Genomic DNA, 57,671 nt, shown 5'->3' on the forward strand with positions numbered 1-57,671 from the left:
TGGTAAAGAGGGTCTGCACCATACAGCCCGGTGAATGCTTCTAGATCAACCTCGCCCGAGCCTCCCATCTTCGGGAGGTAGTCAGCCGCCTTCCGCAACGGAGCGAGGATGATCTCAACGTACTGATCATCACGACAAGATCAAGCTCACAGCGGGTTTGTAGGTGTATCCAAAACAACGCATCATGGTAATAACGCTAGACGTTAAATTTGAACTCCACTACGTCACCGTCTTGCATCACGTAGTCTTTACCTTCTTGGCGCAGCTTTCCGGCCTCGCGGGCAGCGTGAATCGAACCTAATTCCACTAACTCGTCAAACCCAATAATTTCGGCTTTGATGAATCCGCGTTCGAAATCGCTGTGTATTACCCCGGCCGCCTGGGGTGCGGTCCAGCCTTTATGAATCGTCCAGGCGCGCGCTTCTTTTTCCCCAGCAGTCAGGTAAGTTTGCAGCCCTAAAGTATCAAAACCTACCCGCGCCAACTGGTCGAGGCCGGACTCTTTCTGCCCGGATTCTTCCAGCATTTCCCGGGAATCCTCTTCATCTAGTTCCACTAGATCTGCTTCGAACTGGGCATCTAAGAAAATCGCTTTTGCGGGCGCCACTAGCTCCTCTAGTTCGCGTTGGCGCTCTTTATCCAAAACTTGCTCGGCATCCAGATTGAACACATATATAAACGGCTTCGCGGTCATCAACTGGAACTCTTTAAGCAGCTGTTTGTCTAGCTCTCCGTGCGCAGATAAAAGCTCTTCGTCCTCTAAAACCGCCTGGGCTTTCTTGACCTCCGCCAGCACTTCTGGCGGAGTTTTGCGCCCACGAACTTCCTTTTCTAGGCGCGGGACGGCTTTTTCTAAAGTCTGCAGGTCAGCCAGAATCAGCTCGGTAGAAATGGTTTCAATATCGGAGGCGGGATCGATCTTGCCATCCACATGCACCACATCCGGATCACTAAACACTCGGGTGACTTGGCAGATGGCATCGGCTTCCCGAATATTGGCCAGGAACTGGTTGCCAAGCCCTTCCCCCTGGGAGGCGCCTTTCACGATTCCCGCAATGTCCACGAAAGAAACCGTGGCGGGCAAGATTTTCGCCGAGTTAAATATCTCCGCCAGTTTCTTCAGGCGCGGATCCGGTAGCGGTACCACTCCCACGTTGGGGTCGATAGTCGCGAACGGATAATTCGCTGCTAGCACGGTTGCGCGGGTGAGCGCATTGAACAAAGTTGATTTACCGACATTAGGTAATCCTGCAATCCCAATTGTTAAAGCCACGTCTCTACCCTATCGAAGGGCGAAAGCGGCGGGAAATCTAGCAGGAAACGCTAACCGCCCCCGGTAATGGTGTGCACAATCTCCGTAAGCGAGGTATAGAACTCCCCGAAGCGGTTAGCAGGAAGCATCACCGCCACGATCACTAACAGCATAGCTGCTATCGATCCAGCTAGGGCGCGAAAATAGGCCGCGCGACTAGCCACTTTCATCACTTTCGGTACTCGGCGAATCAGCGCCATCAAAGCCAAGATGGCCACCAATCCCGCAAGCGTAATCGTTCCCCACCCCATCAGGGAAAACAACGCGGGTTTCCCTTCGGTTAAGACAGAATCGGCGCCCTTAACTTGGGCAGCTTTAGGCGCATCGCTACTTCGTACCTGCTCCCACCAACGGTAAAGCTCCGGCATTTGCTGTCGCCAGGTAGCCCAGTTGTGTCCGCCCTCCGCCGCGATATGTAGCTGCACTCGGTCGCCCGGCTTAAACGCCGCCTGCGATAAAGTCTTCGCTAAACCCCGGGAATCTTTATCTAGCCTCGCCCCAGAAACATACATATTTACTGGCCAGGGGCGCTTCTTCTCCGCTAAAACCGAAAGGGTGTTGTCGTGAAAACCGGCGCTACCGCTTCCTCCCCAAGACCCCACAATCGGTTGGTCGTAACCGGAGAGTACCGCGCTAGTTCCAAAAACATCACCATAAAGAATCCCCAGACGTCCCGCACAATAGGCACCGGAAGAGTTTCCGGCGATCATCCAGTCTTTTCGTTTATCGGATACGTTCGGGAAACTGGAGCGCACCATTTTAGGAATATCAAAACTGAGCCAAGTGGCAGTTTGCGCCCCATTCTTCACATCTGCACAGGTTGGGGGTTTAAGGTCAACGTTTCCTTCTGGAATAACTACGATAGTGGGGGCAATTTCGCCACTATCAATCGCCTTTTGCAGGTTGTGAGAAAAATCGAGGGCGAGGGCGACCGATACCGGAGAGCCGGGATAGCCGTGGATAAACTCTAAAACGTTATAGGTGGTGGTTTTATCGCCCGGATCATATCCCTGCGGGGTCCACACAATCACCTGTTCTTTTACCCCAGATTTCGGCCCGGAAAACACCGTTAGCTGCCGGCCTTTCGACAAGGGTTTAAAACTTGGGGACCATTCCTCTTGCCCCGGCAGGGCTGGTGCGGTTAAGGGATTCATTTTTTCCAAGGCAGAGGGTACGCGCTTGGCTAGCAGCCTTCCCCGCTGGGTATCACTGATTTTCACTTCAGTGTCTTGCTGACTGCTGACCATCTGCCATAGCTGACTGGGAGTAGACACGTATTGCATCGGCAAGTTAACCAGCAACCCGACTGCCACTACCTGAATGATGGCTACTAATAAAACAATCAAAACCGAACGCAGGTAGCGCCCGGGTTTGCGAATCATCTGTGGCAACGCTAGCAGCAAACCTATAGCTGCCAGGCAAAAGATAGTAACGAAGGGTATAGAGGTCAGCATAGTTACCGCTAACAGGTATGCCCCGGGTCATTGGTGCGTCGCCGATTATCGGTGGTGATCATCCCGGCTTCTTTAAGTTCTTTACGTAGCGGCAAGGGCAGCGCAAAAGTTACGGTTTCCTGGGCGGTTTCCACTTCTTCTACTTCAGCAAAACCCCATTGTGCCAGCTGCGCTAAAACCTCTTTTACCAGCACTTCTGGCACGGAGGCTCCGGAGGTTAGCCCCACGGTTTGAACGCCGTCAAACCAGTCAGCTTCCATCTCTAAGGCTTGATCGATGCGATAGGCGCGCTCGGCTCCACCTACTTCTGCCACTTCTTTCAGGCGCACCGAGTTAGAGGAATTTGCAGACCCCACTACCACTACTACTTCGGCCTGTTCCGCAATCTTTTTTACTGCCCCCTGCCGGTTCTGGGTAGCAAAGCAAATATCTTCGCTGGGGGGATCACTCAATTCGGGGAATCGTTCCCGCAGTTTCTCTACGGTTTCCCTGGTTTCATCCAGGCTCAAAGTAGTTTGCGATAGCCACACCACTTTTTCCCGGTCGCGCACCTGCACTTGGTTAACGCTTTCGGGGTCCCCCACTACCTGAATATGGTCGGGAGCTTCCCCTTGAGTGCCTTCTACCTCCTCGTGTCCTTCGTGCCCTACCAGCACAATGTCATAGTCGGCTTTGGCGAAACGTAGGGCTTCGCGGTGAACTTTAGTCACCAAGGGGCAGGTGGCATCCACGGTTTTTAATCCCCTCCGTTTAGCCTCCTCCCGCACCGCCGGGGATACTCCGTGGGCGGAAAACACTACCCGTGCCCCGGTGGGGACTTCATCGAGTTCGGTTACAAAGCGCGCGCCCTTAGCGCTTAACTGTTCGACTACAAACTTGTTATGCACAATCTCTTTACGCACGTAAACCGGGGCTCCATAGAGCGCTAAGGCTTTTTCGACTACGTCCACCGCACGATCTACTCCCGCACAATATCCGCGCGGGGATGCCAAGAGTACCTTCTTTGTTGCCACGCCCCTATCCTACTCAGGTATTTTTCTTCCCGCCGAATGGGTGACTACTTATAAGTACCTGTGGGTACAATGAAGCGGTGCGCACAAATCCGGATTTTCCCAAGCAACAGCTGGCTCCCACGGCCGCCCAAACCACTCGGGAGAACCCGTGGCCACTGTCTTTGCTGACCGCTAATATCAAGAAATACGTTAACCGGATGTCGCCACTGTGGGTGAGCGGGCAAGTCGTGGAATATAAGCAGCGTCCGGGTGCGCGCATGGCTTTCTTCGTGTTGCGGGATGCTAACCAAAGCACTTCGATGACGGTGAAGTGTTGGCCTACAGTCCTCGACTCGGTGGGAGCTAACTTTTCCGAGGGCGCGCAAGTAGTTGTCTACGCGAAACCGGATTTTTATGAGGGTTCGGGTTCTCTTTCCCTTATGGCGAAAGAAGTTCACGCGGTCGGGGTGGGTAACCTGCTTGCCCAGATTGAGGCACTCCGCAAGAAACTAGCTGCCGAGGGCTTATTTGCGCAGGAAAACAAGCAGCCGCTACCGGTGATTCCCCGCAAAATCGGGTTGATTGTAGGGCGCAACGCGAAAGCCAAACAGGACGTGATGGTGAATGCCTTGGCGCGCTGGCCGCTAGCCGAGTTTGAGGTGCGGGAAGTGGCGGTACAAGGCCCCACTTGCGCTGCGGAAGTAACCCGGGCACTGGCCGAACTGGACAGAATCCCCCAAGTAGAGGTGATTGTAATTTCCCGTGGCGGCGGCGCGGTCGAGGATCTGCTGCCATTTTCTGAAGAATCCTTAGTGCGGGCGGCGGCTCAGGCACGTACCCCTCTAGTTTCCGCTATTGGTCATGAGGAGGACGCGCCGCTACTGGATTTCGTGGCTGACTATCGGGCATCTACCCCCACAGATGCGGCGCGAAAGATTGTTCCTGATTTACAGGAGGAATCCCTGGGGGTTGAGGGAGCCCGCTCCCGTTTGCGCACCCAGATACTCGCCCTCTTAGATCAACACTTAGGGCAGTTAGCCCAGTTGCGCGCGCGCCCAGTTATGGCGGATCCTTCCGCAGTTATTGCTGCTCAGGAACATTCTTTGGCAATAGACAGTCAACGGCTGCGTTTTCGTTTTGAAACTCAGTTAGAAAATCAGGTAACTTCCCTGCGCGGATGGCGAGATGCTTTGAAAGCCTATTCTCCCCAAGGGATTTTGGAGCGCGGCTACAGTATTTTGCGCTCGCCTGCTGGCGGGGTCATCAAATCGGTATCGCAGGTAAATAAAGGCGATCTACTAGAGGCGATTTTCGCTGATGGAACGGCAGTAACCAAGGTTTTTGGTACGAATCAGAAAAATAGTTCAGGAGACAGTGATGAGTGAAGAAAAAACTGAAGTTCCCGTAGGGGAACTTTCCTATGAGCAGGCGCGCGAACAGTTGGTGGCCGCGATCGCTCAGCTGGAGTCCGGCAAGCTAGGCCTGGAGGAATCTTTAAAGGTGTGGGAGCGCGGGGAACAGCTCGCCAACCATTGCCAATCCTTCTTAGATGAGGCCAAGCAGCGTTTGGAACAGGTCAAGAAATCGGAATAGGTCATGGCAACCAGCGAAGATAAGCCGGCTCAAAAAACCGAGGGCAAGAAACAGGGGCCAGCAAGCGCGAGTGAGGGCGCCCTAGTGGCTACTAAAGACCAAGAGGCTAGCGCGGGGGCAGGATCGGAAAATGACGAAAGCCTGCCTTTTGAGTTAGGGCAAAAGCTGGGCTATCACAAATCTGCTCCCCTCACCCTTTACCAGATTATCGACTACGTTTTTGTGGTGATAGCGGCGGTTTTAACCGTGCGTCTGGCTTGGATCCTCCTCAAACATGGTTTCCAGCTTTCCCTGGTTATCCTGGTCTATTTAACTTTTTTCTGGGTGCTTTTGGCTTATCTGGCGCTGCCACGTCTACATCAAATAATGTCTTCGCTCTACGTTCCGGACTATTACATTGGGCGTTCTAAAACCGGGGATGGGATTCTGGGGGATCCTATTAACCTAGCTTGGCTGGGAGAAGAGGAGGATATTCACCTGGCGATGCAGGCAGCGGGCTGGACGATGGCCGACGAGATTACGCTTTCTTCTTCTTGGAAGATTATTTTCGCCAGTGTTTTTAAGCGTTCCTACCCGGCGGCTCCAGTTTCCCCGCTCTATCTTTTCGGGAAGAAACAAGATTTTGCCTATCAACAAGAGGTAGACGGCAATCCCAGTCAGCGACATCATGTGCGTTTTTGGAGGGTTCCGGAAGGTTGGAAACTGCCGGGGGGATTCCAAGCGGATTGGCTGGCAGCGGCAACTTTCGACAAGGCGGTCGGTCTGTCGTTGTTCACTTTGCAAATCACCCACAAGATTGACGAGAACATCGATATTGAACGTGACCATGTAGTAGATACCGTCCGGGCGGCCTGTACCAGCGTAGAAGTAGACGTGATTCCCGATGCTACCAGCGCGTATCACTCGCGCAACGGCGGAGGTGACCGGGTACAAACCGATGGAAGCCTGCCGGTGATTGAAGCCAATCTGGTAAGTGAAGAACATCTGAATCGGCGCGAAAACTTGGCTTTGCAACATAAGGGTTATCTGCGTTCTTCCCGCGAACAGGCAGAGAAGAAAAATAAGCGCCGGCTGCTGCGAGATCGCGAAGTACCAGCCACTTCTTTGGCCTGTGGGATTACTTTGACGGTTCTGCACGCCTTGGAACTGGCGGCGATTGGCTATATCCTCGCTACCAACCCAAAATATGCAGATGAATTGGGGTTTTCTTTTTACCAGACTAACCTGGCAGGCTGGGGTTTTATGGCGTTAGCGGTCTTACTTACCGTCTTAATCGTGGGAACTTTATGTCACCAAAGATGGATGCGTCTGGGACTGCTCTTGGTGCTTACCGTAACGGTGATCGTGCGGATGATGGAGTCCTTGGGAATCGAAGGCGCCTCCGGAACTCCCCTATGGATCACTTCCACTACCTTGTCGGTGCTGGCAATCTTAGCGATTACTTCTCCGGGCGCTCGGCGTTGGGTGAAGGAGGAGTAGCTTTAACCCGCCCTTCACTTCCGAAAGTTTCAGTTTCTCCGGATTGCCTCTGGCTACTATCACCTCTGGTTACTCAAAAGGGGTAACTTCCAGCAGCTTTACCTTTATGTTTTTGCCGTTGGGAGCCTGGTAATCAACAGTATCCCCCACTTTATGTCCCATAATTGCTTGCCCCAGTGGAGCATCCGGGGAATAAACATCGATATCCACATCGGGGCTGGCTTCCCGGGACCCCATCAGGAATTTAACTTCCCGCCGGCCTAAGGTTGCTTTTACTACCATCCCCGGTTCTACAATCCCGTCATCGGCGGGAGGCTCGCCAACCTCGGCGTTCTCTATAATTTCTTTTAGCTGCAGAATCCGAGTTTCATTCCAGGACTGTTGTTCGCGCGCCGCATGGTAACCGCCGTTTTCCTTCAAGTCGCCCTCTTGCCGGGCCTCATCGATTCGACGGGCAATCGCCGGACGCTCTACTTCTTGGAGATGGCGTAGCTCTTCTTTTAGACGGTCATATGATTCCTGGGTCATCCAGGTCTTCTCTGCCATCGTGTTCTCCTCAGCTAATAAATAAAAGACTGACCACGCCGGGCGCGGTCAGTAAACAGCAGGTATCAGTGTAACAAATTGCTGCTGAAGTTGCTATTACAAAAAGCTAATAACTTATTTCCAATATAAGTGCCGGTCAGGATAGCACAGCGAAATAGGCGGCGATGCAGATACAGGTCCAGCCCGCCACCGTGCCGGCATGGAAAATCTCGTGATACCCAAAGTAGCGGGCGCGTCTACCTGGCCAGCGGATCCCGTAAAACACGGCGCCTAGCGAGTAGCTGAGTCCCCCCGCCACTAGCAGCCAAATAAGCACTAATCCCCCGGCTTGGCGTAGCGGCTCCATATATGCCAGTGCCACCCAGCCCAGCAAAATATAGATGGGCACATACAACCAGCGGGGAGCCCCCGGCCAAAATATAGAAAGCAAGATGCCCGCCAAGGCTCCCAGCCATACCAGCAGCAAAAGATTTCTGACCTGCGGATAAGGTAGCAACGAAACCGCTATGGGAGTATAAGATCCCGCAATTAAAAGGAAGATATTGCAGTGATCAAGACGGCGCATTACGCTGTGCGCCCGTTTGCCCCAGTCGATGCGATGGTAGAGCGCCGAAACTCCGAAAAGTAGCAGCGAACAAACCAGGTAAACGGCACACGCCCAGCGTTTCGCGGTGGTGTCTGCTAGACAAATCAACACAATCGAGGCAGCTAAGGACAGCGGGGTGGTTATGGTATGAATCCAGCCCCGCAACTTGGGTTTCGGCAAGGTATTGAAAGAATCTTTTATCCGCGTTCTCACCTGCACGTATCGTCCGTCATCAGGTGTCATCCGTGCTCCTCAGTTCGAATAGAAACCTGCCCTAGTCCAAAAGCCAAGGTAGGATAGCTTGTTCGCGACCAACGCTAATGCACCCTATAAATGCTGTCAACTGCTCGCCGGAGGGGGTAAAATCCAACTATTACCCCTAAAGGAGCAAGATTGACCCACCTTACTGACCTGGTATATCGCCTCTATGCCCGCAACCTAGAAAAGGCACTACCCACCGAATCTTTGCCGCGCCACGTGGGAGTAATTTTAGATGGAAACCGGCGCTGGGCTCATCAAGTGGGTGCGGAGTCGGAAACGGGCCATAAGGTAGGTGCCGATAAGGCACTGGAATTTTTGGGTTGGAGCGAAGAGGTCGGAATTCCAGTAGTGACTCTCTGGATGCTGTCTACCGACAATCTGCGCCGCTCCGGTGAGGAACTCACGAAACTTTTTGACATTATTTGCGGAGTAGTAGAGCAAATAGCTTCTTTAGGGCGCTGGCACCTCCGTTTACTCGGTAACCTTTCCCTGCTGCCGGCCCCGGTACAAGATCGCCTGCGGGAGGCAGTGGCACATTCTTGTCAGGACTCTCCCCTAACCGTAAATATCGCTGTCGGCTATGGCGGGCGCGAAGAAATTACCGAGGCCGTGCGGGAGTTGCTCCTGGAAAAGGCCAACGAGGGAGCGGATTTAAGTGCCGTGGCCAAAGAACTTTCCGTGGACGAAATAACTTCCCACGTCTATACTGCGGGCCAACCCGACCCGGATCTAGTTATCCGTACCTCGGGTGAACAGCGCCTATCGGGATTCCTAATGTGGCAATCTACCCATTCGGAATACTACTTTTGTGAAGCCTTTTGGCCGGACTTCCGTAAGATTGATTTCTACCGCGCCCTGCGCGACTTTGCTCTCCGTGAGCGTCGCATGGGCAAGTAAAAACTATTCCTCTTCGTCCTCAGAATTGTCTGCTTTTGAGGGCAGATCCTGGTCTTCTTGCCGGGCGGCGTGTTCAGCCTCCACAACTTTCTGAATCTTGGTCGTTGCCCCTACCTCGAAATCGGTTTTGGCATCCGCTGGCACAATCTGATTCGGATCTGCGGCCGCAAACTCGGAAAGAGTATCTTGAATCTCCAGCTGCACTTTCTCTGCCTGTTCCGCATGTTCACGAGGGGTACGCCGCTCCCCGTCTTCTTCAGCGGCGGCTTTGGCTTCCCGCGCCTCTGACAGGTTCTGTTCGCTGGGGCGAGCTGCCTCCGCGAGTTCCTTATCGAGGGATCCAGGAGGACCGCCGGGGCGATCTTTTTGGTAACAAAGACGAATAAAGCTGTCATAACCCCGCAGGTAGAGCACTGTGGTGTTTACGAAAGCCAAAATCGGAACCGCGAAAATCGCGCCTACGATTCCCATCGAGGCACCGCCACCGGCTACTGCCAGCAATACTGCCACCGGATGCAAGCTAACCGCATTAGACATTAATGCTGGCTGCAGCAAGTTGGATTCCAGCTGCTGAACCACCAAAATAATAATTAGCATCACGATCGCCGTGGTGAATCCCTTATCTACCAAGGCGATAGCTACTGCCATCATCCCCGAAAGAATCGCACCCAGAATCGGCACGAAGGCCGCCAGGAACACCAGGATTGCCAGCGGGATCGCTAAGGGAACCCCAATCAGGTAGGCACCTCCACCAATACCCACCGCGTCAATCGCCGCGACTAGGCATTGGGTGCGGGTATAGGCGCCGAGAGTAACCCAGCCGCGAATAACCGCCTCGTTTAGCGGGTGGCGCGCCGAACGCGGAGTCAACCGCAAGAACCACTGCCACAGCTTACGCCCATCTTTTAAGAAGAAGAACAAACAGAACAAGGCAGTCAGCGCCCCGGTGAAAGCCGAGGTCACCGCCGACATGGTTCCCAGGGCATTCGATGCTAGCCAAGACGCATTCTGGCGTGCATAATTTTGGATTTGGTCTTGGGCTTGCGCCCACAGCTTGGAGGCGGTCTCGGTGTCCATCTCCAACGGCCCGGTGGCCAACCAGTGAATTCCCTCGTCTACGCCAGCTTTAGTGCGCCCAATCAAATTGGGAAGTTCGGTAGCCAACTGGGTGGTAGCCACCGAGATCATGGCTACCACTATCCCCACCCCGATAATCAAAGTGACGGCGGCGGCCAGTGTCCGAGGCAAATGCAGTTTCACGTATAAAAGTCGCAGTGCGGGTTCTAAAAGCACCGATAATAACAGTGCCACCGCTACCGGAATCACGATTACCTGGAATTTACTGGCGACATAAAGGAAGCCGGCAAAAGCCACTGCCACCACCAGTAGCCGCCACGACCAATCAGCCGCTACCCGCAAGGTCAGCGGCACCGTGTCTTTTTGCGAGGCATCTTCCCTATTTGGCTTTATATCCGGGAGGTCTTGAGTATACGAGCCTGCGTCCCGAACTGCCGGAACAGGTGTTTTTCTCTGCCTATGCAGTGCGTCAAGTAGACGCCGAAATGCTTGCGCGAGCCAGTCAAGACGAGAATTCATAGCTTAACCCTAGCAGCGCCCCGCAACTCTCTTGCAAACCACTCGCTAAGACAGTGACGCTTTTTACTTTCACTAATGCGGATAGTCTCAAAACCCCACCGGTTAGCGAGTCATCCGGGAAATTGTCTCCCCCGATTCCTCCTCGATCAGGCTCAGTCCGTCTAAGGTAAAACCATTGACCCGCAAAAAACGGCGTTTTACTTGGTCGGAGCGAAGCACCCAGGCTTGGGCGGGGGTGTCGGGATCTAGAACATAGTCCAGGAGGCGTTGGGCGAGTTCCTGGGTATAGAACTGGCGGATAATCCCAAAGAACGCAATGTCGAGGGCGCGAGGAGCCGGCCCTAGTTGGTGGTCATTGTCAGGAGACGCGGTTACGTAGGCCATCCCCACTACCTGCCTTCCCCGGGAAGCAAAGGCGATTTTCCTGCCCTTCGTCTGCAGGATTTGCTGGTGCCAATACTCAAGGAGGGCTTCTTCGGAGTGCTTTTCCCAATAGCTTTGAGGCACCTGGCTAGGAATAGTTTCAGTTAATATCCGGCGGTGCGCCATGGCTGCGCCGGCAGCATCAACCAAGGTCGGGGTTCTTACAATCACCGGCACAGCTAGGTTCCTTCCTAAAAAATACTTCCCTAAAAACACTTCGGGGCGACTACAGCTTATAGTAGTCGCCCCGAAGCAAAGTTTGCTATTTAGTTATCTGCTTAGTTATCTCGAAGAATCGCGATGATTCGCAGAATCTCGATGTAGAGCCAAACCACAGTCACCATGATTCCCAGGGCGCAGCTCCAGGCCATATCTTTGTCAGCCCCCAGGCGCACTCCCTCACGAACCATATCGAAATCAGAGATTAGTGACATTGCCCCGAAGATTACCGCAAATAAGCCTACTAGTAGTCCCAAGGGCAAACCGAAGAGGGTTATTTGATCCATATTGCCGACAGCGCTGGAGGGAGTAACCATCGCCAGAACCATCGCCAAAAGGCGGTAAACAACAATCGATACTATGCCCAGCAACATGATCTTCATGAACTTGGAGTTCACCCGCACCAGCCCGGATTTGAACAGCACTAGGCAGGTAACGAATACCGCTGCTGTTCCAATCAGCGCCTGGATTACAATCCCGGGGTAAGTGTATTCAAAGAATGCCGAAATACCGCCGATAAACAGCCCCTCGAAGAAGGAATAACCCAAGGTAATCACCGCTGAGGGCTTTCTGCGGAAGGAATGCACCAGTACCAGAGCAAAAGCTATTAGAGCGGAAACCGAGGAAATGGTGAGCATAGTTCCCACGTTCGCCGCTAGGTCGCTTACTCCCCAAAACCATAGTGCGGCTGCCGCCAGGATCATTACCCCGAAGCTCAAACCGGTACGTACCAGCACATCATCTAAGGTCATCGGACGGGAGGTGCTTTGGGGCACCCCCAGTTGCTGACCTTGATCGAAGGTGGTTTGTCCAGGATTATAGGTGCTTTGTCCGGGAACGCCAGGGGTAGCTGACTGCGGGTAAACCGGATTAGCCGCCCGGGGATCATTCCCTACCTGATAACCAGGCATTTCTGGATACCCAGCCGGGGTGCGACGCATCTGCTCGCCTACTTGATTCATAACCGGATTTGCCATCTGGATCTCTCTTTCTTTAGTTACCAGCCACTTCCGTTTTGCAACTTTACTTGTCGCCCTCCGACAATCGCCAGAGCTAAAAGCAGCGCTTCTAATCAAATTAATAGCTAAAGTTTCTTAAAGGTTTCTGAGTGTGTTCCGGAAAAATAATGGATGGTACCCCCGGTCGGACTCGAACCGACACTGGACTGATTTTAAGTCAGCTGCCTCTACCGATTGGGCTACGGGGGCTTACCGGGGCTTTTAAGTGCCCTTCGGGTGCTTTAACGCACCAACCAAGTTTTGTTTTATCAAAAGCAGGTGTCCTTTGTAAAACGCCACTTCATATTAAACCTTAGCGTTTCGCGAAAGTCGAAACAAAGAAGGGTTAGCATAGGGGCATGCAGGACAAACATGATGCCGAGAACAATCATTCTCCAAAGCAAGATAATAAAGACGCTGTCCACTACTTCCCCCTAGAAAAAGAGGTCGAAGAACTGGTAACTCCCCCGGATTACCAGGATTTGGCGATTCCTTCTCCGAAGGATTACGACGAGGAATCCCCTCACGGGGTCTTTACCTCCATAAAACGAATTTTAGCCAACGACATTGTGGCGGGCATGATTTTGGTCTCGGCCGCCATTTTGGCGCTAATTTTAGCGAATGCGCCCTCCCCGGTGCGCGAAGGCTATATGGCGCTGTCTAACTTCGAGTTCGGCCCGCATTCCCTAGGGCTACATTTAGCGGTACACGAGTGGGCGCAAGACGGAATCCTGACTCTGTTCTTCTTTGCCGTAGGTCTGGAATTAAAACAAGAGTTCGCGATAGGTTCGCTGCACAATATCAAAGTGGCGGCGATGCCGATTATTGCCGCCGTTTTCGGGATGGCCGGCCCGGCCTGTGTCTATCTAGTAGGCACCGCAATTTCAGGTGATAATGCCTGGCACGGCTGGGCGATCCCCACCGCTACCGATATTGCCTTTGCGGTTGCTATTTTACAGATCTTTGGACGCGGACTGCCCTTAGCTGCCCGGACTTTCCTGCTGACCCTGGCGGTCGCCGATGACTTGGGCGGGATTTTAGTGATCGCCATCTTCTACGCCACGGGAATGAAGATTGTTTCCCTACTGCTGGCATTCGTCTGCGCCGCAGTTTTCGGTTTCTTAGCCCAAAAACGGTGGGGCCGCTGGTGGATTCTAGTTCCCTTAGGGATTCTAACCTGGTATTTCATGCACGACTCGGGAGTCCACGCTACTATCTCTGGAGTGCTGCTGGGGATGACGGTTCCCGCCAAACAGATCGCTGGCGAAACCGAACCCGAAACCGAACGTCTTACTGAAGCAGTCAACCCCTTTAGTGCCGGGTTGGCAGTGCCTATCTTCGCTTTCTTCGCTGCCGGGGTAAACGTGGTGGATGTAGCGGGCGGGCCGCTCCACGTAATCACTCACCCAATTGCGCTTTCAGTAATGGTGGCAATGCCAATCGGCAAGGTCATCGGAATCTTCGGTTCTGTAGCCATCTTTACTAAGCTGACCCCTCTCACCTTAGGCAAAGGCGTGGGGCTGCGGGATGTACTTCCAGTTTCGCTAACCGCCGGTATCGGCTTCACCGTGGCATTGCTAATTTCCCACTTGGCCTTTAGAGGGGACGCAGATCTGACCCATGCCGGCTCTCTAGGGGTGCTGATGGGAACCTTCGCTTCGGTAATCCTGGCAGCTATTGCTCTACAAATCCGGGTGCGGCATCTAAAGGCCGAGGGCAAACTCCACGACTAAAACCACAGCACTCCCTAGCTATCTTCCCTCAGCAGGTGGTTAGGGAGGTTATCGGGGTGGTTTCGCCCCCCCTCGGCTCTAGTTTTCGAGGACGCGCGCTTGCTCCAGCAGAGCCTCAAAGTCCGGATCGGTCTGCTCGGCAGCCTCTAGGTAGCGGCTGGGCAGAAGCACCCGGTTGTATCCCAAGGATGCTGCCTGTTCGAAGAACCCTGCCGACATTTTGCGCGGGGCTTTCAGCAAACCGGCGTTACTGGCGCCTGCCTCCAGGAGCCCTTCCCGCAGATGCAAAGCTGCTAGAGCTTCATGTGGCTTTTGATAGGCCAGCGCCACTTTTAGCTGCTGTCCCACCTCAGGAAGAGACACCAAATCGACGATCCGTTCAAACCCGAAACTGAATCCGACTGCGGGAACATCGCGCCCTAGCCAGCGCCCTACTACCCCGTCATAGCGTCCGCCCCCACAAATCGAGGAGCCGGAGGCCGTGTGGGAAACTTCGAAAATCGGTCCGGTGTAATACCCCATGCCCCGCACCAAAGTGGGAGTGAAAGAGATCTTGATATCCGGAGCAATCTCCCGCACCTGGGAGGCAATGGCTCCCAGGTCAAAGAGGGGCAGCTCGGTGTTAAGGGAAGGCACCTGCACAGTTTCAACTGCGCTGTCCAGTTCCAGCGCGGCGATACTGCCTACTGCCTCTACTAGGGCTTTCGCTTGGGAGTCAGCGGCTATTTCCTGCCCGACTAGCTCTTTGATAACTCCCTCTTCCCCAATTTTTTCCAGCTTATCGAGGGTAATGAAGGCGCTATCGTGTTTTTCTTCTGCGACCCCGGCTGCTTTCATGAGCTCTCGCAGGAAACGACGATCATTAAGCAGGATCGTGGAATCTTTATCTAGCCCCAGTTTGCCGATCGCGTTCCACATGGTCACGATAATTTCGACTTCTGCGCTGAAGGAGGCTTCCCCCAATATATCGATATCTACCTGGTTAAATTGGCGGAAACGCCCCTTTTGGGGCCGCTCAGCACGCCACACTGGCCCGGTCTGGAAGGCGCGAAACACGTTCGGCAGCTCCGCTTGGTGGCTGGCGAAGTAGCGGGTCAAGGGAAGGGTCAAGTCATAGCGTAGCCCTAGGTCTACAGCCTCCGCAGGCAGGATGCCTGTTTGCGGATCTAGTCCGCGCCGCATCACCTGGAAAATCATTTTCTCGTTTTCGCCACCTTGCCCAGATTGCAGCCGCGCGATCGGCTCCAGGGCTGGGGTTTCTATCTCCATAAACCCCAGGGAAGTGTAGGTTTCGCGCAGGACGCTAAGGACGCGTTCACGCCAAGTTTTTTCGGTGGGTAAAAAGTCTCGCATTCCGCGAGTAGCAACAATTTTTCCAGACATGGCTATCACTTTAGCATTGGCGAAAGTTTCGACTTTGGGACTAAATAAAAACCCAGATCCGAGAAATATAGCAGAAAAATAGGATTCAAAAGAAAAGTACCAGTGGTACCCCCAACGGGATTCGAACCCGTGTCTACGCCGTGAGAGGGCGGTGTCCTAGGCCTCTAGACTATGGGGGCCTGAAACAAGAACCAGCAGGTTCCCATTTTCGCTGGGGTACCAGGACTTGAACCTAGAATGGCTGAACCAGAATCAGCTGTGTTACCGATTACACCATACCCCAAGGGCTGCTAACCTCAGCTTGCGCTGGGCTGCAGTCATCTACTCTAACGCAGGCGGTTAGGGTGCTTCAAATAAATTCCTTGTGTGACTAATCACCTGAGATTATGCCTGTTCCAGGTGGTTTTGTAGCTTACGCAGGCGGTTGATGCTGGCCTCTTTACCTAAAATCCCGATGGAGTCAAACACCGGGATCGATACGTTAGATCCAGTGATCGCCATGAATAGCGGCTGGAAAGCCACTCGGGGTTTGAGCCCCATTTCTTCCACCATTACCTTGCTCATAGCGGCTTTTACTGCCTCCGGATCACCAATGGTGCCGGTCTCCCCTACTTCCCCTTCTGGCAGACCGTCTACCACTTTAGCCGCGGCCTCCAGCACCTGAGGAGCATTATCTTTGAGTTTGCGCAGCGGTTTTTCTTGATATTCCACCTGGTCATCAGCAATAAATAGGAATCCCAGCAGGCTCTTAGCTTGAGAAAGTACCTGCATCCGGCTCTGGGCAAGCGGAGCGGCCGCCTCCAAAAGCTGTTTTTCTTTATCGGTTAAATCCGATAGCTTCTCGGCACTCACGAATCCGCCCGCGTGCAGGTAAGGAACAATCCGCTCAGTGAAATCGCCAGTTTCCAACATCCGAATATGGTCAGCGTTAATCGCCAAGGCCTTCTTAGAGTCAAAACGCGCCGGATTAGGATTCACATCCTCAATATCGAAAGCCGCAATCATTTCTTCTTTGCTAAACACATCCCTATCGGCAGATAAAGCCCAACCTAGCAGGGCTAAATAGTTCACTAGCCCTTCGGGAATCATCCCGTTTTCCCGGTGCAAAAGCAGATTTGATTCCGGGTCACGCTTGGAAAGCTTCTTATTGCCCTCCCCCATTACATAGGGCAGATGCGCGAACTCGGGTACCCGATCCGCAATCCCCAACTCGATGAGGGCGCGGTAAAGCACAATTTGGCGGGGGGTGGATGAAAGTAGGTCTTCCCCGCGCAGCACGTGCGTGATATGCATCAGCGCGTCATCTACCGGGTTTACCAAGGTATAGAGAGGATCGCCGCCGCCGCGCACAATCACATAGTCAGGAACTGAACCGGCCTGGAAAGTGATGTCTCCGCGCACCAAGTCATGGAAAGTAATATCTTCATCAGGCATCCGCATCCGCAGCACTGGCTGGCGGCCTTCAGCGCGGAAAGCAGCGATCTGTTCTTCCGTCAAGTTGCGGTCATATCCGTCATATCCCAGATGCGGATTGCGACCGGCAGCTTTATGGCGGGCAGCGATTTCTTCGGGGGTGGAATAGGATTCGTAGGCGAATCCCCCGGCGAGCAGCTTATCTGCCACCTCTTTATAAATATCCATACGTTCGCTTTGGCGATAGGGACCGTAGGGGCCGCCCTTATCGACGCCCTCGTCCCAATCTAGTCCCAGCCAGCGTAGAGACTCTAGGATTTGCTCAAAGGATTCTTCCGAGTCGCGTTTGGCATCGGTGTCCTCGATCCGGAAAACAAAAGTTCCCCCAGTATGGCGCGCATATGCCCAGTTAAACAGGCAGGTACGCACCATTCCCACATGCGGGGTGCCGGTGGGTGAAGGGCAAAACCGCACCCGAATCGGGGAAGTAGCATCCGGATTCATACCTAAAATCTCCTTGCGTAAAATCATCAGTTCCCCTTGATTCTACTTCGCTCCCCGCCTGATTCTCGAACCTGGGGATTGTCACGGCTAACCTGGCGCCCCGCCTATACTTTTCCCGCAGTCTCTTTAGACCTCATTTACCCGCGCCTTGACTGGTCTGGGGGCGTAGGGTGGAGGCATGCAAGATTTTGATCGTTTATCCCTGCAAGAACTACGACGACGAGGTTCTTTAAAATGGACAGGGAAGACGTTCGAGGGTGAGCCTTTATGGGGAGCCTGGGTTGCAGAAATGGATTTTGGAACCGCGCCCGCGGTTGCACGCTGTCTGCACCGCGCTATCGATGATGGTTTCTTTGGTTATATGCCGCCTGACCTGGTCAAAGACCTCCAGCAAGAGACACGAAGGTTTCTAGCTGATTCCTATGGCTGGCAGGTGAGCGCCGAAGATGTTTTTATCTCCTCCGATGTGCTTTCGATTCTGCGCGCTCAAATCCAACTGACCACTAAAGCCGGACAGGCGGTGGTGGTACCCACTCCGGCATATATGCCGTTTTTAACTATCCCCGCGCAGCAGAGACGAGATTTAATCGAGGTTAAAAGTCGCTATCAGCAGGGCCGCTGGGAGCTAGATTTTGAGGCACTCGAAAGCGCCCTCAGTCAAGAAAAAGCTAAGCTGCTGATACTTTGCAACCCTTGGAACCCGACCGGGCGCGTCCTGAGCGAAGCAGAGCTGAGAAAAGTGGGCGAACTGGCACTGGCCCATCAAGTAACAGTATTTGCCGATGAAATCCATGCACCCCTGGTGCTGAAAGATAAAGCTCACCATATTCCTTTTGCCAGCCTAGATCCTGCTTTCACCCAGATTACGGTTACAGCTCATGCGGCCTCTAAGGGCTGGAACCTGGCGGGACTTCATTGCGCGCAAATGATTTTGCCGCCCTCACCGCTACGTGATCTTTTTGAACAGTCAGGGGTGACTACCCAACTAGCGATGGGCGCGACTCCGCTGGGAGCTTTGGCCGCTCGCGCCGCCTACCAAGAGGGAGGCGCTTGGCTGCAAGAAATCAAAGGCTATATTCGCGAAAATCTAGCTCGCTCCCGGGATTTGGCGCTACAGATTGCCCCCCGGCTGGAAATCCCGGAAGTGGAGGGAACCTACCTATCACTATGGGACGCGCGTAGCTATTGCGAAAATCCGGTCAAGATCGCGGAGGAGAGAGCCCGCGTGGGGGTAAATGGGGGCGAGATTCTGGGTACCGGCTACCCCGGTCTGTTGCGACTTAACGCTGCTACTCCTCGCTACCTGTTCCTGGAGATGACCCGGCGGCTAGCTAGTGCGCTACGCGAAACAGAAAACGATTAGTCGCGCTGCTTGCCGGAGGCGTTAACGGTCTAGCGGTTCGCGCTGACCACCATATTTTCCATCTGCCCCACCCCGGTGATGGCGCTTTCTAGGCGCGCACCGGGGCTTAGAGGTTGCGGCAGCTCGATTCCTCCTACGATCACCACGTCCCCGGGCAGCAAAGTCATCATGGAACTGACCTTCGCGAAAGCTTCGGCGGCTGTTAGCGGCAAGTCAGCACTGTTAGCGGAGGCAACCTCTTGCCCGGAAACGCTGGCGCTAATGGTGAGGCTATCTGGATCAAAATCGGGGTCAACCACAATCCAGGGCCCCACTACTGCGGAAGTATCCCAAGCCTTTGCCTGAGCGAAACTGATTTCTTCGCTGCCGCTCGCGCAATCTACCCCAATAGTCCACCCGGCGATTACCTTCCCCACCTGCTCCGGAGTCAAGTTTTTACAAATAGTTTTAGCGACCGCCGCTAGTCCTACGAATACGCGCGCCTCCTCGCCGCCCCAAGTAGGAATCGCTATGGGATCATCCGGGCCAATCACCGCGGTATTGGGTTTGATCGCTACCTGCGGCCACTGCTCGGAACCCGCCGTCTTACCCGCGAGATTCGCGCAGCAGCTAACTGCTTTCGAGCGAGGAATAACCGGAGACAGCAGCCGCGCCTCCTCTAAGTTATAGAGCTGTCCGGAGGGTTCCGCCTTTTGGAATAGGGGGTCACCTTTGAGGGCTACTATCCGTTCACTTCCGTCCTCTAAAGCTCCGTAAATAGGGTGGTCATCAATCCGAAATCGCACAATCTTCATAGAGCCCAGTCTAGCGTCCTTGCTAGAGTAGGAAGGATGAGCAAAGGAGGAACGCGTGAGTAGCAATGCCCCGGAACCGGCGTGGCGACGCCTGATTTCCGCAATGTTCACTTCCCCGCATCCCGAAATTACTCCTGGCGCTGACCTGGGAATTTGCATTGAATTAGATGGTAGTTTCCATCCCCTGCGCCGGGAAGTTTCTGGCACTTGGACCCGTAATCGTGCCAGTTGGCGTGACCTTTGCCAAACTAAATGGGAGTCGGTTTCTGCCGGTTTAGATAGGGCGCAGCTGAGCCATTTACGGCAGGTGGCTGGGCTATTAGAAAAAGCTCCCCAGCGGCTATCTTCCGAGGAGGCCGCGCAGGTATCCCCTACTATTCGCAGCCTGGCGCGAGCCGGATTTTCTTTTGCCCTAGGTACCGAGCCCCTCACTCCTTTGCGTTTTTCTCCGATTCTGGCGCGTCCTTTCCTGGATATTTGCGCCCCGGGTGACGTGGCGCTGCGCTTCGGGATTGATTTTTCTGCCGGTAAAGACCCTGCCCAGCGCACAGTCGCCGCTACCTGCGTGGCAGCCGGTCTAGAACTGGTGGCCAGCGAACAGCTGGGGTGTTTTGCTCTCTGGGATGATCGCTTCGGGGCGCTTAACCGAGTGTTGGGGGCGAAACCGGTGCGGGTGCCGCAAGCAGATTTACCGGATTTTTTGTTACAAGATTTTCCGCGCCTCGCCGAAAGTTTCCCGGTCTATTCTTTGGATGACAGTTTTGAGTTCCCAAAATATCGCTACCTGCTAGAAGTTGGAACTTCCCGAGCAGAGGATCTTTACCGGATTCACCTGCGCGCCATGCGCGAACTTGGGGGTGAAAAGATTGAAACCAGCGCCCTGCCAGTTCAGATTGCGGAGCTGAAAACCCAGGTGACGAAGTGGTTGCGCTGTCAAGAAGGGGTTTTCACTTTCGATAGTTTTCTTTCTTGCCCCGCTCACCGCATTAACCAGTTACTCGATGAGCTGGAAACCGTTTTTGAGGCTCAAGATTTAGAGGTTAATCGCCATGGGATTCCCCGTTCATTTTCGCAAAGGGGCGGGGAGATCATCGTAGATTTAGCTCCCAACACTTACGGCTGGTTCACCCCCAAGGTGCGGTTACATTTAGATGATCGTGACTTTGGGGCCTTAGAGATTGCGAAGATTCGCGAGCGCGGTGGGCTAATCGATGCCGATACTTACCTAAGCGAAGCAGATCTGGATCGGCTGACGCTGCTAATTGAGCGCGCTGGCCTTAATCGGCGCGGTATTCACCCGGCGATTATTGACCTTTCCCAGATTTTGGAGGGCACGCAGGCGCAGGTTCGCGGCCTGGAAGCATGGAAGTCACGCCAGCTAAAGTTGCCGCCGATAGCCCCGCCCCACACCGCTAAGCTGCGCGAATATCAACGCACGGGGGTGTCCTGGTTGCTGGCGCAACTAGCGATTGGTCCCGGAGCAGTGCTTGCCGATGAAATGGGGCTGGGGAAAACCCTGCAGATTTTAGCGGCGATTAAGTCCTTGCCCACCTCGAGTCCGGTGCTGGTAGTGGCACCAACTTCGGTGATTAACGTTTGGGAGTCGCAAGCACAGCGCTTTTATCCCGAGATGGAGGTGCGGGCGCTGCGTAGCGGCAGCGATATCGAGGACGGTTTTAGCGGGGCAGATTTAGTGGTTACCTCCTATGGGTTGCTGCGCCGCCACTCCGAGACTTTCTTACAGCCCCAATGGCAGGGGGTGATTTGTGACGAAGCGCAGCTAGTGAAGAATCCGCGTACTCAAGCCTGGCGCGTCCTCAATGATTTGGATCGAAAGTGGACGATTTGTGCGACTGGCACTCCCCTAGAGAATTCTTTAGCGGATTTGCATGCGATTTTATCTTTGGCGCAACCGGGAACTTTGCTTTCGCGGGAGCAGTTTTCTGCCTTGCAGCTGCGCGGGCTCACCCAGGTGCGTTCTCTGGTGGCTCCCTATATGTTGCGGCGCACTAAAGCGGAGGTGGCACCGGATTTGCCTCCGAAGATTGAACAGGTGTTGCGGGTTGATTTAGAGCCGGGGCATATTGCCACTTATCGGGAACTAGAGGCTCAGGCGCGCCACCAGGTTAGTGGGTTACTGCGCTCCGGTGACCGCATGTCGATTTTGGCGGCGCTGACGGCGCTGCGGCGAGCCAGCCTGGACCTGCGTCTGGTAGGAGGACGCGCGGGAATAACCAGCGCGAAAACTAACGCTCTGGTGGAACAGCTACAGGCAATACCTGGCCATAAAGCCTTAGTGTTTTCCCAGTTCACCTCTTATTTAAAGTTAATTAAAGAGGCTTTGGAGGGGGCGGGAATAATAACTGCTTATCTCGATGGTTCTACCCGGCAGCGCGACCAGGTGGTTAAGGAGTTTTCGGAGGGAGACGCACAAGCTTTCTTGATTTCCCTGCGGGCAGGCGGGACCGGACTTACTTTGACTGCCGCCGACTATGTGTTTGTGATGGATCCGTGGTGGAACCCCGCGGTGGAAGAACAGGCAATCGACCGCGCTCACCGCATTGGGCAAGACCGCCCGGTTAATGTCTACCGCCTGGTGGCGAAGGGAACCATCGAAGAAAAAGTCTCCCAGCTGCAACAACGTAAACGCGACCTCTTTACTTCGATAGTTAAATCTTCCGGCTCTATGGCAGAGCTAGCCAGTTCCCTGTTAATGGAAAATAACGATACGAACTAGACGTCATAATGCGGATAGGTTTTATGCGCCATAAGCTGAATTTCTGCGTCGCCTCTAGCGACTTGGTGTTTTCTCCTAGAAGATTAAGGCGAAGCAGAGGAAAGGAATAGCTATGAAGACCTTGGAACTATTGCAGGATCGCCGTTCGCGATACCAGCTGGAGCGGAAGATCCCCTTAAGCCACCAGGAACTGCTGGATTTGATTGACGAGGTAACCGCGCAGGTACCAGATGCTTTCAACATGCAATCACAGCGCCTACTGGTAGTTACCGGCGAGAATCAAGACGCCCTCTGGAATCGGGTCTTCGAGGTTTTTGAAGGTAAAGTTCCGCGGGAAAAGATCGATTCTTTCCGTGCCGGTTACGGCACTATTCTCTACTTCTATGACCAGGAAGTCACCGAAGAGATGGCGGGTAAGTTCACCACCTATGCTGACAAGTTCCCGCACTGGGCAGCGCAATCCCTGGCCATGCTGCAGTTTTCGCTGTGGGTAGCGCTCCGCGAGGCGGGCATTGGCGCTTCCCTACAGCACTACAATCCGGTGATTGACCACGCGGTGAAACAGCTGTTTGACCTGCCCGAAACCTGGGTGCTAGATGCGCAAATGCCGTTTGGGGTTGCCAGCGATGAGCCGCATCCTAAGCAGCTACAAGACATTCGCCAGCGGGTAATTCAGCGCTAGCCGGGTAACCACTCCCGGAATGACCTTAAGTAAAGAAGATTAAAATAACCCATTTATTATTTACTTAAAATTTACGGAATCGTCCAGTTTTATTTAACCGTCGTCCTATAGCTTGATAACTGCAATAGCTGCAGGAGACGCCCATGAATAAAATTTTTTCGATTACCGCTTCCCTTATAACCGTAGTCGCTTTGACCTTTAGTCTTAGCGGCTGCGGTTCTAAGACTCCCCCCTCCAATTCTTCTTCAAAGCCGGCCTCTACCAGAACCGCGGATCAAGCGCCAGCGTCCGTGGACATTAAAGGTAAATACAATAATGGTTCCATGTGGGCAAAAGTAGGTCCCATATATCGACAAGAGGACGGAACCTCAGTTCTAGCGCTAGCGGCAGGATATTCAAAAGAAGTGACCGGGTGGCCTGCTAACACAAATGTGGGGCAGGCGATTACTAGCGTCAATAACACTGAGCAAATCGCTTATTCGGGGATTTTCCTGCTCAACGATTCGGAAGTGTTCGAGCCGCTCAGAATGAAAGATAACCAGGTTGCTTGGGTGCCGCAGGACGCAAAACTAAAAAAAGAACAGATGCATTCTTTTAAAGAACAGCAAAAAGGCGAATTAAAAGAATCTGTACTAGTGCCTTTCGGCGACATCGGTAAAGACACTAAAGCCGCCGGGGTTTCAGTGGGGCTAATCGGGTTTGCGGCGAACGTGCCAGTTCTTGACAGTGCGCAGGCTCCCCAGAAGGTGCAAAAAGCACTGGGGAAGATACCGCAGGACGCAGAGGTAAATATCCACGCCCCCTACACCCAATACACTATGACCCCGGGGATGGGGATTTCCTCCGGTAAGGAGAACCTGAATGTAACTTTGGCGGCAGACGTATTCTTTGACTCGGGGAAATGGGATATTAAACCGGACTCCAAATCTGTCCTCGATCAGGCAGCCGCCGCCCTAGCTACTCACGAGCCGGGCGAAGTCACCATTGTTGGGCACACCGATGATGTACCCGATAAGAACGTGGGGAACCAAGTCTTGAGTGAAAACCGCGCCAATGCGGTAAAAGCGGTTTTGGCTGGAAAATCTGAGCTGGCCGGTTTTAGTTTTAAGGCCTCTGGTAAAGCCGCTACCCAACCGGCGGTACCAGGAACTACCCCGGAGGCGCGGGCGAAGAACCGGCGGGTCGAAGTCAGCATAAAAACTCCGGTTAAGAAAGAGGTTGCCGAACTGCAGGCGGCGAGTGCCAAGATGCCTGCTGCAGACGCTAGCGAGTCTACTTGGCCGGCCGCGGTGGCATACGATGCCGATACTACCGGCGCTAAACCCACCACTATGGAAATCATTGCCTCGAAAGCGGTAGCGTACCCGCACTATACTTTGGTGACCTTTACGGTTACCGCCAAAGACGTGAGTATGTGGTTTACAAGTCTGCAGTTCGAGGCGAACTATCATGGCACGCCCAATGGTAACAACAAGTTTTACGGTGCCGATATTTTGCGGGGCCAGGTTCGTACCGCCCCACTAGAGTATGCGCGCCCCCTACAAGGTGGCACCGAGCAGGCGGTAGTTGCCGGAGGGGGCGTTCACGGGGCTGGCACCAGCATAAAGTCGGGTTACAAACTGACTATCCCGGTCCTGTATCCGCCTACCAAAGACCAGACCATCACCATAGACGCCACCTACCATAACCCCCAGGTCAATAAGAAAGACTTAGGTTGGCGCATCAAAGATATTCCCGTAAAACCGGCGACCGAGGGCGGTAAATAAGCACCGAACAAGCGTGAGATAACTAAGAGATAGTTGTCTATCATGCGTGTAGCACTAGAAACATCATTAGTGCGGCTACCCTAGATACTTACGACCAGCTTTACTGGGATATCTTTCTGGGATTCGCTCAGCTTTCCCTAGGTGGCGGGCAAAGAATGTTATATAAGGACGCCCTGCTCGCCGCTCTTATTTTTCGTTTCTCCCGGTGTTAGAGAAAGGGGCGCTACTACCTCCATAGTGTCTTCTAGCGGAATTTCGCCTAATGCTGCCAGCACACACCTGCCTACGTGGTAACCCAAGTTCACTGGCACGGCGTTCCCGATCTGCTTATATTGCGCGGCCATGGATCCGCAAAACTCCCAATCATCGGGAAAAGTTTGGATGCGCGCATACTCGCGCACAGTAAAGGGTCGCGTTTCGTTGGGGTGACAACGCTCGGTCTGTTTTTGCGCCGGATTACAGGTTAAAGTAAGTGCCGGCTGATTCCATGCCATACGACGCGCCATTCCAGTTTTACCTCCCCCTAAAAAGTAGGAGGCACCCATATATTCTCGCTGTATCTCATCAGGTAGGTCTCGCCAGTTTCCGCCCTCGGGAATCATTTCCATAACCTTGGCTTTACGCTCGGTGTAGCGCTGCCCAGGGGACTGCGGAACATTTTGCAGCGCCTCTTTCAGAGTTACTACATAGTCATTTTCTTTAGGGAAAATGATTGGCAAATCCAGGTCTTTGCGAGTGGCAAACAAGATAAGTCGTTCGCGCTTTTGCGGCACATCTAGGTATTGAGCCCGCAAGACTTGGTAGTTTACTCGGTACCCTAGTTCATCAAAGGTATTGAGCATGGTGGTAAGAGTATTGCCGTGATCGTGTTTGACCAGTCCGCGCACATTCTCGCCGATTGCAATCGCGGGACGGATTGCTCTGATAGCCCGAGCAAACTCGAAGAATAGGGTGCCGCGCGTATCCTCGAAGCCTCGGCTTTTCCCTGCATAGGAAAACGCTTGGCATGGGAAACCGGCTTGGATAACTTGCGCGTCCAGCTTTGAAAAATCTACCTCATGCACGTCATCGGGGCAGATGTTCCAGTCAAAGCCGTGAGCCTGACTATTTTGCCGCAAAGTAGCTACCGCGTCCCGGTCAAACTCATTGAGAAACACATGTGGCAATCCAGCATTATGGAAACCAAGAGCGGTACCGCCACCTCCTGCGAACAAATCTATGCAGGTAGCCCGGGGATAGGTTTTATCCGAACGCAAAACAGTAAATGGTTTTTCCTCGCCATTACCCGAAAGTTTCCGCTGCAATCTTTCGATTTCAGCCACATTAAATAGACGGTTTCCTCGTCCATCCCTACTAGATTTAATCAGCCCCTGTTTAGCCCAACGACGAATAGTATCAACCGATACTTTTAACTCCCCAGCGGCTATACCAATTTGAACCAGCTTGTTGCCCATCAACACCCCTTGACCTAGTACCCTTGCCTAGGTAAAGGTTACTATAAATTATTTCCTGTCCGCTAGGCTGGCAAGCTAGTTGTGAATAACTTTTCCATTTCTGCTTCATCGAGCTTTACGCCCTCACCAGTAAAATCTGCAAAAATCCGCGGTAATGCCATATAGAGCTCGTGTAAAGCAGTGGGGCGTTCGAACACTAAGGCATAAGCAGTTACCCCGTCACATACCCTAACGATTGGTTTTTCAGAGCGTCCCGATACTTTCCAGGGGTGATCGTATTGCTCTGGAGTTTTTGGCACTATCTGGAACAGATAAGCGATGGCATCATTGGCGCGCGCAAGAGAATCTAGGCGATCCCAGGTAAATTTTTCATCGGATGCTTTGATGGTGTTGAACCGATTCTTCACCTCCGCAAACAGCGGTTTTCCATGTAGAGGATGCAAAAATCCCGGTATTGTTCTCAAATCTATGGATCCACCCGAGGCGCCAGTTTCAGTCCAATTCTTTGCCAGTCCCAGCACCCGTTGATGCCAGTAACCCACATTTCCTGACAGGGTCTTATTGAAGGATCGCTGTTCTTCAAAAATCTGCGCCTGCGCTAATCCTTCACCTCCAAGCACAGCATGAGCTACTAAAGTGAAGGGATCTGGAGGAAGGGTCTTGCCGCGTTTTGCAGACTCTATCTTCTTAAATGCTTTCTCAAAAGATAGCCTTGTAACCTCATACAAAGCATCTTCATCGATCCAATCAAGACCGTAGGAATGATTTTCGCCCATACTAAACCTCATATACCTGGCACTGTGACATTCCAAGAGTAAAACCTAGGAATACCTGTATGTTACCAATTTGTATCTCCTTAAATCCCTAGCAGAGTTCTAAAAACTTATCCATAGTCGCGTCCTCGCCCTGAGATCGCTAATCCTGAGCATTATTTTTAGGCGGTGTCCTCACTAGATTTCAATATAGTCTCGCGTTTTTGAACTCGCGCTCCCCTAGTTACCAGCGGGTATTTCAAAAGTAGAACCTTTAAGTCTGAGCCGCGTGCTTCGTTGATAGGGTGGCAAAGATGAAGAAAACGAACGCGCGCGGGCTGGAAATCCTGTTAGCTCTGGTGATGATGGCTCGTGGGACTTCGTTTATTTTCAGCAAATTGCTGCTAGAAACCATGAGCACCTTCAACGTATTGGCGCTAAGATTTGGGATCGCTTTCCTGGTACTGGCAGCGCTGTTTGCTCGCCGCCTCTACCGCGCCAGCCGGAAAGTATGGGTAGCGGGATTCCTGATTGGATTCCTATATTTCCTGGTGATGTCACTGGAACTGACCGCCTTGACTATGGCAGATACTGGGCCAGTAGCGCTCACCGAACACACCAGCATCGTGATGGTGCCACTCGCCACTGCTGCTTTGGCGAGGATGCACCCTAATCCCATAATGCTGGTATCGGCTTTTCTGGCGGTTACCGGGGTGGGGATGCTGACCCTGCCTGGCGGGAACCTTTCTACCGGGCTCTTAATCGCCCTACTGGGAGCCGTCTGTTACGCAGTAACCATCATCGTTACCGATCGAGTAACCCATAGCCCCGAGGAAGGGTTCACTGTCGGAATTATTCAGCTTGGTACGCTCGCACTCTTAGCTGGGAGCGCCAGTTTTTTCGTGGAATCCCCGCATTTGCCCTCCTCTCCGGCGCAATGGGGAATGTTGGCAGTGCTAGTAGTGGTGTGTACGGTTTTCGGTTTTACTTTCCAGCCGGTTGCTCAGGCGCGGGTATCGGCAGAAATGACCGGACTACTATCAGCATTAAACCCGGCGGTAGCAGCGATAATCGGAGCATTCGTGTTACATGAACAGTTTGGCTGGATGGGTGCACTCGCGGTTGCGTTGATCCTAGTCGCTATTACCCTCCCCAGCTGGCTGCGCCTCCTCACCCCTAGTGCCGGAAACGATTTACCGTAGTTACGGCTATGCAAAGCTATCAGCTATAAAGCGCTAGGGTAATTAGTGCAGGAGCAGCATTCCGCCGGCGAAGCAGATAATTACTACGAAAAGTAGCAGACCAAGCGACCAGCGAATAACTTCGCGTAACAGTTCGATTTCCTTTTCTGGCGCACCCATAGAGGCGGCCGCAATCGCCAGGGATTGCGGGGCGATCAGTTTCCCGATTACTCCCCCGGCGGTATTGACTGCGACTGCAAAGGCACCGGGCAGACCAATCTGCAAGGCGGTGGTTTCTTGTAGGGAGGCAAAGAGGGCGTTAGCGGAGGTACTTGACCCCGAAATCGCGGTGCCCAGGTATCCAATCAGCGGAGACAGTACCAGGAAGAAAGTTCCGGTGCTTGCCAGTAAGGTTCCGATGGTCAAGACCATGCCGGAGATATTCATCAGGTAGGCCAGCGCCATCACTTCTAAAATGGTGGCCGCCGAAAAGCGCATAGAATGGATGGCAGCCCCCAGTTCTTTTAGCACCCGCTTAGCCCCCAAGGGATAGGTTCCCTTTTCGTGCAGCAGGGAAAAAGCTATGCCGGTGATGATCGCGGAGAATGCGATCAGGATCCCCGGTTGGGAAAGGATGGGGATTATCACGGTGCCGATATGGGAGGCCACCTGGGGGTTATCGGCGCTCGCTACCTTCCCAGCCAGTGCCGGCCAGCTAACCTGCAGGTCAGTGGCGCTTAGAGTGTTCGCAAACAGAGACACCATCCGTCCCAAAGACAAAACCGCAATCACCAAAGAATAAGGCAGCACCGCCATCACCACCCGCCCTATGCGCAGATCAGTGGGCTTTTCAGTTACAAACTCTTTCGGAATCGGAGGACGATAGATTAGCACCATCAACCACACCACCAGGAAAGTCACTATCGGAGGGAGCACCCCACCCAACTCGAAAGAGATAAAACGCAAAGTCAAGAACTGGCCGATGCCTTCTACCAGCCCCATTACCAGCGCTAGGGGAAATAGTTGTCGAAAATTCTTCCTATCTATTAGCAAGATAAGGACGAAAGGAATCGCCAACGCCACCGCTGGTTCCGTCAAAGACACGTATTTTGCTATATCAGCGGCATTTTCATTGATGTGATGTCCACTCATGAGTGCGGCGGCAGTGGTAATCGGCACCCCGAAAGCTGCATAGGCCACGGGAGAAGTGTTCGCCACCAGGGCGATGACTGCAGCTTTTAGCGGTTTGAACCCCAGTCCCATCAGTAAAGCAGTCACAATCGCTACCGGCACCCCAAAACCTGATAGCCCCTCGAGCAGACCCCCGAAACAGAGGGCAATCAGCATGGTTTGAATCCGCAAATCCCCGTTTCCTACTGCGGAGAAAACCTTCCGTAAATCAGTTTCGCGTCCGGTTGCTTGCATTAGGCGGTGCAGCCACACCGCCGCAATCACAATCACAATGATCGGGATTAGCCCTTTTAAAGCTCCCAGCAGGCTGGCGGATATAGCCATGGTGATGGGCATTTTGAACCCGACGATGGCGACGATTAAACCCGTAGCTAAGGCGATTAAACCTGACAGATGCGAGCGCATCCTAAATGCCCCGACGAGAACGAAAAATACCACTATCGGTAGCGCTGCTACCAGGGCAGATACCCAAAGGCGATCCCCCACAGCAGTAACATCAGGTACAAACATTTTATTGCTCCTTTTGGTGCTACTTTGTGATTTTAGCGACCGGAAACAGGAGTGGAAAATAGCGGAGCCATTAATGGCAGAAAAATAATGCCCGGAGGATTATTTTTGCACTGGTCCCCAGTCACGTGACCGCGCGTCCTCATGCCCTTTAGTGACCTTTAACTGCAGGAATAAGAATCTAGGTTGGTTAAAAGCCGGCAGGGATCCCCCATTTTTCTTTCCCTGCCTCCTGCTCACATGCTGGACAGTTGCGGGGAGCATGTCCGCCCCCACTTGCTGCTGGGCAAGGTCGGCGATTTTGTTTAACAAATAATGCTTGCACCCGCGAGGGTAGCTGCGTAATATGCACTTCGTGGCTAGAACACAACGCCATTATTTTAACTATGCGGCGGTTATTTTATCGGGGTTCCTCATCGCCCTGCTGATAGGAACCTGCCTGTTGATGCTACCGGTATCAACTGTGCATGTCGGGGGGCTGCCCCTGCTGCCGGCACTATTTACCGCCACTTCCGCCCTATGCGTTACCGGGCTAACCATTGTTGATACCGCCACCTATTGGACAGATTTTGGCAAAGTCGTAATCTTGCTGCTGATCCAGGTAGGTGGCTTCGGGGTAATGAGCTTTGCGGCGGTGCTCGCCCAAGCAGTTATCCGCCGAGAAAACCACAGCACTAATCTGGTCTCCGCTGCTGAACGCCGCAGCGGCAGCGGCAGGATCCGTACCCTGCTGCGGCGGGTTCTGGCCACTTCCCTCTTGATTGAGCTATTCACTGCCATTCCCCTGACGATTCGTTTCCTGTCCTTAGGGTATTCGCTGCCCCGCGCCCTCTGGCATGGGGTATTCCACGCAGTTTCGGCTTTTAATAACGCCGGCTTCTCCCTCTATTCCGATAGTCTGTCCTCCTTTGTGGGAGATTGGGGAATATGTTTACCCCTAATAGTGGCAATCATTATTGGGGGTTTGGGCTTCCCCGTCCTCTTTCAGCTTCGCACCAGCTTGCTTAAACCTTATAGCTGGTCACTACACACCCGGATGGTGCTAGCTGGCACCGCCGGGCTGCTAGTATTCTCTTCCCTGATTGTTACCGCTTTTGAGTGGCATAACCCGAAAACCTTAGGAAAGCTTCCTACCCTAGATGCGATTCTGGCTGGAATATTTCAAGCGGTGCAAACCCGTACCACCGGTTTTAACTCGATTGATATTGGGCAAATGCATGAGTCCACCCTGTTCGCGATGGATACTTTTATGTTCATTGGCGCGGGACCTGCAGGTACTGCCGGCGGTATCAAGATCACCACTATGTTTGCCCTGCTAGCTATCGTGGCTGCGGTTATTCGCGGGCGCAACCAAGCAGTGGTCTTTGGTAAAAGCATCTCAGCTGACGTGGTGCACCAAGCGGTAGCGGTAGTGGTATTGGCCTTTATCCTGGTAGCTACCGACACCATCGCTATCCTGTATTTAACCCACTTCACCTTGTCCCAAACCCTATTTGAAGTGCTTTCGGCATTTGGGACTGTGGGGCTGTCTACGGGGATAACCCCGCAACTTAACAACCCTTCGCAACTAATCCTGATAACTTTGATGATTATTGGACGACTAGGTCCGATTACGGTTGCAACCGCACTCGCCTTCGCACCTAGCGCCTCCAAGATTTCCTTCCCCACAGAAAGGCCGATCATTGGTTAACTTCTCAAAACCTACTTACGCGGTTCTCGGTTTAGGACGCTTTGGCAGCGCCGTAGCCCGCGAACTGATGTCCGACTATGCCGTGGTTATCGGTATCGATTTAAACGAAACGGTAGTGAACCGCAATAACGGCATCTTGAGCCAGGTGGCGCAAACCGATGCCACCGATATTTCCTCGATAACCGAGCTGGGGGTAGCCGATTGTGATGGCGTAGTAGTCGGTATCGGCGGCCCCCACGTGGAAGCGTCTATCCTCGCCTGTTCTCTGCTTACTGATATGGGGGTCAAAAACCTGTGGGCAAAGTCCTCCGGGACTGCTCACGGCCGTATCTTGGAACAAATCGGGGTGCCTCATATTGTGCATCCCGAGGTAGCTATGGGCAGGAGGATAGCTCACCTGGTACGGGGGGTAAACCTGGACTACGTGGAGCTGTCTGCTGGTACCGCAATCGTTAGAACCATTCTTCCCCCGTCCGCTGCCGGGCCTCTAGATGAGGTCGATCTTTGGAACCGATATGGGGTAAAGATCGTAGCGGTGCTGCGAGAAAACCAATGGCAACCGGTACTGCAAGACATCGAACTTACCGAGGGCGACCAAGTACAAATTTACGGTAGCGCGAAACAGGTAGAAAAGTTCGCCCGCCTCGCTCCCCGCCCGTAGGTATTTTCTGGAGAACTATTAATTATCTCTGGTCGCATTTTCGTAGGCGGCGAGCAAATCATTGATTTTCTCAGTCGCATATGAATAGTAGATATAGAGCCATTCGCCGATAGTATCCCCTTCGGATTCTTTAACAAGCGACCAGAGATACCAACACCAGCCGGCGAACACTACATACGACCAAAAGTGGCGATGCTCAGCTGGAGTCGGGGTGCGGTCAAAGTAATATTCAAGCGCTTGGTCTGCGAGTTCATTGTTCAGATCAGTGGTAGCGACCACCATCGAGCCAAAATCTGCGGCAACATCTGACATTCCGGCATATTCCCAATCGATAAGATCTAAATCGCCCTCGGGAGACACCAAGAAATTCAAGCTAGAAAAATCGTTATGACTGGGAACAATCGGGAAATTATCGGCATCTGTGTAGCGTTTTAAACGCAATATTTTTTCACGCAGTGCTTCATAGCCGGGAACGTCAATAGGACTATGATGTTTAAGAATTTCTTCATAGCGCAAACCTTCAGCCACAAAGTCAAAGTTACGCGTAAGCTTTTTGCCACTTTCATGAAGCCGCCTGGACATCCTCATCGCCCTACGCAATTCGTCCGGATTACTCACGTCGAGGTTGCGACAGTCGGGAATAAACCGAGAAATCTTCCATCCTTCAATCGGATCAGACGCTAGAAAAGTTGAGTCAAGCCCCTGTTCTCTCGCCAAGTTCAAGGCTTCGCTTTCTGCTTGACGATCCATTATTTTATCTGTTCCTACCCCTGGGTGGCGATAGACGTATTCGCGGCCATTAACGGAAAAATGACAGGAAAGATTGGTAATCCCCTGCTTCAACGGATAGACATCTTGAATATCGTTGACATCGCACCCAAGGGTTTTCTTAATATTTTCAAAAATTTCTGAATCCACATTTTCCATAAATAATGGATCAAATGAGCGGAGCTCATCAACAGAATCAAATTCGTTAATCACCCCTTCTGGATACTTGCGGATACCCATAGCAAAGGCGTTTAGGTGATCGACATAGATTTGTTCCCACAGTTTAGGAGCCGTTTCCGGGAGGGTGTAGACATTCTCGAGTATCCCCACAAACGTCCGCGAGAATTCACGATCAAAATATACATGCCCGAGCATTATCCATGCGTCCCTGCCGCCGACAGTAACTCCGGTTATCAACCCATCGCTATCTGTTTTTAGGCACCACTCGCCAGTTTCACCTTTAACATACTGAGCTGAATAGTAAGCACGATAAACGTGCGATTCGAAGGGATTTTCAGTGAAGTAGTTATCGGAGGAACACACATAGGTATTGGCTAGTTTGTCCCGCACCAGCCATAACGAACCATTATTGTTGCGGGTTGCATATTCGGAGTTGACTACAATGTTCACCCCGTATTTTTCTGCGAGATAGAAAAAGTATTCCTTCCGGTACCCGACAACCACAGTAATGTCCGTGATTCCCGCTTCGTGGAGCTGCTCAATTTGGCGCTCAATTAGTACTTCACCACGTACCCGAAGCGTACCTTTTGGACGCTCATAGGAAATTGGCGCAAAACGCGAGGAAAGTCCAGCAGCCATAATTACCGCATTATCAACCGCGTAGGGGGCTAGCGCTTTCTCTCCAGCCGCTGTTATCTGTTGCTGCGCTAGATAGCCAAATGCCTCAAGCTCTTTAACTGTTGCATTCACCGCTGCTAGGGGCATGCCAGTCAATGATTGAATTTCGCTGTGCTTTAGTGCTTCCGAAGAGCGAAAAAAGGCATAGAGAACATCAAATTGCGCTTTAGTTAGGCTTGAGAGCATAATCCATCCGTTCAAAATCCGCTTGTTTAGATTCCTATCTAAACTCGTAGTGTGTAAAACATATTATGAACAGTTCGCGTCTTGGTGTCACATTGTCGCTGATTTTATAGATCTTTAGCTTTCACGACCGACATACCAGGATTGATTAGCAATTGTGCGCAGTACGTTGGTTGCCATCTGATTCATATCTCTGTTCTTTAACCTGCAACGATGGGCAACGATTCTTTCGTATATGCCCGCAATAAAATCATCATCGGTTATTCGTAAGCGGCCCCTTTTTGCCCTCGTCTGTCGACCCCTACTAGGGAAAATGGAATTTTCCGAGGGCTACCGAATACAGATGTACTGCAGCGCGAAACAGCTAGAAAAGTTTAACCGCCTCGCTCCCCGCCTGTAGCTGCCCTAACCCGCTGCGGCCTCTAGCAAAAACCGGGCTAGCGGCCTCCGCAAACCTTATTGTAGTGGCGATAACCCAAGTAGCGGCACGGTCTACGATTCGCGGGGACTGTTGGTGGTGTAAGATTTTGAGTAAAACAAGCTGCCGATCTTGTTAGCTGTTACTGCTAGCAGTGAATAGGCGACCCCGTAAATCAGCGCGGATTCGTTGTAAAAGATGAGCATGGGCGCGATGAAAAATAGAAGCGGCAGGAACGTCCACAAAACGGTGAACCCTTCCCAGATTCCGTCCCAGGCGGCTAGCGCGACGGTGATTAGCGGAAACGCTATGAAAAGCAGCAGGATAAACGCCATCATTCCTAAATCGGAGGGATTGACTAATCCGATGGCGGTTGTAGCGAAAGCCGGCAGTAAAAGATAGCAGGCGAAAAGCGCGCCAAGTCGCGCCCACGTGCCGCGTCTTTTCCACCTTTGCATGCACTCATTTTTTCATGAGCAGAAGGGAAAAATCATGGGTCTTAGAAACTGGCTACGCCCCAAACCGCGCGACGTTAAAAACCACCAGATGAACTCGTCCTATCCGTTTATATTTGAGCCGACGTCTTCTGGGCTTCCGGTTACCGAACGTAGCGCGATGCAGAAAACGCTCATCTATCGCGTAATCCTGCAGGGGATTTAGGGATCTCAAATCTACTACGAGTGCTGCGTTAAAGTAGAAGGTGCAGAAGGTGGGAACAAGGTCTCCCATCATGTCTTAGAGGGTGTCTAGCGGACGCAAGCGCTGCTAGGCTCTCTTCTTATTTCATTTCCGGCCTACGGGCTATTACCGCGCTAACCTGGGAGATACCCGTCACGCAATCTGCCAACACTAGGTTGATAGAAGCAACAAGATCGGGGTTAATACCCAAAGTGGCGGGTTAATCCCAACAGGAGCCATAGCTACCCGCTGGAATTAACCCGCCTAGAGAAAATCCACCCGTCGCTAGTGCAAAACCAGGAGGCCAATTAAGCGTTAAACGCCTGCTCTATGCGCTCGTGCGCGGCCCAGATCTGCTCAGGTAGATTCTTGAACTGTGCAAGGTGTTCGCGGCGGTAGCCCATCTCCTTCTTCCACAGATCGGTGTCGATGGAAAGAAGCTTATCCAGATCGGCGTCGTCACCTTCGAAACCATCCAGATTCAACTCTTCCTTCTTCGGCAAAATACCTACCGGTGTTAGCACGCCCTCAGCGCGCCCTTCCTTAACATCTAGCAGCCAAAGCAGTGCCCGCAGGTTGTCACGGTAGCCAGGCCAGAGGAAGTGGCCGTCTTCCGGATCGCGCTGGAACCAGTTCACGTGCGCAAAAATGGGCTGTTCCTTCGCGGAGCCAATTATTTTCAACCAGTGGGCCGCGTAGTCCCCTTCGGGGTAGGACATGAAGGGGCGCATCGACATCGGATCGTAACGCAGCACACCCTCCTTGCCTTCAGCCGCGAAAGTGGCTTGGGCGCCCAGGGTCAAACCGTCGTAAACGCCCTCGGTTAGGTCGGTGATTGCCCGGATAAGCGGCTCCCGGTCCTTTACTCGCCCGCCAAAGATGATGGCGTCAATTGGCACCCCTTGCGGTTCTTCGTAATCGGGAGCCACGTTGGGCACGTTAGCCAAAGACGTGGTGAAGCGGGAATTGGGATGTGCCCACTCGTCACCCTTGGCCTCGCAGCGCTGTCGATCGGCCGGGCGGTCGGAAATCTTTTCGCCCTTCCAATCCCGCCAGCCAGTAACATCTTCGGGGTAATCCGGGGTCTTACCTTCCCACCACAGCTCTTGGGTTTCGGGGTTGTAGGCGACGTTGGTGAAGAGCGTCTTAGAACCTTCTTTGATGGCGTCCATGGCGGTGGGATTAGACTGCCAGTTGGTGTCCTTTGCCACGCCGAACGCGCCGTATTCGGGATTCATGCCGTAAATCTTGCCGTCTTCGCCAACGTGCAGCCACACGATGTCATCGCCGTAGAAGTAAACTTCGTAGCGGTCACCCAAGGCGTCCGGGGCTAGCATCATAGCGAGGTTGGTTTTACCGGAAGCTGAGGGGAAGCCGCCGCACACGTAGTAGGTGTGATCCTTGAGCTTATCCTTAATCCCGATCAGCATGAACTGTTCGGAAAGGAATTCCCCGGAGACCCAGCCGTCGTAAGAAGCTTGGCGCAGACCGTGGGCGATCTTGCCGAGCAGCGCGTTGCCACCGTAGGAGGAACCGAAGTGCAAAATTGTGCGTTCGTCGGCCACCGTGGCAAACAGGCGCTTATCCTTATCGGTACCCTGCCCCAAGTTCTTCAGGTCGCCGGTCACGTGCACTGCGCGCACGAATTGTCCCGGATTTTCCAAATTGTTCAGGTGTTCTACGCCAACCCGGGCCATGCGGATCATGTGAAGAACCACGGTGAGGTTGTCGGTAAGTTCCACCCCGCGAGCCCACTTTTCTAGCGGCGATTTCGGCGGTGCCATCAGGTAGGGCACCACGTACATTGTTTTACTCCGGGAGGCGCCCTTCATGCTTTCCAACTGCCGGGCAGTTACTTCCGTGGCGTCGTGCCAGTTGTTATAAATTCCGGCTTCTTGCGGATTGTGGGTGGCGACGACGGTGCGCTCCTCGCTGCGCGCCGTGTCCTTGTAGTAGGAGCGGGAGTAGTAGAGTCCATCACCCGCAGGTGCGATTTCACCGGTGGCTAGGCCTTCGGCGATGAGTCGGTCGTCATCCTTTGCGGAAATGACTTCGATGGCAGCGGGTTCGGTAATTCCGGCCCAGTGCGCTACATACTCAGCTACTGCGGGATTTTCCAGCCCGGCATCGTTGAGGATCTTGGCAATGTTATCCATATTTATTACTCCTAAAATTTCGTGTAGTAGAACATTAAATTTAGGATACCCGAAACTTTTGAAGCAAACCTGGATTTAAGTCCTGCCTGGAATAAATAGGAACAAAACCTGGGACGCTGCAGTATGGGCTAGTAAATCCGCTAATAGGCGAGCCCTCTGTGGGCTAGCTAGTTTCTTAGCTCTCCCTTTTCTCCCGCCTATGTGTCGGCTAGATTACCCCGACATTACTTGACCAAATAGGAGGCACTCACGCTAGTCTTTTGTTAGGCAAGGCTTACCTAATTAAATATTAGAAGGGATATATCGCATGAAAACTCGCGACTTCATCAACATTGGCGTATTCACCGCAATTTATTTTGTGCTAGTTTTCGGCACCACAATGCTAGGCATTATTAATCCAGCAATGATGTTCGTGGGCTATGCCTTAGGACTTATCGCTAACGGCGCCGTAGTCATGCTATTTAAATCCCGGGTACCAAAGATCGGCGCCCTGGCATTAATGGGCTTATTAGTGGGGATTTTAATGGTAATTAATGGGCACCCCTGGATTGTTGCCCTACTTGCACCTTTACTGGGACTAGCCGCAGACTTCCTCTTCGCTAAAAACTCCGCGGTTTTTCGAGTGCTTGGATACGCCGTCATGTCCATTTGGTACGTGGTGCCCTGGTTCCCCGTATTCATTGATGCTCAGGGCTACTACAAAAATATTGCCGACTCTATGGGAACCGCCTACGCCGATTCATTACGCTGGTTCTTGTCACCATGGATGATTGTGGCCTGGGGCGTGGGAGTTTTCATTCTCGGGCTTATCGGCGGAGTCTTCGGAAATTCTCTAATGGCTCGGCACTTCCGTAAAGCTGGCATCGCAAAGTAATGAGCCTTCAATGCCAAACTAGCGCCCCCGGATCAGCAGCAAGCTATCACCAGGATCAGGTCACCAGCGCTGAAATCTTAGCAGCCAACCAACGCCACTCCCGGCCAGATCCGCGCACCGTAATACTGGTTATATTCGTATTAAATGCCCTGGTAATGTCGCGACTACCCATAGCGATCACTTTCCTGGTAGCCGGTATTGCGCTCTTGGCTTTACTATTGTCACGCTGCTATTCATGGGCGCTAGGTTTCCTCGCCGTGGAAGGAACCTGGGTCGCTTGCATCTATCTTTTCCCCAGAATCTGGCCAAGCGCCCTCACCGCGTTCCTAATGGTTTTAGGCTACTGGATGATAAGGATTTGCACTGTTGGCGGTCTGGCAGGTTACGCGATTAAAACTATCGTCCCCGGAGAACTCGTAGCCGGTCTTCGCAGTTTACGCATACCGATAGCTATAACCGTTCCCCTGGTAGTGCTATTACGATTCATACCGACAGTATTTCGGGAATACCGCGCAGTAAGAGAAGCAATGTCCCTGCGGGGATTACAAATGGGATGGCGCGCCCTCTTACATCCCCTCCATTTTCTAGAAATGGTTTTAGTTCCCTTACTGGCATCCTGCGCCCGAACCGCTGATGAAATGACCGCCGCCGGCATGGTGCGCGGTTTAGGATCCACTATTTGCCCAAGCACTTTGAAACAGCTTCGATTCAACCGACTGGACGCCCTCTGGATACTGACGCTAATCGCCCTGATAGCTCTCATCCCCTACTCAGACCATCTAGCTATACTCTCGGGCGGATTCAAATGAGAACCTTAATCGACCATGTCTCCTTCGATTACCAGTTCAACCCGGATGAAGAAACCTCATCAGCTCACGTTAGCGCAGTAAGCGATATCAACCTCGATTTCCCTACAGGATCCTGTACCTTAATCACCGGTCCTTCCGGAGCAGGCAAGTCAACCCTATTAAAACTTCTGAACGGTTTAATACCCGAACTTTATAAAGGTAATCTCAGCGGACGCACCCTCCTTGCCGGTCTCGATACCGCGCAAACAGATATCCAACAATTAGGGCGTACCGCCGGGACAGTTTTCCAAAATCCCCGTTCCCAATTTTTTACAGCAAATGTACTAGAAGAGTTAGCATTCGCGAGCGAAAATGCCGGAGATACCCCCCAAACAACCGCTAACCGGATCGCGGAAGCTGTAAACACCTGGGGCATTCAGCGACTGCTAGGCAAAGAGTTACGTAAGCTCTCCGGAGGTGAATTACAGCTAGTTGCTTGCGCAGCAGCAGTAGCCGGACCGCAGCAAATCCTGCTTTTAGACGAGCCCACCTCTAACCTTTCCCCCGAAGCAATCTCCGCATTCAGCAAAGTCTTACAAAGATTAAAAAGCGCCGGCTGGACCCTAGTAGTAGCAGAGCACCGCGTTTACCCCCTAAAAGGTCTCGCAGATCAAGTCGCAATCATGGCTGCAGGACGAATCCAGCATATGTTTACTGCGGACGAGTTTTTTAGTTTGTCTTCTAAACAGCGTAAAGAGTTGGGGTTGCGCACCCTGGAAAAACCAAAAATTTGCGTTAGAGCCACTCCCGATCAGCAAGCAGACGGTATCAGCGTAAAAAATTTAAGGTTCAGTTACGGCAAACACCGCGTCCTCAATATTCCTTCCCTATGTTTACCGAAGGGAAAGGTAGTTGCGCTAGTCGGCCCAAACGGAGCAGGCAAAACTACTCTCGCGCGCACCCTCATCGGGTTAGCTCACCCGGAGGGAGGCAGCGATATTAGTTTTAGCGGCAAATCCTGCCGGGCGGCAGACAGACAAAGACGCAGCGTGCTAGTAATGCAAGATGTGAACCGGCAGCTATTTGCCGAAACAGTAGCGGCAGAGGTCGTACTAGGAAATGACAATCTCAGCGAAGAGCAGGTGCAGGCGCTTCTAGGCGATCTGGGGTTGCAAGGATTATCTGAACGCCACCCGCTGACTCTTTCCGGGGGACAAAAACAACGTCTCGTGATTGCCAACGCCCTGGCGAGCCAGGCAGAGCTTTACGTATTCGATGAACCCACCTCGGGGGTTGACTACCGGCACCTACTGTCGATTAGTTCCCAGATTCGCTCACTAGCCGCTAAGAACAAAGCCATCCTGATCATTAGTCACGACTTGGAGTTCATCAATGAAGTGGCCGATTACCAGTTATTGCTCCGGCCTCTCGATAACGAAATAAACGTGCAACTTACCGCGCCTGACCAAGAGAAACATGGAAAGAGGAAGCCAAGTGACAGATCACCAAGTTAGCGAACCGGCAAAAGATGCAGCGGCAAATATCAAGCTGACCAGCAAACAAGGTAAAGCCGCATTACGAGAACTTTTAGCGCCCGTACAATTGGCGCTGCGAGTTGGGCAAGTAATGGCGGTTATATCCGCTATTTTGCGAGTGTTTCCTTTCGTTGCTCTAGTGGGGATCGGCAACGAACTCCTAACCTCATTAGGCAATGGCGTATCCCCCAACCAAAGCGTCATCATATTTTGGGTACAGGTGTTAATCGGAACATTTTGTGGAGGGCTGCTCGCCTATTTTGTGGGCTTGTTAGTTACCCATATTGCAGATAATCGTCTATCTGCAAGTATTCAGCAAAAGATTATTCGTTTTCTGGGGCAAGCTCCTTTAACTTGGTTTAGCGATAACACTTCTGGGCATGTGCGTAAAGTGCTGCAAGACGATGTAAAGAATCTACATGTGCTAGTAGCACACCGCCCCGTAGATTCACTGATCGCTACCCTAGTGCCCATATTTTGCGCGGGTTATACCTTCACTATTGATTTAAGACTCGGACTTTTAGTAATTGTTACGGTGCCGATTTACATCATTGCCTACGCGGTGATGATGCGGGGAATGAGCGATAAATCCTTAGAACTTGATGCAAAACTTGATCAGGTTTCCTCCGCAATGGTGGAGTTCGTGAAAGGCATCCAGGTGGTTAAGACTTTTGGGATCACCGGAAAAGCACACCGCAAATATGCCCACAGCGCTAATGAAGCCTGTGACTATATGGAGGAATGGAATCGTCCAATGGTGCATGCGGCTTCCCTGACCGCCGCCCTCACCTCTACCCCATTGATAGTTCTCTTATTTGGTATTGTCGGCCCCTGGTTCGTCTCCAAGCATTGGGTTAGTCCGGTAGAAGTAGTTGCCGGTTGTTTAATTGCCATCGCATTGCCCTCATCAATTAACCTGGTAACCCAGCTTGCTTGGAATTACCAGTTAGCGGGTGCCGCGGCCAAAAGGATTCTTGATCTTCTTAGGGTAAAGCCCCTCGCCTGCCCTGATCAGTCACTGCATTTACCCCAAGACGCAAGCATCGAATTTGAAAATGTATCGCTCAGCTATGACCATACCCTAGCTTTGGATAATATCTCTTTACGTTGTGCGCCCGGTACAGTAACCGCACTCATGGGACCATCAGGGGCCGGAAAAACCACCCTGGCCAAATTGGCCGCCCGCTTCCTGGATCCCGATACAGGCACAGTACTAATCGGTGGAGTCAACCTTAAAGACCTGAGTAGAACCGATCTCTACCGTCACCTGGGGTTCGTCCTGCAAGATGCGCAACTCTTGCGGGCTTCCATCCGCGACAATATTTCTATCGGGCGACACGATGCAGATGAAGCCGAGATTATTAACGCTGCTCGCCAGGCACAGATTCATGACGAAATCATGGCACTACCTAAAGGATATGACACCGTTGTCGGGGAAGATCTGAAGCTATCGGGAGGGCAAGCTCAGCGGATTGCCATCGCCAGAACCCTACTATTGGATGCGCCGATACTCATATTGGATGAGGCAGCAGCCATGGTAGATCCGGAATGTGAAGCACAAATCCAAAAAGCTATTAACCATCTAATGGCCGGACGTACTGTTCTGGTCATTGATCACCGTCCCGATTCAGTCAAAAACGTCGATCAAATCGTCCTACTTGATAAAGGGCAGCTGGTGGCCTGCGGTGATCACCAGAAGCTACAAAATATAGAACTCTACCGCCGCCTGTGGTCGGCATCCAATGTTGAGCTCACCGAAGGAGAACGAAACTAAAATGGATAAGTCAATGGGAGCTATCGACATAATTCGAACAAATTTTCGACTCAGCGCCAACTCTCAAAATCACAGCAGAAGTATCAGCTGGACAGCTCGGATCATCAGCGGCATTGCGCAGGGGGTAGGCTTACTTGCACTGATTCAGCTCGCAAACACCTGGGCTAGCAGGCAAGAAGAAACTGCTAATAACGCTAACACCTGGATTGTAACCCTGCTGGTAACGGCGATTATCGGGGCAATCAGTATCTACATACGAGATAGGTTCTCCTACGAAGGTGCTTTTTCGGTGATGCGCTCTGTCCATCGCCGCGTTGGGGATCAGTTGGCAAAACTGCCCTTGGGATGGTTCTCCACCGATACTACCGGGCGTTTGTCTCGCCTCGGGGCCGCTACTGTCAATGAGCTCGGAAACCTGAGTGCCCATTTGCTCACGGAAATGTCCGCCGCAACCGTCACTTTGTTGACGTTGCTTGCTGGTCTGCTCTGGTGGTATCCCGCCCTGGGCTCAATTTTTGCGTTATGCCTAATCTGTTACCTGATACTGATGTGGGCATTAACTTATCTTGATAGTGCTGCCAGCGCTTACGCGGCACCGGCGGCTACTGAACTAGCTGATCGGATCGTAGAATTTTCTACCTGTCAAGCCATGCTCCGCGCATGTGACCAGACGACTTACCCCCAAATGGCCACGGCTTTAGCAGAAAATCGCCGCCGATCCGCTCGCCGACTATGGGTAGAATGTATCGGAAATTTTCTCGGCGGCATTGCCGCGCAAACAATTTGCGTTGTAATGATTATTTCCAGTGTTCATCTTGCTTTTACTGGAAGTCTTGCTCCCTTGGCAGTGGTGGCGGTTATTGGGATAAGCCTGGAAATCACTCATTACCTTTCTACGATTTCTGATTGTCGAACCGGGCTACTGTCGGTTGGCCCGACAATGGCGACTATTAACGAAGTGCTAGATGCGCACCCTCTGCCCGAGCCGGAGACCTCGCTACCCCAATCCCTACCCCATCAAGTTGAGCTTCGAGAGGTTGATTTTGCTTATGGGAGAGATAAACAGGTGCTCAACAAGGTCAGCTTCACCGTTGCGCCCCACACTATGACCGCACTCGTTGGCCCTTCGGGGGCAGGTAAAACCACTATTGCCCGCTTAATTTGTCGATTTTGGGACGTAAACTCGGGTGGAGTACTCGTTGGAGGTCGAGATGTCAGAGAACTAACGACTGAAGATTTAATGAGCCAAATTTCAATGGTTTTCCAAGATGTCTATCTTTTCGATGACACTTTGGAAGCAAATGTCCGCATTGGTAACTCCAAGGCCACCGAAGAGGCTCTCCTACATGCGGCAGAGTTAGCTGGGGTCAACGATATTGTCAGGCGACTTCCCGATGGTTGGGATACGCATGTTGGTGAAGGTGGCTGCGCATTATCGGGAGGTGAACGTCAACGGGTTTCGATTGCTCGCGCGATCTTAAAAAATGCTCCGATTGTGCTCTTCGATGAAGCTACCAGCGCTCTTGATGCCGAAAATGAAGCAAATCTGCTGCGCTCCTTTGAAGTATTACGTCGCCAATCCACCATGTTGGTGATCGCGCATAAACTCAACACGATTACTCGAGCTGACCAGATTGTGGTTCTAGATAATCAGGGGCAAGTGGCTCAGATTGGCACCCACAATGAACTTGTAAATTGCGAGGGGATTTACCGAGATTTTTGGGATGAGCGTCAAGCGGCCTCTGGATGGAAAATATCCGCACAATAGTTCGGAATAGGTAGGTAGCATACACGGAATTATTTGCAAGTATTTTCGGGTTAGAGGTCGTTGAAATGGCGATTACTTCAATATTTAAGGAAAAAGTCTAGAGATTAATGCCAATTGTTTTTATAGTGATTTGGCATTGATGAATTCACTGAAGGTTTTTGGGAGAAATCATGAGGCATACATCAAATTATAGGGAAACTACTACTTCTCGTCACCTGTTTATTGCAGGCACCATTTTTGCTGCCGCCAGCCTATTCTTAACTTCTTTAGGAGTTGCAGTAGCCCATGCAGCAGATACCGAAACGACCAGTGTAGGAGATAACCTCACTGCCTCCTGGGATCCGACAGCCAAAATCCTGACCGTCAGTGGCCATGGTCAGCTAGATCGAGCCAAATGGATGTCTAAAACTCCGGCTACCCACAATGAGCCCAATAGTAGATTCTGCGGAACTGTTAAAGATGCAAATGGCAACGCCAAGCCAGCCGAACCGCAGCCGGTGGAAATAAAATTTATTCCTAATCCGGGCACCACCATAGATTTCCCACAAGATTCCAGCTTCCTATTTTCCCACTGTGACAAGGCCAGCATCGACTTTCCGGATACTGGTATTAATACCGGCAAAGTCACCACGATGAGCTATATGTTCTATAAGGCGACGCTGGCGAACCCGAATACCTCTAACTGGGATACCAGCAAGGTGACCAGTATGAGCGGCATGTTCGGCGCCACCAAAGCAGCTAATCCCGATACTTCAAAGTGGAATACCAGCATGGTCACCACTACGAACGGAATGTTCCATACGGCTGCGGTCGCCAACCCGAATACTTCCAACTGGAACACCGAAAACGTCACCGACATGAGCGCCATGTTCTATAAAGCGCCAGCCGCAAACCCCGATACTGCAAAGTGGAATACCAGCAAGGTCACCAATATGAGTGTAATGTTCAGCGCGACGGAAGCAGCTAATCCCAAAACTTCAAACTGGAATACCAGCAAAGTCACCAGAATGAATGGAATGTTCCAGGGTGCGAAAGTAGCTAATCCGGATGTATCAAACTGGGATACCAGTCAAGTCACTGATATGCATGGCATGTTTAACGGAGCAATTGCCGCGAGTCCGAACACCTCTAACTGGAACACCGAAAATGTAACCAATCTGAGTGGCATGTTCCAGAACGCGAAAGCAGCTAATCCGGATGTATCAGCCTGGAAAACCAACCAGGTAACTGACCTGAGCGACATGTTCAACGGAGCTACTGCTGCCACCCCAGATGTCGCCAAATGGGATAGCAGCCAAGTCACCAACATGGAAGGTGTCTTTACTGCAGCAACTGCCGCGAAACCAGATGTGTCAAAGTGGAAGACCAACAAAGTTACCAATATGCACAACATGTTTGCCGGAGCCAGCAGCATAGAAAATTTGGACGTATCTGGCTGGGATATTAGCCAGGTTGAGGTAGAGACCGTCGCAGACGTTTTCGCTACTGAGGGGCGCACAAGTGTACGAATCAAAGGCGCTGCTTTAAAGCGTAATATTTCTAGCTGGTTTAAGTTTATAGCCGGCCCTTACCATATTCGCAATGTTGACGATGGCACGGTGTTGAACGCTACCCCGGGTGACGGACAAACAGTTTCTGCCATGTTGGATTCAGTTAAAGATAAAATCGTAGATGATGCCACCTACCTAATTCGTCCTAATGAAAAAGTAAAAGTAACGGCAACTCCGGCACAGATATGGCAAGGCGAACCACTGCCAGTCTTGGATTACCAGGTGGATGCGGCTCATAGCAAAGATTTACTCACCGGTGCTCTCAGAGCTGACTACGGGGCAGAGACCCCGGCGGGAAAGGTTGCGATTAAGCAAGGAACTTTAAAACTTAAAGACGCAGTAGCCGGAGCATATTCACTAGAATTTACCGCAGGAATTCTTAATGTTAATGCTCGCCCAGAGCAACCGGAAGCTAAAGTTGATACTTCTAAGTGGGCTGATAACAATCACCCGGGGGCTAAAAATTGTGCCGATCGAAAGGTATCCCAAAGTAGGACCATCACCACTACCCCTCATAAATGGGATAGCAATAAACATAAATGGGTTTTAGATACTGCAAACGCGAAGGAAAAAACTGAGAGTCAATCGCGGAATATGACCGACCAGGAAATCCGCATATGCGCTGATAACCAACCTGGAAACCAGCCTTCCGTTAAGCCCACAGAGCATTCTGGTAAGCACCCCACTGTGCAGCCAGTCCCTAAAATTGCTCCAGTGAAGAAAACTGAGCCTACTCAGGTAACCCAGATCTCCACTTTGCCTCAGACCGGGACTTTGGTTGGCCAAATCGCGCTTCTAGCTTGCTTGCTAGGGGCCGCCGGCAGCATTGTTTGCCGCTTGCGCCGCAACACCCGCTAGTGGATCAGTTTATGACTCTCGGGGTTTGTTGAGGCGTTGGGGCGGCCAAGGAAAAATCCGATTAACGCGGGCAGCGTATTGGATGTATTCATCCCCGAATTCATTTTCAAGCCAGCGTTCTTCAGTGTGTTTCATCAAAACAGTCAACGCCACCCAATAGATGAACGGGAGGGTTAGTAGCCACCAGTTCACTTGTATGAGCAGCAGACCGCAGTTTAATAGCAGGAAGGAAGAATATATGGGATGCCTAACCCAAGCGTATATCCCGCTAGTCATAAGCTGACCAGTTTTAACGCTTTCGACCATGTGAGAGCCAAAAACAGCTGAAACCCACACGATTACTGCAACTACCATCACCACCAGACCCGCCGCAATCATGAGGTTATGCACCCAACTATTTCCGATAGTTCCGTTTGCGATCCAGCCTAAAAAATGGACAAGACTCGCTGCAATCGTGACGGTAAAAATACCCGAAACATATATCGGACCTACACCTAACACAGGCAAATGCGAAGCTCCGATTTTAGTCATACAGCTATTTTCGCACGAGCCTAACCCGCTCTAGCAATGGCAGAAGTAGCTAACACTATGGCAACCGTCGCAGAAGGAGAAGTAAAAGCAATATCCCGGGTGACCACGCCGCGCTTATTTTCTATGCGGATTGACCCATCACTAACTAACTTTTGGTGACGACTAGCGATAGCCGTATAGGAGTTAACCGTTGCCCGGCTTCTGGCTTTACTGGTTTCCCAGCTAGCAACCACGATGGATCCCTTGAGGAGGAAAAACTCGCCATCAATCAGCTGCATCGAGGCATTCAGACCATCTCTACGTCTGCGCAGATGGAAAACCGGTGAAGAAGCTATCTGAGCGGTAGCCGGTTGCACAGTATTTTCTGGGGAACGCAAAACGTTGACTCCCAGGATCGGCAAAATCAGCTTCATATTATCTAAGAATGACTCGGCTGATGCTCGTTGCGCTTCAGAAAGCTTCCTAACCCGAGGGGTTTGCTTGTTATCAGGCATAGAACAGCGCTCAGCATTCTTAGCGATTTCCACCAGACGGGCTTCTAAATAACCCCAATGTCCCTCGTTAAAAGAGCGTTGCAAGCTAGCAATAATAACGACCTTTTCCCACTGCGGCTTCTTTTTGTCATGATCGCGCAAGCGCTCTACAAAGTTTTCTGTCTTGCCTATATAGCACCACGTGTTCTCAATAGCTTCAGGGTCATTACCAAGAAGAATATACACACCATTACAAGCGATTGAGCTGAATGACCCCGTGTTTGCATGGGGTTTTTGAGACGTTTGAGTTTGTTTGAATCTCGTAGCGACTAGACATCATAGTTCTGCTGAAGTCAACACCGCTTTAGCAGGAATTTTTATGGTTTTTGCTTCTAATCATAAAGAGATTATTTGCGGAACTCGGGATGGTAAAAACTCAGCAAAATTGCCGCAGCTATCAGGACTGTGCAACATGTCATTGGTAGCCACGGAGAGAGTCCGTAAAGTGCAGTGGAGGCTATCGGTGCCACTACATAGGCTGCACCATTGTTAGCATTAATCAACCCGGCCAGCCCACCTTGCTCTTCGGGCTTCATTTGCAAAGTAGGCGCCGTGTTGTAGCCAGGCATCGCCAGTCCTAGACCAAAGCCTGTCAAGATGCTGGCCACGATGAACAGTCCAAGATTTAGTGGATAAACCAAGAGTAGTAACCCGAGAAGAACGATTATTAATCCTCTTCTAAAGAGTTTTTTAGCACCCCAGTTTAACCTTGGAGCCACCAAGGCCTGCGCCAGTATCATCACCACACCCATTATTGACATGCACAAAGCGGTGAGCCCTGCTGTTGCGCCGGCCGCTAGCTTCAAAACATCCTGCAGTAAAAAGCCGAAAAGTGTAGCCACGGTAGAAAAAGCAGTAAACATTAGGAAACCGCAAGCCAGGAACACGAATACTCTTGAATCAAAATAGGAAACTTTTGCCGGTTGAGCGACTTTTTCTTCGCCACCTGTGGGTTTGAATGTTAACAGCAAAACGACAACGCCCAAAAGCATGACCAGAGGCATCACCAGCAAGGGCATCATGAAACCTCCTATAGCTGCAAGGCTGCCACCCAATAAGGCTCCAAGAATAGACGAGAATCCTTGTGCAGCGCCCAAGACTCCCAGACCTTTTACCCGTTGCGTCTCATTGTAAGTATGAGTCACAACGTAGGTTTGCGCGGCTGGGGAAACTGATGCGATGGCACCGCCGTACAGCACGCCCCTAGTTATGACTACTCCTATGATCAACGCTATGCCAGTGAGCAGACCCTTAAATCCTAGCCACACCACCATAGCGAATCCGCCTAGAGTCAGGATTCCGGCAAGCATGCCAATAAGCAAGATACGCCGAGATCCCCATCGCAATGAGACCCGTCCCCACCTGGTGGAGGTAAGAGAAAACATTATGGCAGCTAACGAAATGGTGGCACCAATATGCCATTCCTTCAACCCGATTTCGCGCGATAGCGGAGCCAGAATTGGATTAAGAATCATCTGCCCCATATATGCCAGTAAAACCGTCAAAAACAGGGGAAACAGTCCCGTTATTTTTGATTCGACTTTCTCGTTTCGTTCATTAGTGGCGCACATTAAAACATCCTTTCCAAAGTGAGCTACCGATCAAGCTGAAACAATACTAGAACAATGTTCTAGTATTGTCGAGGTTGAGGGTATGCTGTTTTCGTGGGAAATAAAGACAAGCGGGTAAACACGGGTAGACGCGCCTGGCTGACGCAGGAAAAGATCATGTACACCGCAATGGAACTGACCCGAGAGTGCGGTCTAGAAAAATGGTCGATTCGTGACCTTGCGCAGCGTCTGGGAGTAGTTCCCTCTGTCATTTACCACCATTACCAAAACCGTGACGCCATTACCGCTTCTGTAATAGGCGAGATCACTAGCACCATCGAACTACCGGACGAGCAGCTGGAATGGAAAGATTGGTTCATCTCCCTAGCAGAAAATGTCAGGCCCGTCTTTCTTGAATTCCCCGGAGTCACCGACAAACTGATGTATGGACATATGGACGCCGCGTTTATACCAATCTTGGAGGTGGCTTACGAAAAACTACGGGACGCTGGTTTTAGCAAGTACATTCACATCGCATACTCAATTATCATCAACACGATGCTGTGGAGCATTACTGCTCGCAACTTGCGCAGCCCAACCAAGCAGGAACAGCGCCACGACCTAGGCCAAATGATTACCCAACTTCAGCCCCTAGCGGCCTGCTCCACAACGCTGGCTGATATCATCCAGGGCTACTTAATTCCGCTAGCCAACCCGAAAAATGAAGACCGCATGAGTCAGGAATACTTTGAAATCATCATAGAAGTCGTACTCGCTGGTTTAGAGATAGCGCTCTTGCCTCGCGAAAACGCCTAACGAACCCGTGAACAAGAGAAATCATCAATACTCATAAAATATTTCCCAAAATCGCAAGGCATCCAGCTAAGAGCAGACCCTTTTCGGCCTCTCCCTCTATTTCCTGCGATTTTCCAATAAATACAAGAAGATCCACTATATCCAGAGCTTCCCAAACAACTGGTACGACTACGTCAAATACGGCACCGCCAATGAACTAGCTATCACTCTTCACAGTACACAGGCTTCTCCCAGGAATCCGCAGCCTATATGAAGACTGAGCCCACCCTATTGCGTATGGACGAAGAGGAAACCTCCATCTCGACTTCTGGCTTACCTCTTCGACGAACATCAACGTGAAGAAAGAAGCCGACGAAATCTTCCACTATTGACTTCCTCTCGCTTATAAAGCTGGGAAAGTTGATCGCGGCGTGCAGAGGTGAGGATGCCCGTCCAATCCGCTATCCCCGCAGTAGCCATACCACCTGGGGTTCCATCGACCAGAAAAAGCTCTACCGCTTTACCACGCGCCATCACAACCACGCCCCTCGTTCACACGCACCTACCCTCAAGAATAACCGAGATAAACAGATCACCCCTCAATACGAGGATCCAATAGAAAGGAAACACCATGGGTGATCCAATAGATCTGGTGGACTGCTGGCACATCGAAACCGGCAGAGCCGTACCGAAACGCATCTGGTTTATTGACGATATTATTCCTGCCGGGGTTTAGTGGCTAAATGTTTCGTGAGATAACAGGCGAATAGCTGAGGATGGGTGGCGTGCCACTGGTGGCCTGCACCTTGGATAAGCTCTAGGCGAGCCGTGGGGATAAGTCTTGAGATTTTGCGAGCTGCAGAAAGGTTTGCTTTATCTTTACTACCGCAAACCACAGTTACGGGCATGGATAAAGCCGGTAGCTGCGAAGTGAGGTCTAAATCTTTCAAACTATCAAGCACTCCCAGCAGCTCAGGTTTGCTAAGCTGGGGCGGACAGACCCATTTTGTTGGTAAAACTCGCATTAGTGTCTTTTGCAGACTCATCAACATTTTTGGGAGTTTAGCTTGCGGAGCTGAAACAAACAGTGAAGACACCTTATCTGGATGGGTGACCGCGATATTTAAAGCAATCACTGCACCCAACGATACCCCGACCAAGTGAACTGGCTCGGTTAGCGAGTCAGCAATCCGGGTACATACGTCTTCAAGCGACCAGCAAGCCAGCGGCGGTTTCATTCTCAAAACGTCTAAAGACATGCACTCGGTTTGTGGCAGTTGTTTTATTACCGGGTTCCAAACATCACGGGTTTCACCCAACCCGTGCAAGAACACTACTTTTTGGGCATCGTTCATTTACGCAGCGCGAAAAAACCTACGACCAGGCTAGTTACCAGAAAACCAGCAGTATTTCCGATAGCGGTGACCGGAGAAATCACGTGCGTGAACCCGAAAACAGCAAAACAGATAGCTGCAATTAATAGCCCAACGGCTACCAACATCAACCGGTTACGCACTCGCGCATTACTCTTTCCCATATTCGCCCTTTCCCCTTTTACGTGTTCGTTCACTGATTATCCCATAACTGTCGTTACCGGAAAGAAAGGTAAACGCTCATGGCTGATTCGTCTTTTGGTTTGAAGATTGGCCTTGAGGGTGAGCTAAAAAAGAACTCATACCGACACCGCTAGAACAGCGTTATTTGCGAGTCAGAGAGGCGCATTTTTCATCTCCGTTAACGAGTTAAACCCTAAAACCCTACCCGAACAGGGAAAACACGATACTGGGTGACGCAAAACCCAAACCCGCTAACGCAAGCGATTTTTCACCCCCCTAAGCGATACTCGCTAACACAAAAGGGTACTTATCAAATCCGACGTCTAAGTGGAGACTTAAACGTCGGATTTGATAACCAATACGTGTGCGTAAGCATCTCTATTGAGCGGAGTTTTGTAGTTTCCGAGCCAATTCAGCGAATCGTGCTGGCTCTTTAGACCATCACGGGTGGATCTCGCCGCTATTAGCTGTCCCAGCGCTAGGGATGTGACGCTGATGGGTACGAGTGCGTTTATTAGCGTAAAGGCTAAAGCGAGTGAAACCAGGTTGATGGTATACCTAGGCTTTCCGGTCGTACCAGTGGGTTGGGCAGGAACGAGTTTTTGATGTGCCGTGTGACTTTGTCGGGCCAGGAAGTCCCGGGAGAGGTGACCCGAAGTAAATACGCCATCACCGTTAATGCGCCGAAAACCTGCTGGCTTTGACCTTCAGGGAGTAGCGCGAATTCAGGTTGGGTACGCAACGCTGCGGTGGGTGCCGGGGCAAAAGACTTGTTCCATAATCGCCCATGATGGGCGCAAATATTACGGATGACAGTTAATTGTTCCATCCACCGCACCAAGGGGGGCTGTGTTATAGCTTTGCGCTGCTGATTCTTCGATAACTCATCAAGATTGATCTTGATGTTCAATCCTTCAGATATTTCAAGTTGCTTCTTGGCCGGTAACCCTTCAAAGAGGAGGGAGACATCAGCAAAATCGAGTACCTCTGCTAGCACCCAGAACGGATATTTCCCGTCATACTCGTCCCGGTAGTGCTTGATGGCTTCATTGTTTCGCCCAGCTCTAGAAATCCGTCTATGAGCTGTGGACATCCATTTTTGATGGTCGAACGATGGCCTGAAATGATCAGGGTCGGCATAGCCCAGGGGGTCGTCTATACACAAGGCTTCACCTATACGAGTACGCATCGTTATCTCGACACGTTCCATCCCGTCATGTACAAGCGTGCGTAGCTTCCTATCTGCCTCGTATAAATCAACAGCAGCCTTAAACGTAGTTCCGGGAAGAAAATTGTCGCGACGACGCCCGTTAGATTCCATGATGCGCGCTGGATACCAATAAGCCGACAGGCGATAGTAACTAACGTTGGCTAACCATTGGTGAGCCAACGCGACATCAACTTTCATGCCGCGAGAGCGCAACAAGTCAACATGTTGTTCAATGGTTGCGGCTGGTTTCACCTGCTTGGTCAATGCACCTACTCTTAAGAAGCATTAGAAAGAGATCCAGCCCACTCCCGACCGGAGTCGAGGCGGGCTGAACGATTAATATCAGGATATCACAAGCAACCTACAGGCATCTAGTCGCGAATGTTAAAACGTTGGATTACCCGCCAATCAATCCCAGCTAGCCGGCAAACCCATCGAATATTTCCAGGCCTGTCAATGGAACGCCCTGATCGATTACGCCATCATTGGCGTAAACCAGATCCGGTTCATCTTTGGAACCGGGAAAGAAATCACGGTGGGGCTTTGAAATGAACGCAGGGTGTCAACATTGGATGCAAAATTGGTCTCTAATAACTTAGAATTCTTTACCTGCCATGATCTTTCGACTTATCCATAGGGATACTGCGGTCAGGACGATTGTCACGGTCAGTAGTATTCCTGCGTTTGTGAGTGGGGGTAGGGTTAAGGCTTTTGCTACCCATTCGAAGATTGCTTGTTTGTTGGAACCAATAAAGGATGATCCGGCGAATACCACGATGAATACCGCGACCAGAAAAAGCTTGGCTTTTTCCGGACCAAATTTGTAAAACAGCGGTAGCTGAACAATGGTCAACAGCAGAGTGACCGCAAAGGCGAAACTGGCCACCAAAACAGTATTTTCCCAAGGGGTCTCAACCATTAAATAGGCAAGAACACCTGTAACCGCGAAAGCCACTACCCCAAGAGCGAGTGTAATCAGAAAATTTAGATTAACGAGCTCGTTTCTACTGATAGGTCCGGCAAGAATCGTTCGGTGCACCTTGGATTCAGCATCACGAGCAAAGGTGGCCGTAAAATAAAGCATCCCAATCATGCCAAAAATAAACGGAAAGATAATCAACTGGTTTGCATAAATCCCCACAGCGCTGATCGCAACGAGCACCAAACCTAAAACAGCTATATATGTACGATTGGCAATAAGGTCTTTATAAAATGCAGCTCTCACTGATCTTCTCCTTTAATCGTGTAGACCATGATGTCCTCAATCGTCGGTCTACCAGCTTGCACACCAGCAGGAACTGCCCCGGTGCGGACGATTACTTCTTGACCAAAATCATGACGGCGACGCCCTAATACTTGCTTGGAATCAAGCTGGTTTGCCTGCTCATTGGTCAACGCTACGATTCGCCAAGAATCTAAGAGTTCATCTTTTTGTTCCATGAACTTCAACTTGCCCTCACGGATGAAAGCCACGTAGTCAGCGGCTTTTTCAATATCGGAAACGATGTGAGACGAAAACAGAATCGAGTGGGTCGGATCTTCGATAAATTCAAGCATAATATCAAGCACCTCATCACGAATCACCGGATCCAAACCACTGGTAGCCTCATCAAAAATCAGCAAATCCGCTGCATGGGAAAGCGCCATCGCTAGCCCCAGCTTCATCCGCATACCTCGAGAGAGCTCACCTACTCGCTTAGACGAAGTAAGATGAAAACGCTGCAGGTAACTAGCGTATGTTTGCCCATCCCAACTCTTGTACAGGCGCTTGCCGAACTCGCCAGCATTCTTAACAGTAAAACTATCTGGCAGGCTAATATCGTCAAATACTACCCCGACTCGTTCATGCGCTTGTGGGTGATCTGCACCGGCAGGCTGCCCCAAAAGGTTTATTGTCCCGGCTTCGGGGTGAGCAAGACCTAAAATCAAACGCAGCGTTGTGGATTTACCAGCACCGTTCTCGCCCACGAAACCCACAATTGCCCCCTGGGGAACTTCAAGGTTAAGCGGACCGAGCGTGAAACCTGGATACTTTTTCACTAGTCCGTTGATTTCAATCACATTCATCGGATCCTCCTAATAAATCAATCAGCTCTTTCAGATCAGAAACAGACAAGCCAGCAACCCGAGCCGAGGCGAGGGCGGATTTCAAATAGTCTTCGACTTTTTTACGCTGCTCTTCCTTGAGCAATTCAGTGTTTTTAGAAGCAACAAAGCTACCTCGCCCCTGTACGGAATCAATGAAACCCTCTAGCTCTAGCTCGTCATAGGCGCGCTTGGTAGTAATCACCGACACGCGAAGCTGTGATGCCAAACGCCGGATCGACGGCAGCTTGTCGCCGGGCGCTACCTGATCGTTGATTATTGCCGCCTTGAGCTGATTCTTAATCTGAGCGTAAATCGGATCAGAACTTGCATTAGTAACGATGATATCCACGAACACCTCCTAGTGTTTATAGTGTACATGAACACTAGGATGAATTAGGTAGAACCCTCCACATTCAGAGAAATATTTCAAACGCCATTGTGTTCAACAGAGAAAACAAGATACTGGGTAACGCAAAAGGGCACTTATTAGACCTGACGTCCTAGCGAAAAAGTAGTTGCTAGACTTTTAGACAGACGGTAGTATGTTATACAAGGAACATGGTTAAGCAAGGAGGGGGTTGTGTCTGAGTCACAGTTGCGCAAGGGCGCTGTTGAACTGATTGTCCTTGGATTGCTTTCGTCTCGTCCTTCTTATGGGGGGCAGCTTGTAGAGCGTTTTAGTGAGGAAGCGGGGTTGGAGATTTCGACGGGTACGTTATATCCGCTGCTTGCGCGTCTACGTAAATCAGGGTTGGTAGTTACGGCTTGGGAGGAGTCTCCGGTAGGGCCGCCGAGGAAGATTTATAAGCTCGCAAAATCTGGGAAGAATCGCTTATTGCAGATGCGCCGCGAGTGGGAGGCGCTTGATTGTGCTGTGAAGCGAACAACGCAGAAAGGAATACGGTAATGAAGTGGTTCGGTAAGGACATAGAAGGGCAGGCGCGAGTTTTGGGGATACCTGTTTCCGGGCTGTGGTTGGGGCGCTCTGATGCTGTGCTGGATGGTTTTGAACCAGAGAATCCGCGTTTGTTCATTCCTCGAAAATACGGACTGGGTTGGGACGTTAATCTGGGTGCTGTTGGTGTGCGTTTAGGGCTAATTCGACCCGATGATTCTCTACCGGACTTAGCCAGCTACGTCCCCACACGTCTAAAGCGCGGCATTAAGCTCACCACTATTTCCGGTGGGATTGGGGTTGGGTTCTTGGCGGTACTGCTCAGTAGCAAGGAGCAGGTTCTCGTCCAGCGCTCAACACGCGGAGGCTCTGAAAGATTTATTACCGGCAAGCAGGCTGCGCTAGCTCCAGTGGTTTTAACGACTGTTGCAGCACTAGCGCCACAGATCTTTCGACGCGATGACCCAGAATCCGAAGATGCCGTACGTTTGGCCAATTACGCTGATTTGATGGGTGTTGAAGCCATGTCCATAGCCTGGCTTGCAGCAATGCGCCGGGCTGGTGACAAGCAGGAAATTAGCCGCCGGTCGATGGTGTCCATTGTTGCTTTATGGCCCCTCGTTGCTGGCGCTTGCCAACTCGCTTATGTAAAAACCGCGTTAGCCAGGGTAAAATCCCGGCTGCATAATTCAGGAGACAAGTAATGAACCCTATAGATAAACTGTTGTATTTGCCAACCCCAGCATTGATAGGGGTTTGCATCCTTATAGGAGTGCAACTGGTAGCGGTGGTCTGGTCTTTGATTTGCTTACTGCGCGATAAGCGAGCTCACATTGCCGGCTTAAATCGCCTAGTGTGGCTCTTGGTTATCATCTTTGGCCAAGCGATTGGGCCAATCGTCTTTTTGGTTATGTACTTTCACGAACAAAGACAGCTTAAGGTGCAGCGCGAATACGAACAGAAGGCTACAGCCAAACATCACCAGGTTGATGCGAGTTCAGTGGTAAGCAAGCTGTATCCGAAGGAATGAACATGAATTTAGCAGTCTCTACTAAAGATTTGTCCAAAACCTTCGGTAAGCACCAAGTACTAAACAACATAAACCTTCGAGTTCCTACCGGCTCCTGTTATGGGTTTGTGGGAGCGAACGGGGCTGGTAAAACCACCACCATGAGGATCCTTGCAGGACTGGCCGGAGCCAGTAGTGGTAGCGCCACCGTGCTGGGAGTTAGTCGAGGCAAACTTCCGGTCAAACCGATCCCAGGCGTGTCTTACCTGACTGATGTCCCCCAGATTAGCCCCTGGCTTAGAGCCAAGGACGCGCTCATCACTCTCGCCCGCCTTGGTGGAATCTCCCCAGACCTTGCAGCCGAAAGAAGCGACGAACTACTCAATCTGGTGAACCTTGACAAAGCCCCCGGAAGAATCGGCTCCTTTTCTAGAGGCATGAAGCAACGGATGGGAATAGCAGCAGCACTCGTTACTGCCCCGAAACTACTACTGATAGACGAACCAACCAGCGCTCTTGACCCGATTGGGCGAGCAGATGTTCTGGGGCTACTACGCGAGTTAACCGGGCAGGTAACGATAGTATTTTCCTCCCACATCCTCAGCGATGTCGCTAAAGTCTCTACCCACGTGGGGATCTTGCATCGCGGTAGCCTGCTAGCTCAAGGACAGTTAGGCGAGCTAGTCAGTCAGCAAACAAAACACGTTACGCTAGATGTCACAGTGCGTTCAGACATTGCCACCGCCGCGGCTAAGGCTATCTACAGCCTCGACTCTGCCGCAAAGATTCACCCCACCTTTAGCGGCTTAGATGAACTTTTCACCAAACTAACTAAGGACGGCGGTAAAAAATCGTGAATACCTCGAGTTTCAGATTGATCTGGCGCTATCAAGCTGTCTGGCTCCTACGCTCCTATGGGACATGGATTATAGGCGGGGTATTCGTTATCCTTGCTCTCACCCAAGGATTGTTTACCCAATACACGCCGCGAATCATCAGATTTCTGGCCGGATCGGAAGTAACCACGCTAATAGAGTCGCTACCAGAACCTTCCTGGCAGCAAGCCTACGCGGGATGGATAAAGAACCTTATCCAAATTCTTACCGTAATCCTTGTTGCAATGAACTCT

Annotated in this window: 53 protein-coding genes and 3 tRNA genes (2 of these 56 only partly in view); 25 read left to right on the top strand and 31 right to left on the bottom strand. The window is 51.7% G+C overall.

Translation table 11 applies throughout. The annotated features are described in order from the left end of the window. The 4 genes from KO216_RS05450 to KO216_RS05465 all read right to left on the bottom strand — a co-directional run. Positions 1–68, bottom strand: the beginning of a protein-coding gene (locus KO216_RS05450; RefSeq protein ID WP_309547282.1) for a hypothetical protein. The gene continues 607 nt to the left of window position 1, outside the view; 68 of the gene's 675 nt are visible here — the first part of the coding sequence; its start codon is at positions 66–68; the stop codon falls past the left edge of the window. A gap of 128 nt (positions 69–196) precedes the next feature. Beyond that, on the bottom strand, positions 197–1,273 hold the full coding sequence (gene ychF / locus KO216_RS05455) for a redox-regulated ATPase YchF (protein ID WP_215523269.1): 1,077 nt from the start codon (positions 1,271–1,273) through the stop codon (positions 197–199). Between the two features lie 50 nt (positions 1,274–1,323). Then, the gene (locus KO216_RS05460) at positions 1,324–2,766 is read right to left on the bottom strand and encodes an alpha/beta hydrolase (RefSeq protein WP_215523270.1); all 1,443 of its coding nucleotides are present in this window, start codon (positions 2,764–2,766) and stop codon (positions 1,324–1,326) included. Positions 2,767–2,774: 8 nt separating this feature from the next. Further along, positions 2,775–3,779, bottom strand: coding sequence for a 4-hydroxy-3-methylbut-2-enyl diphosphate reductase (locus KO216_RS05465; RefSeq protein WP_215523271.1), 1,005 nt, complete (start codon positions 3,777–3,779; stop codon positions 2,775–2,777). A 77-nt stretch (positions 3,780–3,856) separates the two neighbouring features. On the opposite strand from KO216_RS05465, the gene xseA reads away from it, so the two are divergent. From xseA to KO216_RS05480, 3 genes are read left to right on the top strand one after another with little or no spacing between them, the layout of a single operon-like run. Then, positions 3,857–5,143 carry an exodeoxyribonuclease VII large subunit gene (gene xseA / locus KO216_RS05470; protein WP_251451892.1) on the top strand — a complete coding sequence of 429 codons (1,287 nt, stop codon included), beginning with the start codon at positions 3,857–3,859 and terminating at the stop codon, positions 5,141–5,143. Continuing rightward, a complete protein-coding gene (locus KO216_RS05475) occupies positions 5,136–5,351 on the top strand; it encodes an exodeoxyribonuclease VII small subunit (protein WP_215523272.1) in 216 nt (71 codons plus the stop codon). The genes xseA and KO216_RS05475 overlap by 8 nt, the downstream gene beginning before the upstream one ends. A 3-nt stretch (positions 5,352–5,354) precedes the next feature. Further along, a complete protein-coding gene (locus KO216_RS05480) occupies positions 5,355–6,830 on the top strand; it encodes an LssY C-terminal domain-containing protein (protein ID WP_215523273.1) in 1,476 nt (491 codons plus the stop codon). 69 nt (positions 6,831–6,899) lie between these two features. Here the strand turns inward: KO216_RS05480 and greA are convergent, their stop codons facing one another. After that, positions 6,900–7,376: a transcription elongation factor GreA gene (gene greA, locus KO216_RS05485; RefSeq protein WP_215523274.1), complete on the bottom strand. Its 477-nt coding sequence runs from the start codon at positions 7,374–7,376 to the stop codon at positions 6,900–6,902. Positions 7,377–7,512: 136 nt separating this feature from the next. Next, positions 7,513–8,205 carry a PAQR family membrane homeostasis protein TrhA gene (gene trhA, locus KO216_RS05490; protein WP_215523275.1) on the bottom strand — a complete coding sequence of 231 codons (693 nt, stop codon included), beginning with the start codon at positions 8,203–8,205 and terminating at the stop codon, positions 7,513–7,515. A 150-nt stretch (positions 8,206–8,355) separates the two neighbouring features. Between trhA and KO216_RS05495 the strand changes: the two genes are divergently transcribed. Beyond that, positions 8,356–9,120, top strand: coding sequence for an isoprenyl transferase (locus KO216_RS05495; protein WP_215523276.1), 765 nt, complete (start codon positions 8,356–8,358; stop codon positions 9,118–9,120). A 3-nt stretch (positions 9,121–9,123) separates the two neighbouring features. Here KO216_RS05495 and KO216_RS05500 read toward each other — a convergent pair whose 3' ends face one another. The 4 genes from KO216_RS05500 to KO216_RS05515 all read right to left on the bottom strand — a co-directional run bounded on the left by KO216_RS05500 (position 9,124) and on the right by KO216_RS05515 (position 12,566). After that, on the bottom strand, positions 9,124–10,716 hold the full coding sequence (locus KO216_RS05500) for an AI-2E family transporter (RefSeq protein WP_215523277.1): 1,593 nt from the start codon (positions 10,714–10,716) through the stop codon (positions 9,124–9,126). 102 nt (positions 10,717–10,818) lie between these two features. Then, entirely contained in the window at positions 10,819–11,316 is a 498-nt protein-coding gene (locus KO216_RS05505; RefSeq protein WP_215523278.1) for a hypothetical protein, read from the bottom strand. A 101-nt stretch (positions 11,317–11,417) separates the two neighbouring features. Then, entirely contained in the window at positions 11,418–12,335 is a 918-nt protein-coding gene (locus tag KO216_RS05510) for a Bax inhibitor-1/YccA family protein (RefSeq protein ID WP_215523279.1), read from the bottom strand. Positions 12,336–12,489: 154 nt separating this feature from the next. Further along, positions 12,490–12,566, bottom strand: a tRNA-Leu gene (locus KO216_RS05515). A gap of 149 nt (positions 12,567–12,715) precedes the next feature. On the opposite strand from KO216_RS05515, the gene nhaA reads away from it, so the two are divergent. After that, positions 12,716–14,089, top strand: a complete 1,374-nt coding sequence (gene nhaA, locus KO216_RS05520; RefSeq protein ID WP_215523280.1) for a Na+/H+ antiporter NhaA — start codon at positions 12,716–12,718, stop codon at positions 14,087–14,089. Between the two features lie 78 nt (positions 14,090–14,167). On the opposite strand, the gene KO216_RS05525 is transcribed toward nhaA, so the two are convergent. From KO216_RS05525 to gltX, 4 genes are all read right to left on the bottom strand, one after another. Beyond that, a complete protein-coding gene (locus tag KO216_RS05525) occupies positions 14,168–15,472 on the bottom strand; it encodes a histidine--tRNA ligase (protein WP_215523281.1) in 1,305 nt (434 codons plus the stop codon). Between the two features lie 103 nt (positions 15,473–15,575). Further along, a tRNA-Glu gene (locus tag KO216_RS05530) sits at positions 15,576–15,651 on the bottom strand. Between the two features lie 32 nt (positions 15,652–15,683). Continuing rightward, a tRNA-Gln gene (locus KO216_RS05535) sits at positions 15,684–15,755 on the bottom strand. 101 nt (positions 15,756–15,856) lie between these two features. After that, positions 15,857–17,416 carry a glutamate--tRNA ligase gene (gene gltX, locus KO216_RS05540; protein WP_251451895.1) on the bottom strand — a complete coding sequence of 520 codons (1,560 nt, stop codon included), beginning with the start codon at positions 17,414–17,416 and terminating at the stop codon, positions 15,857–15,859. A gap of 151 nt (positions 17,417–17,567) precedes the next feature. Between gltX and KO216_RS05545 the strand changes: the two genes are divergently transcribed. After that, the gene (locus tag KO216_RS05545; RefSeq protein ID WP_215523282.1) at positions 17,568–18,752 is read left to right on the top strand and encodes a MalY/PatB family protein; all 1,185 of its coding nucleotides are present in this window, start codon (positions 17,568–17,570) and stop codon (positions 18,750–18,752) included. Between the two features lie 29 nt (positions 18,753–18,781). On the opposite strand, the gene KO216_RS05550 is transcribed toward KO216_RS05545, so the two are convergent. After that, positions 18,782–19,657 (bottom strand): fumarylacetoacetate hydrolase family protein, encoded by an 876-nt coding sequence (locus KO216_RS05550; RefSeq protein ID WP_309547283.1) that lies wholly within the window; start codon positions 19,655–19,657, stop codon positions 18,782–18,784. Here KO216_RS05550 and KO216_RS05555 point away from each other — a divergent pair. From KO216_RS05555 to KO216_RS05565, 3 genes are all read left to right on the top strand, one after another. After that, complete coding sequence (locus tag KO216_RS05555) at positions 19,602–22,283, top strand: DEAD/DEAH box helicase (RefSeq protein WP_215523284.1); 2,682 nt, start codon at positions 19,602–19,604, stop codon at positions 22,281–22,283. The two genes, KO216_RS05550 and KO216_RS05555, sit on opposite strands and share 56 nt — an antisense overlap. Positions 22,284–22,395: 112 nt before the next feature. Next, on the top strand, positions 22,396–22,965 hold the full coding sequence (locus KO216_RS05560) for a nitroreductase family protein (protein WP_215523285.1): 570 nt from the start codon (positions 22,396–22,398) through the stop codon (positions 22,963–22,965). Between the two features lie 143 nt (positions 22,966–23,108). Then, positions 23,109–24,731, top strand: coding sequence for an OmpA family protein (locus KO216_RS05565; protein ID WP_215523286.1), 1,623 nt, complete (start codon positions 23,109–23,111; stop codon positions 24,729–24,731). Between the two features lie 158 nt (positions 24,732–24,889). On the opposite strand, the gene dcm is transcribed toward KO216_RS05565, so the two are convergent. Together dcm and KO216_RS05575 are read right to left on the bottom strand one after the other, a co-directional pair. Continuing rightward, positions 24,890–26,185, bottom strand: a complete 1,296-nt coding sequence (gene dcm, locus KO216_RS05570; protein ID WP_215523287.1) for a DNA (cytosine-5-)-methyltransferase — start codon at positions 26,183–26,185, stop codon at positions 24,890–24,892. 62 nt (positions 26,186–26,247) lie between these two features. Continuing rightward, the gene (locus KO216_RS05575) at positions 26,248–26,961 is read right to left on the bottom strand and encodes an Eco47II family restriction endonuclease (RefSeq protein WP_215523288.1); all 714 of its coding nucleotides are present in this window, start codon (positions 26,959–26,961) and stop codon (positions 26,248–26,250) included. 290 nt (positions 26,962–27,251) lie between these two features. Between KO216_RS05575 and KO216_RS05580 the strand changes: the two genes are divergently transcribed. Then, entirely contained in the window at positions 27,252–28,139 is an 888-nt protein-coding gene (locus KO216_RS05580) for a DMT family transporter (protein WP_215523289.1), read from the top strand. A 42-nt stretch (positions 28,140–28,181) separates the two neighbouring features. Here KO216_RS05580 and KO216_RS05585 read toward each other — a convergent pair whose 3' ends face one another. Continuing rightward, positions 28,182–29,819 (bottom strand): L-lactate permease, encoded by a 1,638-nt coding sequence (locus KO216_RS05585; RefSeq protein ID WP_215523290.1) that lies wholly within the window; start codon positions 29,817–29,819, stop codon positions 28,182–28,184. Positions 29,820–30,171: 352 nt separating this feature from the next. Between KO216_RS05585 and KO216_RS05590 the strand changes: the two genes are divergently transcribed. Beyond that, positions 30,172–31,506 (top strand): TrkH family potassium uptake protein, encoded by a 1,335-nt coding sequence (locus KO216_RS05590; RefSeq protein WP_215523291.1) that lies wholly within the window; start codon positions 30,172–30,174, stop codon positions 31,504–31,506. Further along, positions 31,499–32,167 carry a potassium channel family protein gene (locus KO216_RS05595; protein ID WP_215523292.1) on the top strand — a complete coding sequence of 223 codons (669 nt, stop codon included), beginning with the start codon at positions 31,499–31,501 and terminating at the stop codon, positions 32,165–32,167. The genes KO216_RS05590 and KO216_RS05595 overlap by 8 nt, the downstream gene beginning before the upstream one ends. Before the next feature lie 18 nt (positions 32,168–32,185). Here KO216_RS05595 and KO216_RS05600 read toward each other — a convergent pair whose 3' ends face one another. Together KO216_RS05600 and KO216_RS05605 are read right to left on the bottom strand one after the other, a co-directional pair. Then, a complete protein-coding gene (locus KO216_RS05600) occupies positions 32,186–33,979 on the bottom strand; it encodes a phosphotransferase (protein WP_215524067.1) in 1,794 nt (597 codons plus the stop codon). A gap of 489 nt (positions 33,980–34,468) precedes the next feature. Further along, positions 34,469–34,852 (bottom strand): hypothetical protein, encoded by a 384-nt coding sequence (locus KO216_RS05605; protein ID WP_251451898.1) that lies wholly within the window; start codon positions 34,850–34,852, stop codon positions 34,469–34,471. Between the two features lie 34 nt (positions 34,853–34,886). Here KO216_RS05605 and KO216_RS05610 point away from each other — a divergent pair, with 34 nt between their 5' ends. Next, entirely contained in the window at positions 34,887–35,054 is a 168-nt protein-coding gene (locus tag KO216_RS05610; RefSeq protein WP_215523293.1) for a hypothetical protein, read from the top strand. A gap of 326 nt (positions 35,055–35,380) precedes the next feature. Here KO216_RS05610 and KO216_RS05615 read toward each other — a convergent pair whose 3' ends face one another. Beyond that, positions 35,381–37,228 (bottom strand): phosphoenolpyruvate carboxykinase (GTP), encoded by a 1,848-nt coding sequence (locus KO216_RS05615; protein WP_215523294.1) that lies wholly within the window; start codon positions 37,226–37,228, stop codon positions 35,381–35,383. 307 nt (positions 37,229–37,535) lie between these two features. Here KO216_RS05615 and KO216_RS05620 point away from each other — a divergent pair, with 307 nt between their 5' ends. From KO216_RS05620 to KO216_RS05645, 6 genes are all read left to right on the top strand, one after another. Beyond that, positions 37,536–38,102, top strand: coding sequence for an MptD family putative ECF transporter S component (locus KO216_RS05620; RefSeq protein ID WP_215523295.1), 567 nt, complete (start codon positions 37,536–37,538; stop codon positions 38,100–38,102). Next, a complete protein-coding gene (locus KO216_RS05625; RefSeq protein ID WP_215523296.1) occupies positions 38,102–38,911 on the top strand; it encodes an energy-coupling factor transporter transmembrane component T in 810 nt (269 codons plus the stop codon). Before KO216_RS05620 ends, KO216_RS05625 begins: the two co-directional genes overlap by 1 nt. Next, the gene (locus tag KO216_RS05630; protein WP_215523297.1) at positions 38,908–40,404 is read left to right on the top strand and encodes an ABC transporter ATP-binding protein; all 1,497 of its coding nucleotides are present in this window, start codon (positions 38,908–38,910) and stop codon (positions 40,402–40,404) included. Before KO216_RS05625 ends, KO216_RS05630 begins: the two co-directional genes overlap by 4 nt. After that, on the top strand, positions 40,385–42,199 hold the full coding sequence (locus KO216_RS05635; protein WP_251451901.1) for an ABC transporter ATP-binding protein: 1,815 nt from the start codon (positions 40,385–40,387) through the stop codon (positions 42,197–42,199). The genes KO216_RS05630 and KO216_RS05635 overlap by 20 nt, the downstream gene beginning before the upstream one ends. Before the next feature lies 1 nt (position 42,200). Beyond that, positions 42,201–43,967 carry an ABC transporter ATP-binding protein gene (locus KO216_RS05640; protein ID WP_251451904.1) on the top strand — a complete coding sequence of 589 codons (1,767 nt, stop codon included), beginning with the start codon at positions 42,201–42,203 and terminating at the stop codon, positions 43,965–43,967. 170 nt (positions 43,968–44,137) lie between these two features. Continuing rightward, positions 44,138–46,375, top strand: a complete 2,238-nt coding sequence (locus KO216_RS05645; protein ID WP_215523299.1) for a BspA family leucine-rich repeat surface protein — start codon at positions 44,138–44,140, stop codon at positions 46,373–46,375. Positions 46,376–46,384: 9 nt separating this feature from the next. On the opposite strand, the gene KO216_RS05650 is transcribed toward KO216_RS05645, so the two are convergent. The 3 genes from KO216_RS05650 to KO216_RS05660 all read right to left on the bottom strand — a co-directional run bounded on the left by KO216_RS05650 (position 46,385) and on the right by KO216_RS05660 (position 49,010). Continuing rightward, positions 46,385–46,906, bottom strand: coding sequence for a methyltransferase family protein (locus KO216_RS05650; RefSeq protein WP_215523300.1), 522 nt, complete (start codon positions 46,904–46,906; stop codon positions 46,385–46,387). Between the two features lie 20 nt (positions 46,907–46,926). After that, the gene (locus KO216_RS05655; RefSeq protein WP_215523301.1) at positions 46,927–47,625 is read right to left on the bottom strand and encodes a GIY-YIG nuclease family protein; all 699 of its coding nucleotides are present in this window, start codon (positions 47,623–47,625) and stop codon (positions 46,927–46,929) included. Positions 47,626–47,786: 161 nt separating this feature from the next. Beyond that, positions 47,787–49,010 carry an MFS transporter gene (locus tag KO216_RS05660; RefSeq protein ID WP_215523302.1) on the bottom strand — a complete coding sequence of 408 codons (1,224 nt, stop codon included), beginning with the start codon at positions 49,008–49,010 and terminating at the stop codon, positions 47,787–47,789. Positions 49,011–49,103: 93 nt separating this feature from the next. Here KO216_RS05660 and KO216_RS05665 point away from each other — a divergent pair, with 93 nt between their 5' ends. Further along, positions 49,104–49,805 (top strand): TetR/AcrR family transcriptional regulator, encoded by a 702-nt coding sequence (locus KO216_RS05665; protein ID WP_215523303.1) that lies wholly within the window; start codon positions 49,104–49,106, stop codon positions 49,803–49,805. 330 nt (positions 49,806–50,135) lie between these two features. Here KO216_RS05665 and KO216_RS05670 read toward each other — a convergent pair whose 3' ends face one another. From KO216_RS05670 to KO216_RS05700, 7 genes are all read right to left on the bottom strand, one after another. Then, positions 50,136–50,318: a hypothetical protein gene (locus tag KO216_RS05670; protein ID WP_215523304.1), complete on the bottom strand. Its 183-nt coding sequence runs from the start codon at positions 50,316–50,318 to the stop codon at positions 50,136–50,138. Positions 50,319–50,500: 182 nt separating this feature from the next. Then, positions 50,501–51,139, bottom strand: coding sequence for an alpha/beta fold hydrolase (locus KO216_RS05675; protein ID WP_215523305.1), 639 nt, complete (start codon positions 51,137–51,139; stop codon positions 50,501–50,503). Further along, positions 51,136–51,321, bottom strand: coding sequence for a sodium:proton antiporter (locus tag KO216_RS05680; protein ID WP_215523306.1), 186 nt, complete (start codon positions 51,319–51,321; stop codon positions 51,136–51,138). The genes KO216_RS05675 and KO216_RS05680 overlap by 4 nt, the downstream gene beginning before the upstream one ends. Before the next feature lie 545 nt (positions 51,322–51,866). Then, positions 51,867–52,814, bottom strand: a complete 948-nt coding sequence (locus KO216_RS05685; protein WP_251451907.1) for an Abi family protein — start codon at positions 52,812–52,814, stop codon at positions 51,867–51,869. Positions 52,815–53,145: 331 nt separating this feature from the next. Then, a complete protein-coding gene (locus KO216_RS05690; RefSeq protein WP_251451910.1) occupies positions 53,146–53,775 on the bottom strand; it encodes an ABC-2 transporter permease in 630 nt (209 codons plus the stop codon). Continuing rightward, the gene (locus KO216_RS05695; protein ID WP_215523307.1) at positions 53,772–54,617 is read right to left on the bottom strand and encodes an ABC transporter ATP-binding protein; all 846 of its coding nucleotides are present in this window, start codon (positions 54,615–54,617) and stop codon (positions 53,772–53,774) included. Before KO216_RS05695 ends, KO216_RS05690 begins: the two co-directional genes overlap by 4 nt. Beyond that, positions 54,604–54,987: a GntR family transcriptional regulator gene (locus tag KO216_RS05700; RefSeq protein ID WP_215523308.1), complete on the bottom strand. Its 384-nt coding sequence runs from the start codon at positions 54,985–54,987 to the stop codon at positions 54,604–54,606. Before KO216_RS05700 ends, KO216_RS05695 begins: the two co-directional genes overlap by 14 nt. Positions 54,988–55,218: 231 nt before the next feature. Here KO216_RS05700 and KO216_RS05705 point away from each other — a divergent pair, with 231 nt between their 5' ends. The 5 genes in view from KO216_RS05705 to KO216_RS05725 are tightly spaced (at most 2 nt apart) and all read left to right on the top strand, a layout consistent with a single transcriptional unit that may run on beyond the window. Then, a complete protein-coding gene (locus KO216_RS05705) occupies positions 55,219–55,545 on the top strand; it encodes a PadR family transcriptional regulator (protein WP_215523309.1) in 327 nt (108 codons plus the stop codon). Continuing rightward, positions 55,545–56,237, top strand: coding sequence for a DUF5808 domain-containing protein (locus KO216_RS05710; protein WP_215523310.1), 693 nt, complete (start codon positions 55,545–55,547; stop codon positions 56,235–56,237). The genes KO216_RS05705 and KO216_RS05710 overlap by 1 nt, the downstream gene beginning before the upstream one ends. After that, positions 56,237–56,563 (top strand): PLDc N-terminal domain-containing protein, encoded by a 327-nt coding sequence (locus tag KO216_RS05715; protein WP_215523311.1) that lies wholly within the window; start codon positions 56,237–56,239, stop codon positions 56,561–56,563. Before KO216_RS05710 ends, KO216_RS05715 begins: the two co-directional genes overlap by 1 nt. A 2-nt stretch (positions 56,564–56,565) precedes the next feature. Next, a complete protein-coding gene (locus KO216_RS05720) occupies positions 56,566–57,399 on the top strand; it encodes an ABC transporter ATP-binding protein (protein WP_215523312.1) in 834 nt (277 codons plus the stop codon). Then, positions 57,396–57,671 carry the 5' end (the start) of a hypothetical protein gene (locus tag KO216_RS05725; protein WP_309547284.1) on the top strand. The gene runs 504 nt beyond the window's last position, so 276 of the gene's 780 nt are visible here — the first part of the coding sequence; it begins with the start codon at positions 57,396–57,398; its stop codon lies beyond the right edge, outside the window. The genes KO216_RS05720 and KO216_RS05725 overlap by 4 nt, the downstream gene beginning before the upstream one ends.

It is taken from the genome of Varibaculum prostatecancerukia, assembly GCF_943169825.2.
GTDB lineage: Bacteria > Actinomycetota > Actinomycetes > Actinomycetales > Actinomycetaceae > Varibaculum > Varibaculum prostatecancerukia.

Bases quoted from the DNA above. Each gene is read 5' to 3' on its own strand.
- KO216_RS05680 (WP_215523306.1), bottom strand. From the start codon at position 51,321: ATGGGAAAGAGTAATGCGCGAGTGCGTAACCGGTTGATGTTGGTAGCC.
- KO216_RS05500 (WP_215523277.1), bottom strand. From the start codon at position 10,716: ATGAATTCTCGTCTTGACTGGCTCGCGCAAGCATTTCGGCGTCTACTT.
- KO216_RS05620 (WP_215523295.1), top strand. From the start codon at position 37,536: ATGAAAACTCGCGACTTCATCAACATTGGCGTATTCACCGCAATTTAT.
- KO216_RS05575 (WP_215523288.1), bottom strand. From the start codon at position 26,961: ATGGGCGAAAATCATTCCTACGGTCTTGATTGGATCGATGAAGATGCT.
- greA (WP_215523274.1), bottom strand. From the start codon at position 7,376: ATGGCAGAGAAGACCTGGATGACCCAGGAATCATATGACCGTCTAAAA.
- nhaA (WP_215523280.1), top strand. From the start codon at position 12,716: ATGCAGGACAAACATGATGCCGAGAACAATCATTCTCCAAAGCAAGAT.
- KO216_RS05610 (WP_215523293.1), top strand. From the start codon at position 34,887: ATGGGTCTTAGAAACTGGCTACGCCCCAAACCGCGCGACGTTAAAAAC.
- KO216_RS05600 (WP_215524067.1), bottom strand. From the start codon at position 33,979: ATGCTCTCAAGCCTAACTAAAGCGCAATTTGATGTTCTCTATGCCTTT.
- dcm (WP_215523287.1), bottom strand. From the start codon at position 26,185: ATGGGCAACAAGCTGGTTCAAATTGGTATAGCCGCTGGGGAGTTAAAA.
- KO216_RS05560 (WP_215523285.1), top strand. From the start codon at position 22,396: ATGAAGACCTTGGAACTATTGCAGGATCGCCGTTCGCGATACCAGCTG.
- KO216_RS05715 (WP_215523311.1), top strand. From the start codon at position 56,237: ATGAACCCTATAGATAAACTGTTGTATTTGCCAACCCCAGCATTGATA.
- KO216_RS05480 (WP_215523273.1), top strand. From the start codon at position 5,355: ATGGCAACCAGCGAAGATAAGCCGGCTCAAAAAACCGAGGGCAAGAAA.
- KO216_RS05660 (WP_215523302.1), bottom strand. From the start codon at position 49,010: ATGTGCGCCACTAATGAACGAAACGAGAAAGTCGAATCAAAAATAACG.
- KO216_RS05525 (WP_215523281.1), bottom strand. From the start codon at position 15,472: ATGTCTGGAAAAATTGTTGCTACTCGCGGAATGCGAGACTTTTTACCC.
- KO216_RS05605 (WP_251451898.1), bottom strand. From the start codon at position 34,852: ATGCAAAGGTGGAAAAGACGCGGCACGTGGGCGCGACTTGGCGCGCTT.
- KO216_RS05625 (WP_215523296.1), top strand. From the start codon at position 38,102: ATGAGCCTTCAATGCCAAACTAGCGCCCCCGGATCAGCAGCAAGCTAT.
- KO216_RS05460 (WP_215523270.1), bottom strand. From the start codon at position 2,766: ATGCTGACCTCTATACCCTTCGTTACTATCTTTTGCCTGGCAGCTATA.
- KO216_RS05585 (WP_215523290.1), bottom strand. From the start codon at position 29,819: ATGTTTGTACCTGATGTTACTGCTGTGGGGGATCGCCTTTGGGTATCT.
- KO216_RS05545 (WP_215523282.1), top strand. From the start codon at position 17,568: ATGCAAGATTTTGATCGTTTATCCCTGCAAGAACTACGACGACGAGGT.
- KO216_RS05640 (WP_251451904.1), top strand. From the start codon at position 42,201: ATGGATAAGTCAATGGGAGCTATCGACATAATTCGAACAAATTTTCGA.
- KO216_RS05710 (WP_215523310.1), top strand. From the start codon at position 55,545: ATGAAGTGGTTCGGTAAGGACATAGAAGGGCAGGCGCGAGTTTTGGGG.
- KO216_RS05645 (WP_215523299.1), top strand. From the start codon at position 44,138: ATGAGGCATACATCAAATTATAGGGAAACTACTACTTCTCGTCACCTG.
- KO216_RS05650 (WP_215523300.1), bottom strand. From the start codon at position 46,906: ATGACTAAAATCGGAGCTTCGCATTTGCCTGTGTTAGGTGTAGGTCCG.
- KO216_RS05580 (WP_215523289.1), top strand. From the start codon at position 27,252: ATGAAGAAAACGAACGCGCGCGGGCTGGAAATCCTGTTAGCTCTGGTG.
- KO216_RS05670 (WP_215523304.1), bottom strand. From the start codon at position 50,318: ATGGCGCGTGGTAAAGCGGTAGAGCTTTTTCTGGTCGATGGAACCCCA.
- KO216_RS05720 (WP_215523312.1), top strand. From the start codon at position 56,566: ATGAATTTAGCAGTCTCTACTAAAGATTTGTCCAAAACCTTCGGTAAG.
- KO216_RS05675 (WP_215523305.1), bottom strand. From the start codon at position 51,139: ATGAACGATGCCCAAAAAGTAGTGTTCTTGCACGGGTTGGGTGAAACC.
- KO216_RS05510 (WP_215523279.1), bottom strand. From the start codon at position 12,335: ATGGCAAATCCGGTTATGAATCAAGTAGGCGAGCAGATGCGTCGCACC.
- gltX (WP_251451895.1), bottom strand. From the start codon at position 17,416: ATGATTTTACGCAAGGAGATTTTAGGTATGAATCCGGATGCTACTTCC.
- KO216_RS05615 (WP_215523294.1), bottom strand. From the start codon at position 37,228: ATGGATAACATTGCCAAGATCCTCAACGATGCCGGGCTGGAAAATCCC.
- KO216_RS05565 (WP_215523286.1), top strand. From the start codon at position 23,109: ATGAATAAAATTTTTTCGATTACCGCTTCCCTTATAACCGTAGTCGCT.
- KO216_RS05695 (WP_215523307.1), bottom strand. From the start codon at position 54,617: ATGAATGTGATTGAAATCAACGGACTAGTGAAAAAGTATCCAGGTTTC.
- trhA (WP_215523275.1), bottom strand. From the start codon at position 8,205: ATGACACCTGATGACGGACGATACGTGCAGGTGAGAACGCGGATAAAA.
- KO216_RS05475 (WP_215523272.1), top strand. From the start codon at position 5,136: ATGAGTGAAGAAAAAACTGAAGTTCCCGTAGGGGAACTTTCCTATGAG.
- KO216_RS05630 (WP_215523297.1), top strand. From the start codon at position 38,908: ATGAGAACCTTAATCGACCATGTCTCCTTCGATTACCAGTTCAACCCG.